This window comes from Frondihabitans sp. VKM Ac-2883 (assembly GCF_015350875.1).
GTDB lineage: Bacteria > Actinomycetota > Actinomycetes > Actinomycetales > Microbacteriaceae > Frondihabitans.
On the sequence record NZ_JADKSF010000002.1, the window covers coordinates 224529 to 278851 of the forward strand.

Below are 54323 nucleotides of genomic sequence, written 5' to 3' on the forward strand. Positions count from 1 at the left end.
CGCCACGGCCTGGCACCGTCGAGTTCGGCGGCCTCGTACAGCTCGGCCGGGATGTTTTTGAGGCCCGCTCCGAGGATGATCATCGAGAAGCCGAGCGACGACCAGAGGCCGACGATCGCGACCGCGACCATCGCGAAGCCCGGCGTCGAGATCCAGTAGGGGCCCTGCACGCCGATCCCCTTGAGGAGGTAGTTCAGGATCCCGAAGTCGCCGTTGAAGATGATGCGCCAGACCATGGCGATGGCTGTCGGCATCGCCACATAGGGCAGAAAGAACAGCACGCGGTAGAACGACGCGAACCGGAGCCCCGGCGTGTTCAGCAGGCTGGCGAACCAGACCGCGAGCGGAACGCCCAGCAGCACGATGCCCGTGTAGAGCAGGGTGTTGCCGAGGGCCAGGTAGAGCTGGGGGTCAGCGAACAGCCGGATGTAGTTGGCCACCCCCGTGAAGGTCGAGCCACCGAAGACGCCCCACGTCGTCAGCGAGAAGTACGCGGTCTGGATGATCGGCCACAGATAGAACACGGCGATGCCGAGGATCAGGGGCAGTACGAACAGCCAAGGCCACACGCCGTCGCGCTTCAGGAGCTTGGGGCGGCCGGGAACGGCGGCCTTCGGCGAGCGGAGCGTCTCGGTGGTCACGGTCTACTTCTCCTTCGTGAGCAGAGCGTTCATCTGCGAGGCGAGATCGTCGGCGACCGTCGCGACGGGCTTGCTTCCAGAGAAGGCGGCGGGGAGTTCGCTGGCCTCGAGTGCGTTCCACGCCGCGGTGTTCTTCGAGACGGGGAACGGCACGGCGTAGTCGACCGCGTCGAGGAACACTTGGAGGTCGACCCCCGGCTGCGATTTGGCGAAAGCGGTCTGAGTGCCGGTGTAGGCCGGGATCACCGCGCCCATGTCGCCCTGCTGCTTCTGCGCCTCCTTCGAAGCCAGGTACACCTGGAGAGCCTGGGCAGCGGCCTTGTTCTTGCTGCCGGCGGCGACGACGTTCGAGACGCCGTGGATGACAGTTGCCTGCTTCTCGCCGGTCGGCAGCGGGTACACCTGCACGTCTTTGGCGATCGACGAGTCGCCGACCTCGGTCCGCGCCCAGCTACCGCCCCAGAACATGGCGACCTTGCCGGAGGTGAACCACTGGTCGGCCGACGTGTCGGTCAGCTGCTGGATCGTGGGCGAGGAGCCCGACTCGATCAGCTGGGTCCAGAACTCGAGGCCCTTCTTCGTGGCCGCGGAGTCGTACCCCGACTTGGTGCCGTCGGCGTTGATGACGTCGCCGCCCGACTGCGCGATCGTGTTGTAGTACGTCGTCTGGCCGTCCATGCCGCCCGCGACGCCGTAGATGCCCTTGCTCTTCAGCTTCGACGAGATGGTCGCGGCAGCGGTCTGGAAGTCGCTCCAGGTCCAGTCGGCCTTCGGCAGGTCGACGCCCGCCTGCTCGAAGAGGGCCTTGTTGACCCAGACGCCGATGGTGTCGAAGTCTTTCGGAACGCCGTACTGCACGCCGTCGAGCGAGTAGAGGTCGTCGAGGGCCGACGAGTAGTTACTCAGCGTGATGTCGCCCGACTTGACCTCGCCCGTGATGGGCTCGACCTTGCCGTTCGACGCGTAGAGCTGGAAGTTGGGTCCGTTCAACCAGAAGAGGTCGGGGAGCGTGTTGCTCGACGCCTCGGTCTGCAGCTTCGTGAAGTAGCTGTCGTAGGGCGTGACGTTCACGTTGACCTTGATGTTCGGGTATTCCTTGTTGAAGCCAGCGAGGTTCGCCTTGATGGCCTTGACCTGCGTCTGATCCCAGACGCCGTAGGTGAGTTCGGCCTTCGTGTCTTTCGACGGGGCCTCGTAGATGCCGGAACTGCCGGTGTTCGACGACGACGCGCTGCAGCCGGAGGCGAGCAGTGCGACGCCGACTGCTGCGGCCACGCCGAGGGAGAGCCGGCGTCGTGCCGAACCGGGCCGAGAGGAGATGTGCATGACGTGTCCTTTGGGTGAGGCCGCCGCTAGACGGCGGGGGCGGGTACAGGGGTGGTGGTGCGGGCGAAGTGTTCGAGCAGTTCGGGCGAGAGCGCGGGTACGTCGAACGGCTGCGAGCCGGAGCGCAGAGAACGGGCGGCCAAGGATCCTGCGGCCACCGCTGCGCGCGCAGCCACCGGTGACAGCGTGACCGGCTCCTCCCGCCCGACGAATGCCAGGAACTCGCGCATCGTGAGCACGTCGGCGTCTTCGTGACCGGTCGACACCCCCTCGATCGGGTACTCCACGTCGCCGGCGGTCTGCCATTCGGCTTCGTGGCGGCGGTTCCAGACCTTGACGACTCCGCCGGCCGTGTCGCCGACGTTCTCGAGACGACCCTCGGTGCCGATGACGGTGTAGTTGCGCCAATAGTCGGGCGTGAAATGGCACTGTTCGTAACTCGCGAGCACGCCGTTCGAGAGCGTCATCATCATCATCGACACGTCTTCAACGTCGACGACCGGGTTGAGGCGGGTCTGAGTCAGGGGCGGCCAGCTGTCGTACGAGAACCAGTCGTGCACCGTCTCGCCTTCGTGGGTGTCGCGGTCGACGACGTCGCCGTAGACCACGAGGTCGCCCATGCCCACGACGCGGGTCGTGTAGGCGCCCGCGAGCAGGTGCACCACGTCGATGTCGTGGCTGGCCTTCTGCAGCAGCAGGGTGTTCGTCTTGCTCCGGTCGGCATGCCAGTCTTTGAAGTAGTAGTCGCCGCCGTTGCCCACGAAATGCCGCACCCAGACGGTCTTGACCTCGCCGATCTCGCCGCGGGCGATGATGTCGTGCATGAGCCGGACGACGGCCGCGTGGCGAAAGTTGTGGCCCACGTAGAGCTTCGTGCCGGTCTCGTGAGCCGTGCGAAGCACCTCGTCGGCGTCTTCGACCGTGATGGCGAGGGGCTTCTCGAGGTAGACCGCGATGCCCGCGCGGAGAAAGTCGATGGCGATCTCGGCGTGCGTCCAGTCGGGCGTCGTCACGATCACGGCGTCGAGTTCAGCGCGCTCGATCAGGGCCGTGTGCGAGTCGAAGACCTCGACTTCCTGCCCGAACTCGGCCGCGATGCGGCCACGACCCTGGGGAGTGGTGTCGGCCGCCGCGACCAGGACGGCGTTCTCGTCGGACGAGGCGACGTGGTGGGCGATGTAGGCGCGCTGGCCGACGCCGACGAGGCCGACGCGCAGGGCGCCGGGGCCACGTGAGGCACCGCCTGCGGTGGCCGCCTCGGGGCTGGTGGTTTCGTGATTGGAAGTCACATTTTCTCCGCGTCTTTGCGTGAACATGATTCAAACATAGCCAAAACGATCATGAAGTGACAATAAATGTTCTCGCGACTGCACGAAAGTCAGAATTCCGTTTGATCGCGGTTGTTTACGAGACCGAAACACTCACGGGCCGGGCTGCAGCTGTGCTGCTGGGTTGTGTCGCTGCGCCGCGGCCGGTCGCTGAGCCGCGGCCGCTCGCTGCGCCGACGCCGGTCCCATCCGGAGGGCGCATCACCCTGACGACGTTTTCGACCTCGCGCGCATCGGCCCGAGGCCGGACGCCCGGCGAGAGTGCCCAAGTCGGGGTCGGCAATCGATTTGTGGCCCCATTTGGGCCCTCTCGGCGGCCAGGGCAGGCTGCCAGGACAGCCGGCTGGCAAGGAGACGGGCAGGGCGGCAGGCAGCCGACCTATGAGGCGATGACGATCTCGACGCCCGCCGCACCGAGACCCCGCTCGAGCTCGGCGGGCACGGGCCGGTCGGTGACCAGCACGTCGATCTGGTCGAGCGGACAGATGCGCGCGAACGTCGTCTTCTCCATCTTTGTGGAGTCGGCGACGACGACAACCTTCTTCGCGACCTTGGCGAACTGCTGACTCACATCGGCCTCGCCCTCGTGCAGGGTTGTCGCACCGAATCGCACGCTCAGTCCGTCGACGCCGAGGATCGCCACGTCGAGAGCCATCTCGGCCAGCGAGTTCGAGACCAGCGGGCCCACGAGCTCGTACGACTGACGCCGAGACACCCCGCCGGTGACGACGATCTTGACGTGTGAGCGCACCGAGAGCTCGTAGGCGATGTTCAGCGCATTGGTCACGATGGTGACGCCGAAGTCACCGTCGGAGCGCACGAGCCGATCGCTCCGACCAAGCTCTCGGGCGACCTCACTCGTCGTGGTGCCGCCGTTCAGCCCCACCGAGTCGCTCACCGAGACGAGCGCGGCGGCGGCGCGGGCAATGGTCATCTTCGCCTCGGCCTGCCGGGCGATCTTGTACTGGAGGGGCAGCTCGTAGCCACTGCCGAGCGATGACGCGCCGCCGTGGGTCCGCGTGACGAGCCGCTGCTCCGCGAGCGTCGCCAGGTCGCGTCGCGCCGTCGCGGCCGAGATGCCGAGCGCCTCGCCGATCTGGGCGATCGTCACATTGCCGCGTTCCGAGACCAGTTCGAGGAGCTCGTTCAAGCGCTGCTGCTGCGTCATGGGGCAATCCTAGGGTGGTGACGACTCGGATCCTTGATCGAACTTGACGTTTTTCTCTTGAATCACTCACAACCGATCTTCTAGGATGCTCATCAGCGCATGCGCCGCTCAGCGTGATCGAAAGGACCCTCCATGACCGACACCTTCGTGGCCGAAGAACTGGCCTCCCAGCCCGAGACCTGGCGGAGGGCGGCCGCACTCGCCCCCGAGTTCGCCGACGCGCTGCCCCAGCCCGGAGAGCGCGTCGCGGTCGTCGGCTGCGGCACGAGCTGGTTCATTGCGATGACGTATGCCGTGCTCCGCGAGCGCGCCGGCCTCGGTCTGACCGACGCCTTCGCCGGATCCGAGTATCCCGTCGGTCGTGAGTACGACCGTGTCGTCGCCATCTCGCGCTCGGGCACGACGACCGAGATCGTGCAGCTTCTGGCCGGCCTCACCACCCAGAAGACCGTGCTGCTGACCGCGGTCGGAGACTCCCCCGCCGCCGCCGAGGCCGACCAGGTCATCGCGCTGCCCTTCGCCGACGAGCGGTCGGTCGTGCAGACGCGCTTCGCCACCACCGGGCTGGCGCTCCTCCGCGCCGGGCTCGGCGACGACATCGAGATGCTGGCGCGCCAGGCGGAGATCGCCCTCGACCTGCCCATCGACGATCTGCTCTCGGCCGAGCAGGTCACCTTCATCGGCACCGGGCCGGCCGTCGGCCTCACTTTCGAGGCGGCGCTCAAGACCCGCGAGGCCGCCCAGTTCTGGGCCGAGTCGTATCCGTCGATGGACTACCGTCACGGCCCGATCGCCATCGCTCAGCCCGGCCGTCTCGTCTGGTCGCTCGACGAGGCTCCCGAGGGGCTCGTCGACGATGTCGAAGCCACCGGCGCCACCTTCGTGCATCACGATCTCGACCCACAGGCGGCCCTCGTCGTGGTGCACCGCTTCGCCGTCGCCCTCGCCGTGGCGCGTGGTCTCGACCCCGATCACCCCCGCTCGCTGACGCGCTCCGTCATACTCGCCTCGTGACTTCTGCCGACCTCGACCGCGACGCCGCCCCCGCGGTCGTCGGCGTCGACGTCGGCGGCACCACGATCAAGGCGCGCCTGTTCGACGGCCCCGCAGAGGTCGTCGGCGAGTGGCGCGTCGCCACTCCGTCGGGTGATCTCGACGCGTCGGGCACCATCCGCGCCGTGGCCGAGATCGTCGACACCGCACGTCGGCTCCGGCCGGTGGCGGCCGTGGGGCTCGCCGTTCCCGGCGTGGTCGACGACGAATCGGGCGTCGCGGTCGCCAGCGTCAATCTGGGCTGGCGCGACCTGCCGCTCCGCGACCTGCTCTCCACCCGAATCGGGCTCCCGGTCGGATTCGGCCAAGACGTCCGGGCGGGGGCTCTCGCCGAGAGTACGACCGGCGCCGCCCGCGACGTCCCCGGCGGTATGGCGTTCGTGGCGATCGGCACCGGGCTCGCCAGCGCGTACGTGCAGGGCGGCACCGCCCTCGTCTCGGGCGGATGGGCCGGCGAGATCGGCCAGGTCGTGCTGCGGCACGGTGCCCTCGCAGGGCTGCGCGTCGAAGAGGTTGCCTCGGCGGGTAGCCTGGCGCGGCGGCTGGGTGCGGCGAACGCGCGCGAGGCGGCGGAGAGAGTGCGGGCCGCGGATCCTCGGGCCGTCGCGTTCTGGAACGACGCCGTTGAGGTGCTCGCCGACACTCTCTCGTGGATCGCGGCCGTCGCGGCTCCCGAGATGATCGTGGTGGGTGGCGGACTCGCCGAGGCGGGCGATCTACTGTTCGATCCGCTGAGGCGGGCGCTCGACGAACGCCTGGCGTTCTCGCGCCGGCCGACCCTCGCGCGTGCCGCGCACGGTGACGCCGCGGCGATCGTCGGGGCCGGCGTGCTCGCGCGGACGGCGCTGCTCCCATGAGCGCCGGTTGCGTGTCCGGCGCGTCCCTCGACAGGCGGGAGCGCAGGATCCTGCGGGTCGACCGGGTCGTCACGCCCGCCTCGGTCTTCTCCCCCGGTTTCGTCGTTATGCTCGACGGCCTGATCGACTTCGTCGGCGCCGTCCTCCCGCCCGGGCTCGACGCCGCCGAGGTGGAGCTCGTCACCGGAACCGCCCTGCCGGGCTTCGTCGACCAGCACGTTCACGGCGCCCTTGGCATCGACTTCGGCTCGGCGACCGCCGCCGAGGCGCTTCGCGTCGTCGACTATCACGCCGCCCGGGGCTCGACGAGTCTCGTGGCCTCGGTGGCCACCGCTCCGCTGCCGTCTCTGGAGCGGGCGCTCGACACGCTGGCGCCGCTCGTCGCGGTCGGCCACCTCGCCGGCATCCACCTCGAGGGGCCCTTCCTGTCAGCCGCTCGCCGTGGAGCGCACGATGCGTCGCTGCTGGTTCCGCCGACGGTTGAGGCGCTTTCCCGCCTGGTCGACGCCGCAGCGGGGTCGCTCCGCATGGTCACGCTCGCGCCGGAGCTACCCGGTGGCCTCGACGCGGTTTCGTGGCTCGTCGAGCGCGGCATCACCGTCGCCCTCGGCCACTCCGACTGCGACGCCGCAACCGCGACCGCGGCCTTCGATCGGGGTGCCACCGTCGTCACCCACCTCTTCAACGGCATGCGGCCGCTGCACCACCGTGAGCCGGGGCTCGTGGGCGCAGCTCTCGACGACGACCAAGTCAGTGTCGAGCTGATTCTCGACGGCCACCACGTCGCGGGATCGGTGGCTGCGCTGGTGCGGCGCCTCGCTCCCGATCGCCTCGTGCTGGTCTCGGACGCGATGAGTGCGACCGGTCTGGGCGACGGATCCTATGCGATTGCCGGATCGGCGGTCACGGTGACCGAGGGCGTCGCGATGCTGGCCGACGGGTCGTCGCTCGCGGGAAGCACCGCCACGGTCGGCGATGCGCTGGTGCGGCTGGCCGAGCTGAGCACCGCACGCGCGGCGGGGGCAGGGGCGGTGCCGTCTATCGCAATCGAGGCCGCAGCCGTGACGTCGGGTTCAGCATCGAGGGGCGTCGGCCTGGTGTCGCCTCTCTCGCCCGGCGCTCCCGCCGACCTCGTGATCGTCGACGACCAGACGTTCGGAGTCGAGAGGGTCTTGCGCCGAGGCACCTGGCTCTCCGTGAGCTGAGTGTCACCGCTCTGGTGACGTCACCGGTGCCGTGACGTCGTCCCGAGGACAACCCGAGGCGGGATCAGGCCGCCTCGGGTGCTCGATTCTGGAACCACTGCACCAGCTGCCGAACAGCGGGCTGGTCGGCAGCACCGAGGGTGCCCCGACCGATGTCGTCGAAGGTCGAACGGTAGCCGGGAATCGACTCGGCGAGCTCGTCGGTCACGGCCTCGTAGCCCATCGACCACGACGGGAAGCGACGTTCGGCCACCTCGTCTTCGACGAGCACTGCCACGTCGCCGTGTCGGGGATCGGCGGTGATGATCGCCAGGCGATCCCGCACGACCTCGTCGGGCCCCTCGAGGACCTGCAGGAACAGGCCGTCGCGGTAGAGCAGAAAACCGGTCAGACCGAGCCGGCGATTGTTCGACCGGCTGTTCATGAGCAGCGTCGCCAGATCGGAATCGTCGAAAGACCCCTTGGCGGCACTCGTGTAGACCACTGACAACATGACAGCTCCTGTTCGTTACGACCAGCCTGAACGAAGCGGACGCGACCGGCCAGCCCCAGGACAGGGGGCGACCAGACGGGAATAGTGAGACGGGACCGTCAGGATCCCGCGCACCGTCAGCTCAGGGGAAGCCGAGTGGCGAGATACGGCGCCGTCCGGCTCCCCGAAGCCAGCGCGACGTCGGCGGGCGTGCCCGACGCCACGACGAGACCGCCCTCGTCGCCTCCCGCGGGGCCCATGTCGATCACATGGTCCGCCGCCGCGACGACGCCCATGGAGTGCTCGACCAGCACGACGGTGTTGCCCGCGTCGACCAGTCGGTTCAGCTGGACGACGAGTAGCTCGACGTCGGCCGGGTGCAGGCCGGTGGTCGGCTCGTCGAGCAGGTACAGCGTGTGGCCGGGCCGGGCGCGCTGCAGCTCGGTCGCGAGCTTGATGCGCTGCGCCTCACCACCCGACAGTTGCGGTGCCGGCTGCCCCAGCCGGAGGTAGCCGAGCCCGACCTGGCGGAGCGTCTCGAGTCCGCGGTGGGCGGCGGGGATCGCGCGGAGGAACGGCGCCGCCTCCTCGACCGTCATCGCGAGCACGTCGGCGATCGAGGCTCCGTTCCAGAGCACCTCGAGAGTCTCGGGCGCGTAGCGGGTGCCGTGGCACTCGGGGCACGGAGCCCAGCTGCCCGGCAGGAAGAGCAGCTCGACCGAGACCGAGCCCTCACCCTGGCAGACCTCGCAGCGACCGCCGGCCACGTTGAAGGAGAAGCGCCCAGCCGACCAGCCGCGAGCCCTCGCCTCATCGGTTTCGGCGAAGGCTCCGCGCACGGCGTCGAAGAGGCCGGTGTAGGTGGCGAGGTTCGAGCGGGGCGTGCGGCCGATCGGCTTCTGGTCGACCTGCACGACGCGGTCGACGAGAGGATGCTCGGTCGCGTGCTGGGCCAGGACGTGCCCGACGAGCGTGGACTTGCCGGATCCTGAGACTCCCGTCACGGCCGTCATCACGCCGAGCGGCACGTCGACGTCGAGAGCCCGCAGGTTGTTGCGCGTGACCCCGCGGAGTTCGAGCGTCGCCGCCGGCCGCCGGGTCTCGGTGTCTGCGGCCACGGGCGAAGGATCCAGGAACCGCCGCGTGACCGACGTCTCGATGCCTGTAAGCCCCTCGACCGGCCCGCTGTAGAGCACCTCTCCGCCGCCCGCCCCCGCTCCGGGGCCGACGTCGACGATCCAGTCGGCGCGGCGCACGATGTCCATGTCGTGCTCGACGACGAACACGCTGTTGCCGCTCGCGCGTAAGCCGTCCAAGACCTCGATGAGCGACTCGGAGTCGGCGGGGTGCAGCCCGGCGCTCGGCTCGTCGAGCACGTAGACGACGCCGAACAGGCCGGAGCGCAGCTGGGTGGCGATGCGGAGTCGCTGCATCTCGCCCGGCGACAGAGTGGGTGTCGCGCGGTCGAGACTGAGGTAGCCGAGGCCCAGGTCGGTGAGCACCTCGACGCGGGCGAGCAGGTCGCGCGAGATCGTGACGGCCACCTCGGTGCGTTCTCCGGAGGACGCACGGGACGTGGCGGCACCGGCGTGCTCCAGCGTCGCGATGGGTCGGAGAACGTCGGCGAGAGCGGCGAGCGGAAGCCGGTTGAGCTCGGCGATCGTGGTTCCGCCGACCGTGACGAGCAGGGCGGCCCGGGTCAGGCCGCTCCCTCCGCAGAGCGAGCAGGGCCCCGACTCGACGAACTGCAGCATCTTGGTGCGCTGGGTTTCGCTCTGCGAGTCGGCGAGGGTGTGCATCACGAACTGTCGCGCGCTCCAGAAACGCCCCTTGTAGGGTTTGGCGACGCGGTCGCGCTGGGGCTGGACCTCGACGACGGGCTGCTCCTCGGTGAAGAGCAGCCAGTCGCGGTCGGCGCGCGAGAGTTCGCGCCAGGGCCGGTCGATGTCGTAACCGAGCACGGCCGTGACATCGCGGAGGTTCTTGCCCTGCCAGGCTCCGGGCCAGGCGGCGATCGCCCCGTCGCGGATGCTGAGCGTGTCGTCGCGCACGGCCGACGCCTCGGTGACCTCGTGCGCGATGCCGAGACCGTGACAGCGGGGGCACGCGCCGGCGACGGTATTGGGCGAGAACGAGTCGGACTCGAGGCGGGTCGCCCCGTCAGGGTAGCTTCCGGCGCGCGAGTAGAGCATCCGCACCGAGTTGGAGAGCGTCGTCAGAGTGCCGACGGTCGAGCGCGAACTCGGCGCGCCCCTCCGCTGCTGCAGGGCGACGGCCGGCGGCAGTCCGGTGATCGAGTCGACGTGCGGGGTCGACCCCTGCGCGATGAGCCGGCGCGCGTACGGCGCCACCGACTCGAGGAACCGGCGTTGGGCTTCGGCGAAGATCGTGCCGAATGCGAGCGACGACTTGCCGGATCCTGACACCCCCGTGAAGGCGACGAGACGGTCGCGCGGCACATCGACGTCGACGTCGCGGAGGTTGTTCTCGCGGGCACCGCGGACCCGGATGAATCCGTCGCGGGCGGATTCGTCGGGCAGGCGAGTCAGACGAGGATCCGGCGCGGCCTCGCTCGAAGTCGGGCGTGGGGCGCTGGGAGGGAGTGCAGGCATCCAGTCGATGGTAGACGCCGTGGTTCGCCTCTGCGCAGGGAGGCCCGACCCCGCTAGTCGCGGGCTGCTGCGGCGTCGATCGCGGTGGCCGCGTGGAGGAGGCAGTCGATGAGGCCCTGGTCGAACACGCAGGGGGACGTCTTGACGACGTCTTCGATGGCCGCGTTGTAGGTGCCTGCGATCGACTCAAACGCCTCTTCGCCCCGGAAGGTGAGGGTCAGCAGCTGGCTGCGGCGATCGGTCGGGTGGGCGATCCGCTCGACGTGGCCGGCGCGGTCGAGCCGGTCGACGAGAGCAGTGATCGCGCCGGTGGAGAGGTCGAGCTCGGCGCTCAGGGCTTTGGGCGTGCACTCTTCGGTGCTGCCGATGAGAAAGATGGCCGTGAGCTCGCTCGTCGAGAACCCGAGGTCGTGGGCTAGGCGGTGGCGGATGCGCCGATGGGCCCCGTCGATCTCGGTAAGGGCGGCAGAGAGAGCTGTCACTGCCTCGACGATCTCGGCCGGATCGGTCGGAGCAGGTTTCGGTGTCTTGGTGGTGGTGCTGGTGTGTGAGGTCATCCGTGGTCTCTTTGTTGTCGTGATGGGCCATCCGTGGCCGCACCTCAGGGTATGGACCCGAGTGGGCCGGAGGTAAGACCCCCTAAGAGGGGACTTGGCTCACTCATCAAACTATCTCATAGTTGAGCTAACGCACCGGTGAATGTCCTGGCAATCAACTAACCAGCTGTTCGAGATTGCCACTCATCGTGCAGGTGCCTCATTTTTCTACTCAGTGTCCCACCCACTTTCAGGAGCAAGCCCGTGTCGAACCCCACCCCCATCAAGGCCAAGCGCATTCGCTTCGCCCCCATCGCCATCGCGACCGGCGTCCTCGCCGCCGTCCTCCTCTCGGTCACCATGACGGGCACCCTGTCGGGCTTCGCCGCGCAGATCACCAACTCGAACAACACCGCTGCCACCGGCGCCCTGACCATGCAGGAGCAGAACTCCGGCGCGACGGTCACCTGCACCTCCACCGACGGCGGCTCGGTCTCGAACAACACCGCCACCTGCGCCACGATCAACAAGTTCGGCGGATCGACCACGATGATCCCCGGCCAGACGGTCACCACGCCCGTCACCATCAAGAACACCGGCACCGTCGCCGCGAGCACCTTCACCCTCACCCCCGGCGCCACCTGCGCCCAGTCGAATTCGGGCGCCGCCAACGGCACCGCCACCGACCTCTGCGCGAAGCTCTCCGTCGTCATCACCAACACCACCGCCAACACGGTCGTCTACTCGGGCACGCTCGCCGCTCTCGCCGGCTCGTCGGCCTACACCCTCCCCGCCGTCGCCGCCGGTGGCACCACCGGGTTCAGCTTCGCCGTAACCCTCGCCTCCTCCGCCGGCAACACGTACCAGGGCCTGCAGGCATCGCTGCCCCTCGTCTGGAACTTCGCCAGCTAGTCACACCCCCACCGAATACCGGGGGCCGCCGAATCGGCTCCTACCCCGCCGCCGGGCGGGAACCCCAGCCCCCGCTGGAGTTCCCGCCCACAGCCCTGGAGATCATCGTGACCGACATCCGCGACACCACCCCGACCGAGACGCCCCTCGCGCCGGCCGCGGTCCGTGCCGACGACGTCGTCACCCTCGACGCTCAGCACATCGATCTCGACAGCCTCACACCGCGCCCCCGACGCACCGTGATCGCGAGCATCGCTCTGATCGTCGTCACCGCGCTCGGCGTGGCACTGATCGCAGCAGCGCTGCTGTTCCACCTCCAGGGCGGCAGCTGGTTCATCGTCAAGACCCCGTCGATGGGAACCGCGGCTCCGGTCGGCACCCTCGTCCTCACCACCCCGACGACCGCCGACGACCTCCACGTCGGCGACGTCATCGCGTTCCACCCGCCGACCTCACCGACCGAGACCTACACGCACCGCGTGGTCGGGATCGGCAAGACCGGGCTCATCTCGACCCGGGGCGACATCAACGGCGCCACGGATCCTTGGCAGCTGACCGACTCGAACCTCGTCGGCAAGGCGACCGCCGTGCTGCCCGGGCTCGGCTGGCTCATCCGTGGGCTGCCCATCGTGCTCCTCGGCCTGATCACCGTGTGGCTGCTCACCGCCCGGGTGAAGATCGCGACCCGCAAGGTCTCGTACCGCATCACCGGCGTCTCGCTCGTCGTCTCGGTCACCGCGTTCATCCTGAAGCCGTTCACCGGAGTGGTCGTCGAGCAGGTCACCACGACCGGTGGTCACCCGGGTGCGATCGTCGTGTCGACCGGCCTGCTGCCGATTCGCGTCCAGGCAGTTCACGGCACCCATGCCGACCTCGCCACCGGCCAGGTGGGGCACGTCACCGTTCCGGCCTCGGCCCACCAAGACTTCTACAGCCTCTCGACAGCCCTGCACCTCGGCTTCTGGGGGTGGGTCGTCTTCGGTTTCATCTGCCTGCTGCCCTTACTCTGGACCATGATCGTCGGACTCCCCCCGAAGCAGGACGAGGTCGTCGCGTGACGAACCGCATCGCCCGCCGCCTCCGGGCCCTCCGGCGCATCCACCTTCTGGCCGGGCTCGCCGTCATCGCCCTCGTCGCCGTCTGCATCACCGCCGAGAGCGTGCCCTCGTCGACCGCCGGGTACTTCGCAAAGGTCACGAACAGCACGAACACCTCCGCGACGGCCCCGTACTTTAAGTGCACCGACGCCGAGTCGGCCGACAAGGCGAACGCGCTGTTCCAGTACTACCTCAACGAGGCATCAGGGTCGACGACCGCTGTCGACAGCGACGGCAAGGCGGCCAACGGCACCTACCAGGGCACCATGACCTCGAGCACCGCGACGCCGATCGCGTGCTCGCGCGACACCGGCGGCGCGTATGTGCTGAACGGCACATCGAGCTTCGTCTCGACCGCCTCGTCGGTCGCCAACCCGACCACCTTCAGCGAAGAGGTCTGGTTCAAGACGACCGTCGCCGGTGGCCTGCTCATCGGATTCGGCAGCAATCAGGTCACGGCCTCCGGCCAGCACGATCGCCAGATCTACCTGAATACCTCGGGGCAGCTCGTCTTCGGCGCCTACAACGGCGCCACCCAGGTCGTCACCTCGACCAAGGCCTACAACGACGGCAAGTGGCACCACGTCGCCGCGACCCTGTCAGCCGCGACCGGAATGCGCCTCTACGCCGACGGTGGGCTCGTCGCCTCGAACGCCTCGTACACCACCGCCGAGAACTACACCGGCTACTTCCGTGTCGGCTACGACACGACAAGCGGCTGGCCGGGCACGGCGACCAACTACTATTTCACCGGATCCATGCGTTACGCGGCCGTGTACAGCACGGTCCTCACCGCCCAGCAGGTCTCCAACCACTACGCCGCCGGTCAATAACCTCCCGTCGCGGCAGAATCCGGACCAGGACGACATGACCGACTCCGCTCCCTCCTCCACTCCCGAATCTGTCAACCCAGAGCAGGCGGGGCTCATCGGGCTCCTCGGTGCCTTCCAGCACCTGCAGTCGCAGAACCTCCGGATGAGCTCGCACCTCTCGCAGGTGCTCTCGCTCGGCTCGACCGATCTGCGCGTGCTCGTCTACCTGTTCAGCACCGAGAACGTCTCGCCACGCGACCTGGCCGCAGTGCTCGGCCACACCACCGGCTCGATCACGGCGCTGATCGATCGCCTCGAGAAAGCCAACGACGTCGAGCGCCGCCCGCATCCCACCGATCGCCGGAGTCAGCTCCTTCACCTCACCGACAAGGGTCGCGCCGCCGTCAATCAAGTGATTGACGTCTACAGCACGGCGTTCGACGGCGTCTTCTCGGGCGCCGAGCTCCGCGCCGCCACACGAACGCTCACCGCTCTCGGCGACGCCCTCGTGCAGTCGCTTCCGGAGCAGACGGAGTAGCTCACCGAAGCGGGAGCGTCACCACCATCGTCAGGCCTCCTCCGGGGGTGTCCTCGACCTCGAGGGTGCCACCCATGCCCTCGGTGAAGCCCTTCGACAGGGCCAGCCCCAGCCCGAGACCCGTCGTGTTGTCGGTGTCGCCGAGCCGCTGGAACGGCACGAAGATGTCTTCGCGGCGATCGGGGCTGACCCCGGGTCCGCGATCGGCGATACGGATCTGCAGGGTGCCGGCGAAGCTGCTGGCCGAGACGTGCACCCTGCCCCCCGGCGCGTCGTAGCGCAGGGCGTTGTCGAGCAGGTTGACGACGACGCGCTGCAACAGGACGGGATCGGCCACGACCGGCGGCAGGTTCTGCTCGATGCCCAGATCGACCTCGTCGGGGCCGATACCGAGCTCATCGAAGGCCCCGAGAATCACGTCGTCGACGTCGACGTCGACGAGCGACACCGCGAGGGCTCCGGCCTGGACCCGGCTCACATCGAGCAGGTTCGTTACGAGGGTCGCGAGAGAGTCGAGGCTCTCCGCCGCGGTGGCGAGCAGTTCTTCTCGATCGACGTCGCTGAGGGTGACGCCAGGCGTCTGCAGTCCGCCGATGGCCGCCGTCGCCGAGGCGAGCGGTCGGCGGAGGTCGTGGCCGACCGCGGCCAGGAGGGCGGAACGCACCTGGTCGACCTGGGCGAGCGGCCTGACGGCGTCGGCCGTCGCGCTGAGGGCGTTGTGTTCGAGCGCCGCGTCGACCTGGGCGGCGATCACCTTGAGCAGTCGGCGCTCGCTGGCGGCCAGGTCGGGCCCGCGGAGTTCGAGCGTGCCGTGCTCGCCGACCTCGATGCGGGTGACGTGGTCGCCGTCTTTCGGATCGCCGGTGCAGTAGAGGGTCTCGGCGCCCGAGGTGACCTGCACGCTGGTGAGGTGGAACACCTCCCGCGTGCGGGTGATCAGGGCCTGCAGGGCATCCTGTCCGCGGAGCACGCTTCCGGCGATCGTGGCGAGGAGCTCCGACTCGGCGAGCGCGCGGGCCGCCGATCGGGAACGGCGGGCGGCCTGGTCCACGACGTAGCTGACCAGCAGGGCGTTGATCACGTAGAGGGCGAGGGCGAGCAGATGGAAAGGCCGTGCGATCGTGACGCTGTGGAACGGTTCGACGAAGAAGAAGTCAAGAGTGAAGCCCGAGAGGACGGCGGCGAAGAGCGCCGGCCAGATGCCACCGACCAGCGCGACGACGACGACCAGCAGCTGAAAGACGAGCACGTCGCTGGTGAGGGTCTCGTCGGTGCGGAACGTGACGAGGATCCAGGTGACGAGCGGTCCGAGGGCCAGCGCCAGGGCACTGCCCACGAGGCGGCGCTTCAGCGTCAGCGCGCCGCCGACCCGGGGCAGCGTGAAGTGGCCGCCCGCCTTCGAGTGGGTCACGATGTGCACGTCGATCACGCCGGATTCGCGGATGACGGTCGCGCCGATTCCGGGCCCGGTGAGGGCGGCCGCGATCCGCGAGCGGCGGCTCACGCCGAGCACGAGCTGCGTGGCGTTCATCGCCTTCGCGAAGTCGACCAGGGCCCGGGGCACGTCGTCGCCGACCACCTGGTGGTAGCTGCCGCCCAGCTTCTCCGTTAGTGAGCGCTGGCTGGCGAGCGCACCGGGGAACGTCTCGGCCAGGCCGTCCTGCCTGCTGACGTGCACCACGAGCAGGTCACCGCCGGCGGCGCGGGCCGCGATCCGAGCGCCCCTCCGAATGAGCGTCTCGCCCTCCGGCCCGCCCGTGAGGGCGACGACAACCCGCTCGCGGGCCTCCCACTTGCTGTCGATACCGTGCTCGGACCGGTAGGCCTTCAGTGCGGAATCGACCTCGTCGGCGAGCCAGAGTAGGGCCAGCTCGCGGAGCGCGGTCAGGTTGCCGAGCCGGAAGTAGTTCGACAGCGCGGCGTCGATCCGTGCCGCCGGGTAGACGTTGCCCTCGGCCAGGCGGTCTCGGAGCGCCTGCGGGGCGAGGTCGACGACCTCGATCTGGTCGGCGGCTCGGAGCACCTGGTCGGGGATCGTCTCGCGCTGCGGCGCCCCGGTGATCTGCTCCACGACGTCGCTGAGCGACTCGATGTGCTGCACGTTCACGGTGGAGATGACGTCGATGCCCGCCTCGAGGAGGGCGTCGACGTCTTGCCAGCGCTTCTCGTTGCGGCTTCCCGGAGCATTGGTGTGGGCGAGCTCGTCGACGAGGGCGACCTGCGGGTGCCGCTCGAGCACGGCGTCGAGGTCCATCTCGGTCAGCTCGACACCCCGGTGCTCGGTGATGGTGCGCGGGATCACCGGCAGCCCCTCGAGCTGGGCGGCGGTGGCGGTGCGGCCGTGGGTCTCGACGACCGCCACCTCCACCGTCTTGCCCTCGTCGCGGAGGCGCGCGCCGTCCTCGAGCATCGTGTAGGTCTTGCCGACGCCGGGGGCGGCGCCGAGCAGCACTCGGAGCCGCCCGCGTTTCATCGGAATCAGCCCTTCAGCCCGGCGAGCGCGACGTTCAGCCGGAGCACGTTGACCGTCTTCTCGCCGAGGTAGCCGGCGTCGCGGTTCTGGATCATCGACTCGACGAGCGCGCGGACCTTCGCGACCGGGAGGTCGCGCACCGCGGCGATCCGGTCGACCTGTAGCAACGCGTAGGCCGGGCTGATGTGCGGGTCGAGCCCCGATCCGGAGGCCGTCACCGCGTCGGCGGGCACGCTCGAGGCGGGCACGTCGTTCTCTGTGGCGATGGCGGCCTTGCGCTCCTTGACAGCGGCGATGAGGTCGTCGTTCTCGGGGCCGTAGTTGCTGAAGCTCGACGCGGTGGCGTCGTAGCCGTCGCCGGCGGCCGAGGGGCGCGACTGGAACCACTCCGGCAGAGCGTTCCCCTTCTTATCGGTGAAGCTCTGGCCGATGAGAGCGGAGCCGACGACATCGCCGTCGACCTTTACGACGGAGCCGCCTGCCTGAGCGGGGGCGACGAGCTGCCCCACGCCGGTGATGACTGCGGTGTAGGCGACGCCGAGCACGATCGTGAAGACGATCATCGCGCGGATGGCCACCCAGTACTGGCGAGCGAGTGTGCGGGTGTTCATGATTCTTCCTTTCCAGTACGAGGGCTAGAAGCCCGGGAGGATCGAGACGACGAGGTCGATGATCTTGATGCCGATGAACGGCGCAATGATGCCGCCGACCCCGTAGACCAGGATGTTGCGGTTCAGGATCGCCGAGGCCGAGGCGGCCCGGTACTTGACCCCGCGTAGGGCCAGGGGGATCAGGATCACGATGATGATCGCGTTGAAGACGATCGCCGACAGGATGGCCGACGCCGGCGAGTGCAGCTGCATGATGTTGAGCAACCCGAGCCCCGGGAAGATCCCGGCGAACATCGCGGGGATGATCGCGAAGTACTTCGCCACGTCGTTCGCGATCGAGAACGTCGTGAGCGCGCCCCGCGTGATGAGCAGCTGCTTGCCGATGCGCACGATGTCGATGAGCTTCGTCGGGTCGGAGTCGAGGTCGACCATGTTGCCGGCCTCCTTCGCGGCCGAAGTGCCCGTGTTCATCGCCACTCCGACATCGGCCTGAGCGAGCGCGGGGGCGTCGTTGGTTCCGTCACCCGTCATCGCGACGAGGTTGCCGCCCTCCTGCTCGCGGCGAATCAGGGCCAGCTTGTCTTCCGGCGTAGCCTCGGCGAGGAAGTCGTCGACCCCGGCCTCGGCGGCGATCGCCTTGGCGGTCAACGGGTTGTCGCCGGTGATCATCACGGTGCGGATTCCCATGGTGCGGAGCTCGGCGAACCGCTCCGCCAGACCCGTTTTGACGACGTCCTTCAGGTAGACGACCCCGAGGATCCTTCCGCTCCCGTTCGCGGCGCGGGTCGCGACGACGAGGGGCGTGCCTCCAGCGTTCGACACGGCCTCGATCGAGGTGTCCAGTGCGTGGCGCTCCCCCACCGCGAGCGACGTGCCGTCTTCGATCCAGGCGATCACCATGCCGCCGGCGCCCTTGCGGATCTGCGAGCCGTCGGACAGGTCGAGACCCGACATGCGGGTCTGCGCGGTGAAGGGCACGATGTCGCCCGCGACACTCTCGGCGCGGACGTAGCCGAGCGTGACGGCGAGATCGACGATCGACTTGCCCTCGGGTGTCGGGTCGCTGAGCGACGACGTCGCGGCGGCCTCGACCAGCTCGTTCACGGCGACGCCCTCCATAGGCAGGAACTCGGCCGCCCGACGGTTGCCGTAGGTGATTGTTCCGGTCTTGTCGAGCAGCAGTGTCGTCACGTCGCCGGCCGCTTCGACGGCGCGCCCCGACATGGCGAGCACGTTGCGCTGCACCAGGCGGTCCATGCCGGCGATGCCGATGGCGCTCAGCAGGGCGCCGATTGTGGTCGGGATGAGGCAGACGAGCAGGGCGATGAGCACTGGGATCGACACGGCCGCGTTCGAGTACGAGGCGATCGGGTTGAGAGCCAGGCAGACGACGACGAAGACGATCGAGAGCGACGCGAGCAAGATGTTGAGCGCGATCTCGTTCGGGGTCTTCTGACGCGACGCGCCCTCGACGAGGCGGATCATCCGGTCGACGAAGGTCTCGCCGGGCTTCGACGTGATAGTCACGACGATGCGGTCCGACAGCACCCGGGTGCCGCCGGTGACGGCGCTGCGGTCGCCACCCGACTCGCGGATGACGGGGGCCGACTCGCCGGTGATCGCCGACTCGTCGACGCTCGCGATGCCCCAGACGATGTCACCGTCACCGGGGATCAGCTCACCGGCCGTGACCACGACGGTGTCGCCGAGCGTGAGGTCGGCTGACGACACCGACGAGAGCGTCGCACTCTCGGCTGCGGCGTCGGCGGTCGCGTCGTACGAGTCGACGCGGTTCGCCGTCGTGCTGGTGCGCGTCTTGCGGAGGCTCTCGGCCTGCGCCTTGCCGCGGCCCTCGGCGACCGACTCGGCGAGGTTCGCGAAGACGACCGTGAGCCAGAGCCACACGGCGATGGCCCAGGTGAAGGATCCGGGCACGGTCGATCCGCCGGACGTGCCGGCCCCGCCCGTGAACGGCTGCGCGATCGCCAGGATCGTCGTGTAGGCCGCGCCGATCTCGACGAGGAACATGACCGGGTTGTGCCACATCTCGCGCGGGTCGAGCTTCTTAAAAGCGCCGGGAAGAGCCTCGACGAGTTGCGCGCCGGAGAAGGCGCCCTTCTTCGTCGCGGTGGGCGCGGGATCCTCGTCCGTGCGGTGTTCGGTGATGGTGGACATGCGTTACTTCAGCCCTTCAGCGAGCGGGCCCAGTGCGAGCACCGGGAAGTAGGTGAGTGCGGTCACGATGACGGACACCCCGATCAGGAGGCCGACGAACTGCGGCCGGTGCGTGGGCAGGGTGCCGGCGGTGGCGGGCACCTTGTCTTGGGCGGCTAGCGAGCCGGCGAGTGCCAGCACGAACACCATCGGCAGGAACCGGCCGAGCAGCATGGCGATGCCGAGGGCCGTGTTCATCCAGGGGGTGTTCGCCGTGATGCCGGCGAAGGCGGAGCCGTTGTTGTTGGCCGCGCTGGTGAAGGCGTAGAGCACCTCGGTGAAGCCGTGCAGGCCGGGGTTCCAGATCGAGACCTTCTCGACGTTGTTGCGAATCGCGGGGATCGCGAAGCTCAGCGCCGTTCCGGTGAGCACCAGGGCCGGGGTGATCAGAATGTAGATCGAGGCGAGCTTGATCTCGCGCGGCCCGATCTTCTTGCCGAGGTACTCGGGGGTGCGGCCGACCAGCAGGCCGGCGATGAACACCGTGATGATCGCGAGCACGAGCATGCCGTAGAGGCCAGACCCGGTTCCACCGGGCGAGATCTCGCCGAGCATCATGTTGAGCAGCGCCATCATGCCGCCGAGCGAGGTGAACGAGTCGTGGGCCGAGTTGACGGCTCCCGTCGAGGTCGACGTCGACGTGGTGGCGAACAGGGTGGAACCCCAGATGCCGAAGCGGTCCTCTTTGCCCTCCATCGCGCCTCCGGCGAGACGGGTCGCGGTGCCGGCGCCGTTCAGCTCGAACCAGGTCATGGCGGCGAGCGAGGCGGCGAAGATCGCACCCATCACGGCGGCGATCGCGTAGCCCTGACGGACATCGCCGACCATCTTGCCGAAGGTGCGCGGGAGCGAGAACGGGATGATGAGCATCAGTACGATCTCGAACAGGTTGGTCCAGGCCGTCGGGTTCTCGAACGGGTGCGCCGAGTTGACGTTGTAGAAGCCGCCGCCGTTCGTGCCGAGCTCTTTGATCGCCTCCTGCGAGGCGACCGGTCCGCCCGGAATCGCGGCCGAACCGCCGGTGAGAGTTGTGATGTTCTCGAAGCCGTTGAAGTTCTGGATGACGCCGCCGATGATCAACACGACTGCGGCGAAGATCGCGCCCGGCAGCAGGAGGCGGGTGATACTGCGCGTCAGGTCGACCCAGAAGTTGCCGAGCGTGCCGCTCTTGATCCGGGCGAGACCGCGGATCAGCGCGACCGCGACCGCGATGCCGACGGCCGCCGACACGAAGTTCTGCACCACGAGGCCGCCGAGCTGGACGGCGTACCCGAGGGTGACGTCGGGGCTGTACGACTGCCAGTTGGTGTTTGTAACGAACGAGACGGCCGTGTTGAACGCGAGGCCCTGCGGCACGGCGGGGAAGCCCAGCGAGTAGGGCAGGATCTCTTGGATCCGCTGGATGACGTAGACGAAGAAGACGCCGACGACGGAGAAGATCAGGACCCCACGAAGGTAGGCCCGCCACGTCTGCTCGGACGCCGAGTCGACGCCGATGAGGCGGTAGAAGCCGCGCTCGATCTTCCAGTTGTTCTTGGTCGTGTAGATCCAGGCCATGTAGTCGCCGACCGGACGGTGGAGCACCGCGAGGATCACGACGAGCGTCAGGATGGTGAGGAGCCCCGAAACGGTGCTGGTCATCAGAAGCGCTCCGGTTTCACGAGCGCGTAGACCAGGTACACGAGAGCAGCCACGGCCAGGACGGCCGCAATGACGTTGAAGACGATCACAGCTTCTCCACACCCCTCGCAACGAGGGCGACGACCGCGAAGACGGCAATCACGACGGCTATGTAGACGATGTCGAGCACTACAACTCCAACCGGAGACGAACGGGCGAGACCCCGATCGGGGCCCGATGCCCCGAGGGGCACAGCAGGTCAGTAGATACCCACCGCGCGCTCCCGCCGGCCGTCCTAACGACATCCCTACGCCGGGGCCTCGTTCCCTAACGGACTCCTAACGCCCGCGTCGTTTCGTGCCTCCCGACGGGCGAGTCTCCAGTAGTTGCTGATCGCGGCGCTGCGGATCAGCATCTACTGGAGTCTCGCCGGTGAGCCCGCGGTCTGCTGGCTTTGACCGCAACGGCACCGGGCGACTCGCGCGGAGGCGTCGTCAATCTCGTAGTGGGCGCAGGGCCACCCGAAGGCCAGCGGAGGAGAGAAGTTCGGCGCGAAATAAGGGAGCGGAGCTGCGGCGTCCCGAAGTTGTCGGAGGAGCTGCCGGCTTGCCGCTTGCGCGGAGCCCGGACCTCCGTATGCTGCCGAAAGCTTCACGGTAAAAAACACGAGGCCCCGGCAGGGGCCGACACAGCGCCGGCGCTCCGTTACCGGCTCCACTAGCAATGGTGTGGGCCATTCCGGTCGGGCCATACTGTGAGGGTGACTCGAAACCAGGCCAAGTTCTACGTCCTCTGCGCGCTCGTGATGCTGGTCTCGGGCCTTGGAATCGTCACCACAGGTCACCCTTCCGGCTGGGTTCTCGCCGTACTCGGAGCGGTGAACACCACCCTTGGACTCCTGAATCTTCGTAAGTCCAAGCGGCCGTTGTCGTAGCCCCGGGAGGAGCGCGAGGGGCTCCCCATCATCCCTTCACCGCCGCTGCACGCTGTCTCGACAGAACTGCAGATTTTCGATCCTTCCGACCTGCCGGTTCTGAAACGCGATGCGTCAAGAGTTCAAGCAGGCTCAGGAAGCAGCTGCATAGGGAGCGCCTGGGGCCGATACCCTCCCTGAATGAGCTTCCAGAATTGGGTCGAACTCGCCGGCCGTTGTATCGACGCTGCCGGTGTAGCCGCCGTCGTCGTAGGCACCTTTGCCGCAACCGTGTACGCGATCGTCCGCTTCATTCGTCGGCAGCACCCCATTTACAGGCCCTACCGACAGTTTTTGGGCCGATCCATCCTCCTCGGATTAGAGCTCCTCGTGGCTGCGGACATCATCCGAACCGTCGCGGTCACCCCCACTCTGGAATCTGTTGCAGTACTAGCCGTTATCGTCCTCATCCGGACCTTCCTCAGCTTCTCCCTCGAGCTGGAAATAACCGGACGATGGCCCTGGCAGAAGCAATCTGCGGCGTCTGCCGGGGAGACCGAGCCAACTGACTCCTAGCGAAGCTGGCCGCCCATACCGCGCTGCACCCGATCCAGTTGCTCGACAATGGCGGGGAGCAGCACCGCAACGGCGGCATCCGTGACCTCGTCCACTTGGTCGGGAACGAGTCGGCCGGTGCTGGCAAGTGAGCTGATCCCCTCGAGCATGCCGGCGAGCAGGAACGGAAGTGGGCCAGGACGGCCCTCGCCGTCTTCACCGAGCATGGCGGCGCCCCGCCCGAAGAACCTGCTTGCCGCACTAGCCGCAGGCGAGTCGGCCGCGCGTGGGCTGCCTGCGAACATCAGCTCCATCAGAGGGCCGTTGTCTAGTGCGAAGTGAACATGTGCGTGCGCATAATCGCGCAAATGAGCGGCAAAGTCGTCTTGCCCTTCCGCAGCGCTGAGTGCCACCGAGAGTTCCTCGAACCCTTCGGCCGCGATCGCGTCCAACAGTGCGTCGCGGTCGGCGAAGTGTCGAAGGGGTGCGCTGTGGCTGACCCCGGCTCGCTTGGCAAGCCCTCGGATCGTGACCGCGTTGGGCCCCTCCTCCATCAACAGCTGCCGGCCCTCAGCAAGGAGGACCTCGCGAAGCGAACCGTGGTGATAAGGCGTGGGCACAGCTCGATCTTACCTCGATGTAGACGTTGACAACAATGTGTGCGGCGTCTACATTGACGGTTATGACGAACTTACCTTCCGCCGCCGATATGGCTGGCCGCACCATCCTCATCACCGGGGCAACCAGCGGCATCGGACGAGCCACGGCGTCGGCCGTCGCCGCCCGAGGCGCCCGAGTGATCCTCGCAGTCCGGAACACCGACAAGGGTCGCCGGGTCGCAGTAGACCTTCCCGGCCTCGTTGGCTCCCACCTCGTGCGCGAACTCGATCTGGCCGACCTGGCCTCGGTGCGCCGCTTCGCTGACGAGACGAGCGAGCAGATCGACGTGCTGGTCAACAACGCCGGCGTGTCCGAATCGACGCTGCGCCGCACCACGGACGGCTTCGAAAGCCAATTCGGCACCAACCACCTCGGGCACTTCCTTCTGACCACCCGGCTCCTCCCCCAGATCACCTCCCGCGTCGTGACCGTGTCGTCCCAAGCGGAGCGAATGGGCAAGCTCAACCTGGACGACCTCAACTGGCGCAGCCGTCCGTATGCCGGCGGCCGTGCCTACGCCGATTCGAAGTTGGCCAACCTGATGTTCACCCTCGAGCTCGATCGCCAACTGCGCGCAGCCGACTCACCCGTCAGGGCTCTAGCAGCGCACCCCGGGCTCGTCGTGACACCGATTTACGACGGCCCGGCCGACAAGAAACCGGGATTGTGGGATCGCCTGCTGCCCATTCTCGGCCAAGACCCCAAGCAGGGCGCCCTCCCGGTGCTCTATGCCATCACAGAGGAACTGCCGGGTGGCACCTTCACCGGGCCGGAGCACCTGTTCCACATGCGCGGCGGCGCCCAGGTGATCAAGGCCTCCGCCGCCGCAAGGAGCACGACCCTTCAGGCCGGCCTGTGGTCAGCCTCCGAAGACCTGACCCGGATGGCACCAACACGATGACCGCGGGCGGCCTCCACCAATGCACAACTTTCGCCCCGATACTCCTTCGACTGCGGGAACAACGCTGATGCCGTCCTCCGCTTGGACGAGCGTCCTTACCCTCGACCCCGAACGTGATTATGTCGCCATGGCCACGCGCTTTGAGGTGCGCAGCCGGCGCCACCTGGTCGCCATCATCGGCTCGACGCAGGAGCTCTGGCAGGCGCTGCCAACGACGGTCGGGCTGGCCGGCTACCAATTCGCGGTCTCACCGCTGCAGGGGACGCTTTCCACCCTGACAGCCTGGCGCGACCGGTCGACCCTCGAAATGTTCGTGCGAGGGCCACTGCACGCTGCCCTCGTCACTGGCACCCGCGATCTCATGAAAGCAAGTTCGTTCGCTGACTGGGTCTCCCCTGGCGCTCATCTGCCTCCAACGTGGAAAACCGCAAATGAGCGACTCGACGCCAAGTGAAGGGCCCGCGAACCGCCACACATGCGGATCCTTCCCATTTCCGGCGAATCCTCCGAAGGGCGGCGCAACTGCGCCGGCCACACCGCATGCCCTGCCATTGAGGACAAGGATCTCGCCGAAGCGGCCGTGGGCACTGGTCACCGGAAGCAGGATGAACACGTACCCACTGAGGCACAGGAATCGCACTCTATCTTCGGCATGCTGATGGCGACTACGTCGCTCTCCGCCTCGAGCTCACGGCATGCCAACGAGAACGCGTTGAGGCGCCCCTACTCTCGCCGGGCCCTAGGCGCTAGGTGGGCACTGCGCGTTGCGGCCTCCCGGACTGTCTACCTTGTCGAGATGGACGATAATGCGGCCCCGGGGCGATAGTCCAGGACTCTGCTGGACTATCGGCTCATCGTCCCGCCACGCCTGCGCGAAGGAGCGCATAAAGAACAGGTTCGATGTCGAGAAGCCCGTTATGGCGGGGATCAGAGACGACGATGCCTGAAACTGCCCACGCAGAGCCACGGCGTCGACTCGACAAAGCCGACTGCTCACCCCATGCCGGGACCCGGCCCTCGCTCCCCCACGCCTGCATGAAGCATGCCCTGCCAAGTGTCGCGCTCCCGGCGGAGTTGGTCGCTGTCAGGCTCCCCCGATCAGGGCCGCTATGTCGTCTTCGAGGAGGGGCGTGCGCCAGGGTGCGCGCCGAGCAGCGGGAGGAGGGCGGCGATGGTCGGGGCCATGTCGTCCCGATCGTCGTGCTCGAAGATCTCGTCCAGCTGTTCGTCGAGGTCTGCGGTGCTCATCGGGCGAGTGTGGCACGGTGGGAGCGGATCCTGTGGACGCCGCCGAGAGGGAGATGCGATGAGCCAGCAGTTCGTGTTCTGGAGAACGAGCGAGCAGCTCGACGCTCGCGCCGTGTACGAGGCCCTGATGGAGGGCGAGCCGGTCGCGGGGCTTGATCTGCTCGACCTCGCCGTGGCGGAGCAGGCGCTTATCGGGGCGTTCTCGGACTGGACGGTCGAGGCCCGTCGCGCCCACGGCGGCGAACAGACCATACTCGTCTCGCCGGACCAGCGCGCCAGCATCGATGCCGGCTACTCGCCCGAGAGCGTCACCGTGAGCTGCTCATGGATGTCTGGAGAGCAGTACAACCTGGTCATCCAGGCGATGGCGACGCTGCAGCTCCCGCTCTACGATCCGCAGATCGACGAGCGGTTCGACTCCGTGCCGATCTGACCACGGCTGCCTTACAGTGACGGCATGTTCCTAGGTCTGGCCTACATCGAGTACGACAACGACGTCCACGAGTGGCGGTTGTTCTCGCCGAACCGGGACAAGATGGCCCCTCTGCCGCGCGGGTGGCAAAGCGTTCACAACGACAAGGACGCCGAGCACGTCAACATGACGTTGATGTCGTGGGGCTATGTCCTCACTGCTGCGGACTGGGAGCAGGACCGCGCTCAGTGGGTCATGCCCGTCCAGCGGCGCGAGCGCGACTAGCTCCAAGCCGATCAGCAGTCGCGCTAGCTCACTCGATGGCGGCGGCGTCGTCCTCGTGCAGGAGTGTGTGCCAGTCGGTGCGCTCCCACCCACCGTCCGGGCTCCAGTGCAGGGCACCTCTTCGGGAGGGAGCTGGTAAGCCAGAGGTGGGTGATCCCCGATGGGAGCTTCGGGTCGAAGACTTCGTGAGCCGGCTCGTGCCGGTCTGCGGTTCGCCCCTCGCCGCGGCGCGCGCCGATATCGGCCCCTCGAACGACAAGGCGGCCCTGGACGGGTACAACCTCCTCAGGGCGCCGGCAACCTCTGCATCAGCGCCGCGAGCGACACGGTCTACAACGCTGATCGACTCGTACAGGCCCTTATATCCGAGGCGCTCACCCCAACCCATCACGGCTCGAAGGCCCCGGTAGCCCATAGGCCGCCGGACGGTCGATGTATAACGAAGCTGACGACTCGCCGGCCGTGGTTATGCAGGCCTACGTCCGGCGCGGCAAGGGTGGCCTCCTTTCACTTTCGGTCGAGCTGTGACCCGACCTAGGTCGTCGAATCCGCTGTCGAGACCGCGGTCGGCTAGTCCGGCAAGTAACCGGTAGATGAGTCGACCTCACCAAGGAAGCCGCGGATAAGAGCGGTGACATATTCGTCCATTAGCAGCACTACCAGCTTTGCGGTTCGATCTTCAGCACTCGCTCCGCCAGCTAAGTTGCCGCCGACCCCTTAGCCGGGGTCCCGTCCGGTCAGCCAAGTCAGTTGGTACGACGGCCCGCACACCAGCAAGAGCCCGACTCCGATGCACGCTACGTCGCTTCGGGCCGGGGGCGTCGCACTTGCCAGATGAGGGAAACCTCGCCCGGGAATGGACCGGGCGGCGCCACGGTCAGGTCGATTCAGGGCGCCACCCAGCACCCTCATGGTGCCCAAAAACACCTGCCTAGCCCCACGCTGGGCAGGCAGGTGTTCCGGTCAGCTAACGCGACGGCGGCGAGAGCCGATGACCACGAGCGCAGCGCCGAGGACGACGACGCCGGCAGCGATACCGACGGCGGGAGCCGAGTTCGTGCCGGTATAGGCGAGCTCGGTGTCGAGCAAACCGGAGTCAGCGGCGGCTACGGCGACAGGAGTCGCCGAGCCAGCGGCGGCGCTAACGCCGGCGACAGGAGCCGACGAGCCAGCGGGGCTGGTCTGCGGGGCGGGAGACGCCGACGGGGCCGAAGCAGCTGGAGAAACCGGGACGGCCGTGCCGGATCCTGCGCCTCCCGCGGAGGACTGCATATTTGATGCCGAGGCCGCTTTATTCGACCAGACGGAGCCGACGACCGTTGTGATGTTCGCGAGATTTTTAAACGTGGCCGGCTCGGAGGCGGATCCAGTCGCTGCAGCGAGGCTGACGGAGACGAACGCTTCAAAGTGATGGAGGTCGACCTGCGGGCCCCAGCGGACGGTCAAACTGGTCGGGGTGCAATTCTGTGAGGTCGGCGTCGCGGGAGTCTCCGAGAGGTAGTTATACGACGCGTCGGTGGCGACGTTCGCGAACCGGAGCGTCGCGCAGTCGAACGTCCACTTCTCGGCTGCCGGGACCACATCGGTGACGACCGAGGAATCGAACGGGCCGTCGGCGGTTTTAATGTGATAGGTCAAGAAATCGGTCGGATTGGTGCGACCCTCGTCCGAGCGGGTAAAGATGCCGTACTTGTTAGCGTTCGCGCGGTTGCCAATGGCACCAGTGGGGGTGACCTCCGAGGTGAACGACCTACCGAAGCTCGTGGTCGAGGTGAAGGGCACTGTCGTACCCGCCGGCACCTCGGAGTTGTTGAAGTTTGACTTGACGAACGCGGTGCCGCAGATGTCGAGGTGCGTCGCGGCATACGAGGTCATGGTGAAGGTGATGACGGCAGGAGTTGTCTCCGACAACGCCGCGGTCGCGACGACCGCATTCGTCTTCGGATCATTGAGACTAAAGCCGGTCGGGAGGTCAGTCAGGTACTGGCTGAGCGTGAGAGTGAACTTGTCGCCATCCTGGGTTGAGTTGGGAACACAGAAGTCGATGGTGGTGGTCAGCTGGCTGTACTGAACAGGGTCAGCCGGAGTGACCGTGACATTAGTGATCGGATCAGAAACGATGGCGGCCTGAGCAGCCTGTGTAGCACCGAAAGTCAGCATTGCGGCAGCGGCGACGGTGGCGGCGACGGTGGCGAAAATCGAAAGACTCTTTCGCCACCCGAGCACCGACGAAGACGCTCTCTTAGCGCTAGGGCGGAACGACAAAGAAGACCGAATGGCCATAGATGTTTCCATTTCAGGAAGGTGAGAATGCGACACCGGTTTCGGGTCGGTGCGGCGATACTCGAGTCTCCATTGCCAGGAGTGACAGCTTTCGGGACGGCCAGCTGGTGGGAAGATTTCGGTTTTTCCCCACCTCGGGTAATTCAGCGGCGACGCTCAACCTCAAGATAAATAAAGCCTACGCGTCCGCCATAGTGCCGACACCCAAACAGGGGACACGCGTCGGCATTTGGTCTCACTTTTTCTCAGATTGCCCAGCGACCAGAAGTGGTGGAGGAGATTTCGCATTTGGGTATTCCGAACATGTCCGCATCAATCCCACGGGTGCCGGTGCCGATGTCGATGTCGATGAGGGATCGTTTATCGAGATGGGGCAGCCGTGAGTAAGCGGGTACGCTTCGCGGGTGACGACCTTGATTGGAAGCCGTGTCCTCTTGCGTCCTTGGACGGCCGACGATGCTGAGTTCGTGTTTGACCTGTACTCACGGTGGGATGTTCAGCGCCATCTCGGGCACGAGCCCAAAGTCATGGAGAACATCGACGCGGCTCACGCCCTGATCGGTCGTCTCCGCGCACGGAGCGGCCCGGTACTGGGCTATTGGGCGGTCGAAGCCACTGCAACGGGTACTCCCGTGGGCACGGTTATGTTGCAACACATCAGGCTCTCCGAAACGAGCGAACCATCCGCCGAGGTCGAGATCGGCTGGCACTTCCATCCGGATGCGTGGGGCCACGGATACGCAACCGAGGCGGCACAGCTGCTCCTGCGGCACGCTTCAGCAGCCGGGCTCAACCGGATCATCGCGGTTGCCCATGTCGAGAACGCTGCGTCGCGCCGAGTCTGTCTGCGTCTCGGGATGACACACCAGGGACGAACGACTCGTTACTACGACGCGGAATACGAACTGTTCGAATCGGGCTTCATTCGCACTGACCTATCGCACTGACTGATCGGCTGGTGGGGCCGGTGGTGAGCGCAAACGAAGACGAGAAATTTCAACTCCTTGTCATCGACGGATAACCCGCCAACGACTTCGGCACTACCTTCAGGCTATGTCGAGAGAGAAGGATCCGCCCCGGTCTTACTGGCGGTCTCACCCCTGGTGGAGGCTCTCTGGAGCAGGTCTCGGCTTGGCCCTGTTCGTCGTGGCCGGCGTCATGTTTCTTCTTCACGCCCACGGCGCACACAAGGTCTTCGACGTCGGGGCCATTCTTGTTTCCGCCACATGGATCGCGTGGTTACTTTTTCGTGACCGCTACGAAGTGAGCGGCGAAGACACGGGTGAAGCGAAAGCGTCTACCGCAGACGACCGCTAAGCCCCCCTGCCACTCTCCCTTTGAACGATGGTCTACCGGGTCGTTGTGGCGGACGTTGCGTCCAACGAGGCGAGATAGTCAGCATTACCTCGCAGGGCCGGCTTGTACCTCTCAAGCTCTGCCGCATCCACGTGATCGGCCAACAGTTTGAGGAGACTTGCAAGTGCGGTGTTCGTCTTACCCGCAGCGTGGAAGGTGAGGGATTCGAAGGCTCCTAGAGCCACGGAGTCGGGGAACTCGCCACGCGCCCGAGCAAATACGTGCAGGGACTCTTCGATCCTCCCCAGATTCCGGAGCGTGCTGCCGTATTGGAGGTAGCAGCGGCGGCGAATGTCCCCCGCCAATCCCTTCTGCATGGACCGCTCGTAGAAGCCGAGCGCCGTCGCCTCCTCTCCCGCCGTGTCGTAAGCACCGCCGAGCTCGTAAAGGACTCTGGGATTCTCTGGGTGCTTCTCGTAGAGGGGCAGAAGGGCATCGATGGTTGGGCGCATGTTGTCCCGGTCCCGGGAGGCCAAGATGCTGTCGAGCTGCGTATCGAGAGTGTCAGTCATGGCAATTTCTCCTCAGGAGATCGGGCAGGCCGTGGCGGCCGCCGCCAGGATATCGACCGTGTCGATTGCCGATGGTCTACCGCGCGCCTAGGCACTAGACAGGTACGACGGCCTATCGAAGGAGTTGCCGATGCTGATTCAGGTCTGCGGGTTACCCGGTTCTGGGAAGTCCACACTGTCAGCCGCACTCGCGGATCGAGTGCCGTCGACGATGCTGCGAGTCGATGCGATCGAAGCGGCGATGTGGAAGTACGGCATCCCTCGGGAGCAATCTGGTATCGCCGCATACTCGGCCTTGCACGCGATCGCTGTCCCGAATCTTATGCGGGGCCAAACGGTGATCGCGGATGCAGTCAGTGGAAGTGAACCCGCACGGGCCGGTTGGGTGTCGACTGCCGAGATGGCTGGTGTTCCCCTACGAGTAATCGAGGTCGTCTGCCCTGACCTCGTCGAGCACCGACGCCGAGTCGAAGAGCGCAAGAACGACCTTCCTGGATTCGTGCTGCCGACGTGGGACGAAGTGGAAACCACGCGAGCTGAGTACGAAGCTCGCAGTGACGAACGACTCGTGCTTGACAGCACCATGCCCGTAACAGAAATGGCCACACTGGCCCTCGAATTTGTCAGGGCCGACGTCCGATAGCCGATCGACCAGCGGGCATTGGTCGGTGTCCTCGTCAATCTCAGACGCTGTTTCCACGACTGAAGATGGCGCTAAAAGCAGGCAATTACCACAGCGGTTCCGGCGGCTCAAGTTCAACCCACTGCGAGATGTCCTGCCTGTCGTTGCCGTCATCGTCGGGGCGTTCATGGCTATACGTGCCTCACTGGGGCTCAGCAGAGGGGGTAATCCCACGCTTGTCTATGTCGGCGCTGGCCTGGTCGTAGTCGCCGTCGTCGTGTTCCTCGTCAATCGCTGGCAGGCCAAGCGTGGTCTCTAAAGTCCGCTGAACTACCGCTCGATAGGGAACCGGCGACCAGGCGACACCGAGAGACCGTAGGTTGTGGCTATGACCGAGGATGAGCGTATGAAGCTGGCGCGGCGTGCCGCCCTAGCCCCGACGTGCTTCTAAGCGGGGGCTGGCGTGTTCTACGGACTGGGCCTTCTACGCGTTGATCTTGCGGATTGTGGCGGCTCGGCTCTTCGCGGAGCACGGGTACGATGAGGTGTCCATCGCGGAAGTCGCGGGCGCCGCGGGCGTATCGGAGCCGACGGTCTACAACTACTTCCCGACTAAGCCCGACCTCGTCTTCGACCGAGCGGACGAAGTGCTCGAGAAGATCAGGGGTGCGATCTCCCGGCGAGACCCCCAGCAGTCGCCGGCCGATGCGATGCGCTCCCTCGTCCTCGAGGACATCGATCGGTACGTCGAGGACGACGAGGGATTAGCCAAGGGCGAGTTCCCCGCGCAGTGTCGGCTCAGTGCGCTACTCCGACGCCGGGCCCTGGTGTTCTACGACGACGTCACGACCGCGGTGGCAGCGGAACTTGCCGGCACGGGACCGAACGCGATGTCCGAGCGGGCGTACGCGGCCGCACTTGTTTCGGTGGTGCAGCAGACCACCGCGAGCATCGGCGACGCGGTCCTGTCGGATGCTCATCGGGGAGACACTCGCGAGCGTCTAGACGGCGCAGCCACGGCGACCCTTGACCACTTGTCGACCTGGTGGCACAGGGAGTACGCCACCTGAACGCATCTCGATAGACCATGGGCTGTCGGGTCAGGTGCCGAGCGCAGTGACAAAGCACGAAAGAACGTGGCCTCATTACTTTCGACGTCGCCTACGGAGGATTGATCTGATGACCAGGGCTACGGCTAACGCGGGAAGAAAAACGAGCAGGAAGAACTCGATCGTTCCTAGCGCGTATTGATTGAAGAGATAGTCCTCTCGAACGGAGACGGACAGGAATGCCATTCGATGAATGTAACCCCGAGCGTCCCGAGCACGCGATCAGCTCACACCTTCTCGATGCGCGCTCGACACCGACTCGATAGCCGATCGGCTATCGGCGCACCTCCTAAACACCCTCGAACTCACGTATCGGACTGGTCATGCTCCCGCCAGCATCGCCGGTATTCACCGTGCCCTGGGGTTCGAACAGGAGGACCTCGACCTCTCCGGCAGCCTTCGGGCAGTGTTCCACGCCTCGAGGCACGACGAAGACATCGTCAGGGCCGAGCAGAACGTCACGATCCCGGAGTTGAATGGTGAGCCCATCACTCAGGACGAGGAACAGCTCCTCGGTGTCCGGGTGGGTGTGCCACACGAACTCCCCCCGAAGCTTCACGACTTTGACGTCGTAGTCGTTGATGCTCGTCAGCCGGTGGGGCTGCCAGTGCTCGGAGATCGCCGCCTGTGCTGTCGTCACGTTCCGTACTTCATCGGTCGTGGAGAAACGCCACCGACCCACGATCATTAGAGGCGCCAGCGGCCACGTCTCGTCACTCTCGGATGAGCCGTCGCGTCGCCTTCGCGACAATGAGACCTGAGTCCGCGCTCACACCAACGAGGCGGCGAACGATCTGATGTCGGCGGTGACGGCCCGAGGCGCCTGCCAGGCGGTGAAGTGCGCGCCCACATCGAGGTCTCGCCAGCGTCGGATGTCGGTGTAGGTGCGCGCGGCGTAGGACCGCGGCAGACCACGCTCCCCCGTCTGCACGGAGACGGCGACGGGCACGTGCACCAGAGGCAGTTCGGGCTGGAGACGATGGTCTCGGTAGGGCTGGAACGACGACCCGATGCTGTTGGTGAACCAATAGAGGGAGACGGTGGTCAGCAGGTCGTCGTCGGACCACCACGACCCGTCCCCCGACCATGACAGGAGCTTCTCGATCATCCACGCCGCCAACCCCGCCGGCGAATCGGACAGCGCCACGGCGAGCGTCTCGGGGCGGGTGGACTGCAGCCCGGCGTAGGCCGACGCTCTCGCCCAGTCCTGCTCGTGTCGGGAGACCCAGCTCGACTCGTCCTGGCTCAGCTGGTTCTGACGTGACGGCGGCGGGAAGGCAGCGTGCGTGGCGAACAACCCCAGGACGGACTCCGGATACAGGGCGGCGAGCCAATCGCTGGTCGTGGACCCGACATCCTCCCCGTAGGTGATGTACCGCTGGTACCCGAGGACCTCCGTCATGAGCGTGTGCATGAGTCGCGCCACCACGGGGCCGGTGAAGGGTCGATTATCGAGGGCAGCGGAATGCCCGTAGCCGGGCAGCGACACGACGATGACGTCGAAGCCGATCACACGTCCGGGCGACACCACGACCGGATCCGCGGCGAGGAGACGTGCCATCGGAAGCATCTCGACGAACGAGTACGGCCAGCCATGGAACACGACGACGGCGATGCGTTCCGTGACCGCGGGGTCGGCGGCGCGGAGATGGGCGAAGTGGAGGCGTTGACCGTCGACGTCGGCCTCGAACTGGGGCGTGGCAGCCAGACCGTCTTCCACGTCACCCCAGTCGAACCCGTCACGCCACCGCTCGACGACCGATCCGAGCCGTGTCAACGACATGCCGCTCTCGTCGGCGGCGTCGCCGATCGGTGACGGCGGGAATCGAGAAGCTGCCAAGCGTAGACGCAGATCGGCGATCTCGGACAACGGCGTGCGAAGAGCGAAGGGGCGCATGTCGGAACGGTATCGATGAGGTCCGACATTGGGAGGCGCGGTGCAGGTGAGAGGGACCGCGGACGACTCGACGCACACCGGGCCCGGCCCGGCAGCCGACCTGACCGACATTCTCATCACAGGTCTTGATCACCTCACCCGGAACACTGCCCTTGTCTTTCGCAACCAGGTCGTAACAGACCGTGAATTGCATAAGACGAGAACGCCAGCGACCAAGAGGACCATGCCGCCGATCAAGGCGGGCCAGAACACCTTCGTGACCCGAGGCTAGGCCTTGCGTCGCGACTGGAAAGCGATCGATCACCGGGCACGTCTCGTCAGCTTTAGCTGTATAGTCAGCATATGCTGACTATTTCGTCGCGCGTCGACGTCATGAACCGCCTCGGGCGGGCGATGGCAGATCCCACCCGATCCCGCATCCTGCTGCACCTGCTCCGTGAGCCCGACTATCCCGGTGCCCTGGCCGAGCAGCTCGGGCTCACGCGCTCGAACGTGTCGAACCATCTTTCGTGCTTGCGAGGCTGCGGCATTGTTGTCGCTGTCCCTGAGGGGCGTTCGACTCGCTACGAGATTGCCGACGCTCACCTGACGAAAGCGTTGACCGCACTTGTCGACGTCGTGCTCGCGGTCGACGACGGAGAGCCCTGCACGGACGACGCCTGCGACGTCCCTCTGTGCTGCGGGACCGGCGCATGACCGCGACAACTCTCCCTGCGCTCCTCTCGCCGGCCCGCCGTGTTCTCCTGCAACGACGCATCCGGATCATCGTCGCGGTCACGATCACGTACAACGTGATCGAGGCGATCAACGCGATCGCTGCCGGCACCGTCGCCTCCTCAACAGCCCTGATCGGGTTCGGCCTCGACTCAATCGTGGAAGTACTCTCGGCGGTCGCGATCGCATGGCAGTTCGCGGCCCCCGACCCTGAGAAGCGGGAACGGGTTGCGTTGCGAGTCATCGCCGTGTCGTTCTTCGGTCTGGCCGCCTACGTGTCCGTCGACGCCGTACTAGCCCTCACTGGAATTCGGGAGCCCGACCATTCCCCTGTCGGCATCGTCCTCGCGGCCGTAAGCCTCGCAATCATGCCGTTCTTGAGCTTGATCGAGCGCCGCACCGGCACCGAGCTGAGGTCGGCGTCGGCCGTGGCCGACTCGAAGCAGACCCTCATCTGCTCCTACCTCTCGGCAGCGGTTCTCCTCGGCCTCATCCTCAACCTCGCTTTTGGATGGACGTGGGCCGACCCAGTGGCCGGGCTCGTCATCGTCGTGTTCGCCGTCCGGGAAGGACTCGAGGCCTGGCGCGGCGACGCCTGCAAAACACCCGTGTCGGCCCTGACGGGTGAGCGTCAGGTCGACGCGTGCGATTGCTGCTGACCCGCACGGTAACGAGCCACCAATGCCTCTTTCCTATTGCTCCCGGCGGTTCGCCACCCTGCTTGTTCTGACCGGGATCATCCTGGCCAGCGTCGTCGGCATCGCCCGGCCAGCCGCCGCCCACGACGCCCTTGCCGGTTCCACCCCCGCCACCGGTGGGACGGTGACCACGACACTCACCACCGTCACGGTCACCTTCAGCGAACCGCCGCTTGCCGACTTCGCCTCCGCGCTTGCCCTTAAAGTCGCCGACCCAACCGGTGCCACAGTCACCACAGGAGCCCCCACCGCCGAGGGCGCTTCCCTCACCGCCCCGGTAGCAATCACCCGGGCCGGCGTTCACACGGTGACCTGGCAAAGCGTGTCCAGTGACGGCCACCCCGTCTCCGGCACATTCACTTTCACCTACGCTGGCCCCCTTCCCACCGCTGAACCAAAACCCACGACCACCCCCACTCCTACCCGGACGACGGAACTTTTAGAGACGGCGTCGACAACGGCCCAGCCACCCTCGGCGGCCTTCGGGGGCGGTACCGCCTTTGCTCCGGCCGCGCTCATTATCGGCACCCTGCTGGTCCTTGTCATGGGTGCTGTCATCTGGCTCACACGACGACGACGCGGAGGCCCCACGACACCCACCCGCCCGGACGCCGACGAATGACGACCACACGACCACCGCGGACGGCACGACCCCGAGCGTCAATGACGTTGGGGCTCGCCGCGGCAGTGACACTGGCTGTGGTCGTGGTTGTACTGGTGGCGATCAAACCAGCCGAGCTGGTGTTGATCGTCGACCCCGGCGAGATCGTCCGCACCGGATACACCCTGAGCAAGGCCCTCAGTAATCTCGCCGCCGCTGTCACCATCGGCTCCGCTTTCCTCGTTGCCACCGCCCTCCCCGCCCACAAAGCCGCCCACCGAAGCATGTTCCGGCTCATCCGTACAGCAGCCCTCGTGTGGGCTGGCGCCGGCGTCATCGCCAGCGTGTTCACTTTCGCCAGCATCAGCGGCATCGCCATCGAAAACGCCACCAAAAGCGGCTTCTGGTCACAAGCGAGCTACTACGCCACCGACATCGAACTCGGCCAGGGATGGACCGCCACCATCCTGGTTGCCGTCGTTATCGCCATCTGGTCATCGATCGCGCGTCCGACCACCGGGCACGCCGCAGTCCTGGCCCTCATCGGAATCGGTGGGTTGGTGCCCCTTGCCCAGCAAGGGCACGCCGCCAGCTCCGCCTCCCACAATCTGGCGGTCGTGTCGATCCTCATGCATGTGGCCTTTGCGTCTGTCTGGCTTGGTGGACTGGTCGGGATCGTCTGGCTTCGCCGCACACTCCCAGCACGCCTTCTTCCCATCGTCCTGCGGCGTTACTCGACGACCGCGATGATGTGCTTTTTCGCCGTCGCGCTCTCCGGTCTCGTCAGTGCCACCCTTCGGATCACCGACCTCACCGCCTTGACCAGCACTTCTTACGGGCTGATCCTCCTAGGAAAAATGGGGGTGCTGTTAATCCTCGGGGCTCTGGGTGCTTCCTTCCGAACCAAGCTCCTTCCCCTGATCGAGACGGGCCGCTCGAGGACGTTCTGGGTGCTCGTCACTGTTGAAGTGGCGTTCATGGGCATCGCGTCGGGCTTGGCGGCGGTTCTGGCTCGCACCGCACCGCCCGGAGCGGAACAAGAGATCTACGACACCGGGCCCGTGACAGCAGCAGAATCCCTCACCGGAGCACCTTTCCCCGCCGCACCTACCTGGTCGACCCTGTTCTCAGTGCAACCTGATCCGGTGTGGATCTTCGCCATCACGACCACAGGCATCCTCTACATCAGGGCACTTCAAAACCACGCCCGGCAGGGGCACACCTGGCGCCGCACCCGGATGACACTGTTCGTCGTCGGGCTCGCCCTGACTCTCTGGGTAACCTGCGGGCCGCTATCGATCTACGCGACCTACACCGTCAGTGCCTACACGGCCTCCCTCGTGCTGCTGCTGGCGGCCGGTGTTCTACTTGCTGCCGGTCAACCCGGCTCCCTTGCAGCCGCCACGCTCCCCGCCGAGAAGACACCTCCCGTGGTTCAAGCGAATGCGCCCAATACCTCCGGGCGTCGGCCCTGCGCCATGTCGTCGCCACCGCCCCAAAGGCCGGCATCGCAGCGGGAATGATCACGTTCCTCGCGGTCTCCCCATGGGGCATGCACTGGGCGGTGACAGACCCCATCGGGCGACTCCTCACCCTCGGAGCCGTTCTCATCGCAGGAGCCACGCTGTTCACGGGGTGGCGACACGGGGCCAAGTCCGGCCGCCGAGCCAGCTCCATGTGGTTCGGCGTGTGCATCGTCGGCGCGCTCACGGTCGCCGCCGCCACGCTGGTCGGGCCTCTACGACTCCCCGACTGGTACGTCACTATGAATCCGGGTGGCCTCGAGACCTCCGGCAAGGATCAGCACGCTGCAAGCTTGATCTTCTTCTTCGCCGCGGTCCTCGCCGCCTCCGCGGGGGCCCTGCTCGTAGCAAGGACCGACCGCAGGCCTGATGACTTGCGAAAAAATCCTGACTCGCTCAGATAGGCGCCCAAAGAAGTCGCTGGTCGTCGGCCGACTTTCTTAGGCGAACGAATCATGCTGGACACCGTCTCAACAGCCAGTGGTGGACCGGAAACGTCTGCAATAATCTGCGCATGGATGCGGATAACAGATGCGGTCGTCACATCGACAGCGGCTACGTCGAGCTCGCGGTTGAGGTCTTCACCATGCTGGCCGATGCGACACGGGTGCGGATCGTCCTGGCACTTTCCGACGGAGAGCTGCCCGTCAACGATCTCGCCGAGCAAGTCGGGAAGTCACCGGCCGCGGTCTCTCAGCACCTGGCAAAGCTGCGCCTAGCGCACGTGGTCGCGACCCGGCAGGAGGGCACGCGCGTCTTCTACCGACTAACGAACGAGCACGCCCGCAAGCTCGTGTCGGACGCAATCTTCCAGGCCGAGCACCAGCTCGGCGGCACCCCCGCCCACCACCACGACGGAGCGTCTCGTGCTCACCGCTCTTCGTAGCCGCGGCGTCCAGGCTGCCCTGCTGTCAGCAGTGCTCTTCGGGGCAGGGACGCCAGCGGCGAAGCTGCTGCTCGACTCGGTCAGCCCCTTCATGCTCGCCGGCCTGCTCTACGTCGGCTCCGGCCTCGGGCTCGGACTCATCCGCCTAGTCCGCCGCTCCCCGCGCGTGCACCTGGCTCGAGACGAGCGACTGACTCTCGCTGGCGCGATCCTGTTCGGCGGCATCCTGGGGCCGGTTCTGCTGCTGGTCGGACTCGTCAACATGCCCGCCTCGAGAGCCTCGCTGCTGCTGAACGCCGAGGGCGTCGCGACGGCGCTGCTGGCTTGGTTCGTGTTCCGGGAGAACTTCGACCGTCGCATCGCGCTCGGGATGGCCGCCATCGTTGTCGGCGCCGTCGTACTGACCGTCCCTCAGGGGATCGAGTTCGGCAGTGCGTGGCCCTCGCTGGCGATCGTCGGCGCCTGCCTGGCATGGGGCATCGACAACAACCTCACCAGGAAGGTCGCGATCCACGACGCCTCCTGGCTCGCCGCCGTCAAGGGCGGCGTCGCCGGTCCCGTCAACCTCGCCCTGGCTCTCCTCCTGGTCGCTCATCCGCCGGCCGCCGGGAACGTCGCCGCCGCGATGGTGGTGGGTTTCTTCGCCTACGGCGTGAGCCTCGTGCTCTTCATCGTGGCGCTGCGCCACGTCGGCACCGCCCGCGCCGGGGCCTACTACTCGGTCGCACCGTTCTTCGGCGCAATGCTCGCGATCGTGCTCGGCGAACCCGTGACGGTGCCCCTCGTCGTCGCGGGCGTGCTGATGGCCGTCGGGATCTGGTTGCACCTCACCGAGCGACACGAGCACGAGCACACCCACGAAGAGGTCACCCACGACCACTGGCACCACCACGACGACCACCACCAGCACGCTCACGACCACCCCGTCACGGCGGGCACCTGGCACCGCCACGTCCACACGCACGAGCCGATCACCCACACCCACGAGCACTATCCCGACAGCCACCACCGCCACACCCACTGAGACTGGACTGTCTCTATAGCCGATCGCCATCCGAACGCAGATGGGGTCAGCGCGTCGTGACGACGAGCTTGCCGGATCGGGCCCCGCTCTCCATGTCCTGGTGGGCCTGCACGATGTCCTCGAGCGCATAGACCTTCGCAAGAGGAACGCTCGCTGCCCCAGCGACCACAGCATCCAGGAACGCCTGCAACACCGGCGCCGGCAGGTCACTCGCTTCACCGGAGTACGCGGTGAGGCGCACCCCGTTGGGGATCACCGCCATCGGGTAGAAGTCGGGAATGGTCCAGACGTCGGAGAGCATCCCGCTGAATGACACGGTGCCGTGGACGGCTGTCGCCCGGAGCGTGTCGGGCAGCGTGTCGGTGCCGATCAGCTCGACCGCTCCATTGACGCCGTCCGGCACGATTCGACGGACCGTGTCGGCGATCCTGCCCGTGTCGACCACGACGTGGTCCGCACCAGTGGCGTGCAGTCGCTCGGTGCGGTCCGGGTTGCGAGTGGTGGCGATGACGGTCATGCCCTGCTGCTTCGCCAGCACGATGCACGCCAGGCCGATCGACGAAGTGCCACCTCGGATCAGGATCGTGTCGCCCCGGCGGGCGCCGACGCCCACGGTGAGCGACCCGTGTGCGGTCTGCAGCATCTCCGGGACGGCACCGATGGTGGCCCAGTCGAGGGTGCTGGTGAACGGCACGACGCTGCTGGCCGGGACGACGGTGTACTCGGCGTAGCCCCCGTCGAAGTCGCGCCCCATCCCGCCCATCAGCCCGGCTACTTGGGTGCCGGCGGGGAACTCTCCACCAGGGGCTGCCTCCACGGTCCCGACGGCTTCGATCCCGGGCACCCGTGGGAAAGTCCCGAAATGGCCCATGCCGCGGCGGAAGTGCAGCTCGGACCGGTTGAGCCCGAACGCTTCAACACGGATCAGCACCTGGCCCGGGCCTGGGATCGGGATCGGCAGCTCACGGAGGTGCAACACGTCGGGGTCACCGGGTGCGTCGATCACGACGGCCCGCATGGTCGCCGTCATCGCCTTGCCCCCAACGTCGACTGCAGGCGCTCGAGTGCCGCGATGCCGTCTGCGACCGCCGCGGCATCGGCATTCGAGAGCACGGCGTCCAGTGCGCGCTCGAACCGCTCGTCCGCGGTGGCGAAGGCATCTCGCCCCTGGGGCGAGAGGGTACTGCGCACGCTCCGGCGGTCGACGGGGTCCGATGCTCGCTCGAGGAGGCCATCGGTGGCGAGCCGGTCGAGCAAGCGGCTGGCCGCCGCGATCGACGTCCCGGCCCCGGTCGCGACGTCCTGCACCCGGGCGCCCATCGGGGCCGCTTCGACGATCCGCAGCACCTCCAGCCGCGCCAGGCTCAGCACGCCCTCACCCCTCATCCGCTTTTCCACCAGGTTCCAGACGTCGGTCTCGTGTCGCACGAGGGCGGCGAAGTACTCGCGGGCACGAAACCCATGGCTGCTGGCGTCACCCCGGAGGGCAGACGTGTCCGAGATGGTTGGGAGGTTCGCGCTCATGGGCTGAGCTTACTGGTTGGTTGCTATGTAAAGTAGTTGCCCCATCAGGCTCAGAGCTTGGCCAGCCAGACGTGCTCAGCATCCTCGTGCAGATCGGGGCCCTCCCGCCGACGCTCGGTTGACCACTCACGAGCGCACCCTTCTATCTATCGAGACAGCTTGCCCACGCCATCTATCGAGACAGCCTGCCCACGCAGTGGCCGCAGGTGGAGCACTGACGAACTGCTCACCGCGTCACTCGTGCAAGCGGATGAGATGACGACTGGTGCACCATGCGCGGCTGAGAGACTGTAGGGGTGACTCTGCACCTGGCCCAAAGCCCCGCGGACCTTGAACCGTCCGAAAAGCACCGTGCCCTGCTGTTCGACTGGGATGGCACCCTCGCCGACAGTCAGTTGGTGAACTTCAAAGCCATCGACGGCGCTCTCGCTGCAGCTGGCTTGTCTATCGAGAAGCACTGGTTTGAAGCCCGCACCGGTGTCTCCACACGTGAGATGGTGGCGATGCTCAGCGTCCTGCAAGGCATCCCTGTCGACGTCAACGCAGTTGCAGCGCATCGTGACGACGCATACCTCGAGCGGGTCGGCGAAGTGGGAGAAGTCGCGCTCGTCGCTACGGTTCTCCGTCGCGAGCACGGCAGTCGCGCGACAGCATTAGCAACGGGAGGTGGCGCACGAACGGTGCTGGCCACTGCCGACTCACTTGGCCTTCGGGGTTTTTTTGATGCCCTCGTGACAAGGGAGGACGTCGAGGAGGGCAAGCCGGCTCCGGACATCTTTCTGCGTGCCGCGTCGCTCTTGGGCGCTCCGGCCGAGGCGTGTTTGGTGTATGAGGACAGTGACGAAGGAATCGCGGCAGCTCGCACGGCCGGGATGGACGTCATCGACGTACGACCACTCAGACGCTTGAACTCAGCGTCTCAATAGCCGATCGGCTATCGAGACGCGGCGGACAGCAGGTTGGCGAGGTGGAACGACCAGCCGTCGCAGTGTGCTGATCGGAGGATCGAGCCGTCGGGCAGCTGTGCGAAGCCTTCCTCGGTCAGGGCCACGATGCTGCCGCTACCGGCCGGCTCAATTTCAAGTCGCACGTGCAATGGCGAGGCCCAGGCCGGCTGTCGCCAAACGAAGCCGAGGGTGTTGGGCGGGGCCGCTTCCGTCACGTGACCGTCGGCATATCGCTTTTGCCCGTCTTCGGTCCATGTCTCGCGCACTGCGGCGCCGACTTCAGGAGTCAGAGACAGTTCCGGCCACCAGCCGTCACGACCGTCGGTCAGCGCGAACCAGACCGCCGCGACGGACGCCCCCGATGTAACTGTTAGTGACAGGCGGTCATTAGCAGGCATGTCCTGAACCTACCCCTGGGTGACTCGTTGACCGCCGTGCTGGACCAGCGCGGCCCCGCGGTTTCCAGGCCAATTCGGCAACAAAGCCAATTTCGTTTCCGTCCGGGTCTCGGAGCTCGACGACCTCGACAACTCCTCCAAAACGCTGCAGCTCGCTCACGTCGTGACCAAGGTCGGCCAAGCGCTGGCGCTCCGCTCCGGCATCAGGAACGCTGATATTGACCGTGATGCCACGGTGGCCAGCATCTGCGGGCCGGTGTGCGAGTTAGAGCCAGAAAAGCCCCACGTTGAACTCCACCAGGCCCTCCACTGGCTCGAGATCAGGGCCACCCAGGTTGAAGACCGATTGATACCACCTGGTCGCGCTCTCAAGATCGCGAACAGGAAGACCGACCATGACACCCGTGGCTCTCATGGCCCCCACGTTAGTAAGAGTCACCCTCCCGAGAAAGGGTAAAGGTTTGCGACGGTCCCTGCCGTCTCGGCAGCCGATCGACTATCGGTCGAGTTCATCCCCGTGCGCACGTCGGGCTCGCTGGCCGTGTGGGTCAGGCGTTAGCGGTCAAGTACGAGCTGAGCGAGGCGTCGATCATCGCAAATCGAGCAGCTCGTACCCGCACGTCGTCTCGTAGGGTCGCGACCTGGCGCAAAAGATCCGGGCACGCCGCTTCCGATCGCTTGCCGACCGTGCAGGGCAGGACGTCCTTGACTAGAGACGAAGGCATCCCAATGTCGAGGAGCGAGCGGATGGTTTCAACTATCGCGACAGCGTTCGGGGCGTATTCCCGATACCCGTTCGATTGACGCTCCGCCGTGAGAAGGCCCTGCTCCTCGTAATACCGGAGGGCACGTGGAGTCGCCCCCGTCTTCCTGCTTAGCTCACCGATCCGCATGGTGCTCTTCCTGGTCCTTGACCTTCACGCTGACGTCAGACTCTACGCTCCGATAATGTCCTCACTGACACAGCCAACCCGAACCCGCCTGGCTAATCCCCTTGCCTCCACCCCGGACCTCACCGGCCGGCGGGCAGTCGTCACGGGCGGCTCCAGCGGACTTGGACTGGTCACCACCCGAGCGCTCCTTCGTCGCGGTGCCGAAGTGGTCATCGGAGCTCGCGACACGTCCCGGGCCGAGGACGCACGCGACCGCCTCGTCGCGGAGTTGAACCTGCCAGCCGGTCGTGTGACGGTCGCTCGTCTCGATCTCATTGACCCGCACTCGGTCCGCGAGTTCGCCAAGACCGTGGGCGACGCAGCCCTCGACCTGCTTGTGCTCAACGCCGGAATCAGCAGCGTCCCCCTCCGCCACGATCACGCCGGCATCGAGAGCCAGTTCGCAACCAACCACCTCGGTCACTTCGCCCTCACGGGGCACCTGCTCCCGGCACTCGACGGCGGAACCGCTTCGAGGATCGTCACCGTCTCGTCTTCCCTCTACACCGGGGGCAAGCTCGACCTCGACGACCTCTCCGACAGCGCCACCTACTCCCCCGGGCGCGCCTATAGCCGGTCGAAACTGGCAAACGTGATCTTCGCTGTCGAGCTTCAGCGACGCCTCGCAGCCCAGGGCAGCACGACGCGGAGCTTTGCTGCGCACCCCGGCATGGCACGCACGCCCTTGCATGCGACCTACCCCTCCGCCACCACGAGGGTTCTGACGAGTGCCGTCGCCCGGGTCATCGGCCGTGACCCCGAACCGGCCGATATTGGAGTACTCACTGCCGCCCTGAATCCGGAGGCCACCCCCGCTTTGTTCTGGGGCCCGGTTGGCTCCAAGACCGCCCCCGACGCGCTGGGGCTGCCTTTCGCGGCCGCAGCCTCGAACTCCGCCCCAGCGGCAGCCCTCTGGTCGAAGTCGGAGCAGCTGTCCGACATCCGGATTCTGAGCTGAAAGTGCAAACCAGCACCCTGGAGAGCCGAGGGCTGGGTGTCCGATAACCGATCGGCTACCGAGATGGCCCCCGAGTCCTTTATGTGGCGCGCGGGGTGGACAACGGCCACGTGAGCCTGTGCGGCGTACTAATTTGTTGAGTGAGACCCAGGACGGCGCCGATGCCATCCAGAAAGTCAGGCCATGACTGCCGTACTTATCGCCTACGACCTCCACGCCCCAGGCCAGTCGTACGAGAGCCTTTCGGACAAGATCAAGTCATACGGCACGTGGGCCAAGATCCTCGAGTCCACGTGGATTGTCGCGGGATCTGCCGTTTCCGCGCAGGGTGTCTACGAAGAGCAGCGCCCGATCCTTGATGACAACGACAATATTTTCTGCGTCGAGATCGATGGCGAGGCGCGACAGGGGTGGTTGCCGAAGCAGCAATGGGACTGGATCCGAAAGCAGGTCTAGGCAGGGTACAGGTGGCGCTCGTCTCGCAACCGTACTCTCAGTGAGACTCAAAGCATCCGATAGCCGATCCCCTATCGGACACCTTCAAGGAGCCGTACTAGGTGCTTCTTACATCGAGCGCCCCCGCTTGCAGAGGGAAGACCACCATCCTCGCCATTGCCGATGAGCCCGTGCACATCACGCCCTGATCGCCAGTAGGCATATTGGCCGCAAGTCGGGCGCACCGCTGGCGGCCAGTGACTCATCCCGACGACGCGGTGGCCCTACGTCGCCGGTCGATCGCGCAGATGACGAGAGCGATGACCGCGCCCAGCACCGCGCCGACGGTGTTCATGGCCCAATCGTCCGTGTCACACCGGCGACCGAGGACGGGCGCGAGGGCCTGTACGACTTCGATGACGGCGGAGAGGGCGACCGCACCGGTGAGGATTGTCAGCGGCCGGTTCGTCGCCGTCCCGAGGAAGAGCACGAGCGGCAGCAGCATCGCGACGTTGGCGAGCGTGTCGATGCCCTGGAACGGGACGCTGAACTGCACGGTGCAGGTGACACCGCCGGGCCGAGCTCCGTCGGGCAGCAGGGTTAGAACGAGCACCGCGATGAGCGCGACAGCCGAGAGGCCGAGGAGGACACGCCGGAGCCGGAGCCGGTGCAGGACCCAGGCGAGCAGGGTGGCGGCCGCGACGGCGACCCACAAGCCGATGCGGACGAGGGGCGCGTGTTCGACGAGGAACGTGGAGATCACCGGGGGCCGTCGCTTTCTCGGTCGAGGCGCGTGAGCCAGACGTTCATGAGCGCGGACTCCTCGGGGAGGAGGGCGCCAGGCCCGCCCTCAGCGAGCTGCGCACGGAGCTGCCGCCGGGCGGCTGTGGCAGCGTCGAACGACGCCGGCGGGGAACCCGCGACGAGGACGGCACCGAGGACGGCGTCGCGGAGCGCGTCGGCGACCGCATTCGCCCGTCGCGCGGGACGCACGGTCGTCATGTCGTCGAGGGCGAGCCCGACGTTGGCCGCCAAGATCATCCCCGATGCGACGTCGACTTCGAGACGGAGAAGCCCCGCGGCCGCGCACCGAGAGAGCGTCCGCTCGAGCAGCGCCCTCACACCGTCCGCTGCGCGACCGCCCGCCCAGGGTCGCGGCGCGAACATCAGGCGATAGAGGGCGGGGTTCTCCCTCGCGAAGCCGAGGTGGTCACCCCACCCGCGGCGCAGGTCCGCCGCCGGGTCGTCGGTGGCCTCGAGCTCGGCCTTGCGGGCGGCGTAGCGCTGCAGGCCCGTCTCGGCCAGGGCGTCGAGGAGTCCCCTCTTGTCGCCGAACAGCCGATACAGCACCGGCTGGGTCACACCGACAGCCTCACAGACCGCTCGTGTGGCGATCTCGCCATCGGACGCGGCGACCAGTTGTTCCTCGGCCGCCGCGAGCAGCGCGCTCCGGAGGTCGTCGTCGGATCGGATCATGGCCCCCAGCCTAGGGCACTTGCTATCGCGTGTCGTATCTGTGATAGTTCTTGCGTATCGGCGAAACTGCCGACCAATAGCAACGAAAGGCAGATCATGAGCACTGATCCCCAGCGCATCGCCGTCGTCACGGGTGGCTCCCGCGGCATCGGCCGCGCCATCTCCACCCGACTCTCCCGTGACGGGTTCACCGTCGTTGTCGCATCAGCCAGCGGGGGTGCCGCGGCCGCCGCGACCCTCGACGAGATCACGAGCGCCGGCGGCCATGCCATCGCCGTGCAGGCCGACGTCGCCGACGAGCACGCCGTGGCGGCGATCTTCGACAGGGTCGCGAACGACTTCGGGGGCGTCGACGTCGTGGTGCACTCGGCCGGACGCCTCGGCTTGTCGACCATCGCCGAGCAAGACCTCGACGCCCTCGACGACCTGCACAGGACGAACGTCCGCGGCACCTTCGTCGTCGCACAGCAGGCAGCACGTCGACTGCGCTCCGGGGGTGCCTTCGTCGGCATGTCGACATCCGTCGTCGGAACGCAGTTCCCCACCTACGGCGCCTACGTCGCGAGCAAGAGCGCGGTCGAGGGCATGGCGCTGATCCTGGCGAAGGAGCTCCGTGGCCGGGACGTCACGGTGAACGTCGTCGCTCCGGGCCCAACCGCGACGGAGCTGTTCCTCGACGGCAAGACGCAGGAGCAGATCAACGCCCTGGCCAAGGTCCCGCCGCTCGAGCGCCTCGGCACCCCGGAGGACATCGCCGGCGTGGTGGCGTTCCTTGCAGGGCCGGACGGGCGCTGGGTGAACGGCCAGACCATCCGTGTCAACGGCGGCATGGTCTGATGACGGTGCCGCTGGTCATCCTCGTCACCGGCGCCTCCGCAGGATTCGGTCGACTCACGGCAGAATCGCTGGCACGCGCAGGCCACGTCGTCGCGGCGGGCATGCGCGCCGTCGACGGGAGGAACGCGGCCCATCGCGACGCCCTGGCCGACCTCGCCTCTCGTGAGGGGCTGAGGCTCGGCGGCGTCGAGCTCGACGTCCAGTCGCAGGGATCCGTGGACGCTGCGGTCGACACCGTCATCAGGGCGTACGGCCGCATCGACGCCGTCGTGCAGAACGCCGGCCACATGGCCTTCGGTGCCGCTGAGGCTTTCACGCCTGAACAGTTCGCGTACCTGTACGACGTCAACGTGGTCGGCGGCCACCGGGTAGCCCGCGCCGTCTTGCCGCACATGCGCTCCCAGCGCTCGGGCTTCGTCGTATGGGTGGGCAGTTCCTCCACCCGCGGCGGGCACCCTCCGTTCCTCGCCCCGTACTTCGCCGCCAAGGCCGGCATGGACGCCCTCGCCGAGAGCTACGCGGCCGAGACGATCCGCTTCGGCATCGACAGCTCGATCGTCGTCCCCGGGGCGTTCACCTCGGGCACGAACCACTTCACCAACGCCACCACCCCGGCGGACGAGGCGCGGGTGACCGACCACGACGCCGAGTACGGCACGCTCCGCCGCCAGCTGACCCACCGCCTCGCCGCGATCGTGCCGCCCGAGGCCGACGTGCAGGACGTCGCCGACGAGATCGTGCGCCTGGTCGGCCTGCCCCAGGGGACGCGCCCGTTCCGGTCGCACGTCGACCCGTCCCGCGACGGCAGCGAAGTCGTGTCCGCGGTCACCGACCGCATCCGTGCCGAGTTCTACCGCCGCATCGGCATCGAGGATCTCTTGCCCTCGAACGCCGCCCTCTGACCCCCGGAACGTCCGGGCCACCACCGAAAGGAACCACCATGCCCTTCGCCAACCTCAAGGTCCCCGCGGACACCCTCACGCCTGAGTCCAAGAAGAAGCTGCAGGACGCCGTCACGGACGCCATCGTCGACGTCTACGGAGAACGAGCACGCCCGACGACCCTCGTCATCCTCGACGAGGTCGCCGACGGCGGCTGGATGCTCGGCGGCACCATCCTCAACGAAGCGATGCTCGGCCGCGTCTAGTACCGCATGTCACAGGATGAGGGGCCCGGGCGACCGGGCCCCTCATCGCGTTCGCGGCACCGAGCCTGCCGCGACTCGAGCGCGCCGGTCCCGGTTCACCCGTCGGGGGCGGTGACCGGTCCCTGGGCGGCCGTTCCGAGCTGCTGCTCGATCTGCGGCAGGAGCGCCCGCACCGCGGCGACGACGACTTCGTCCACGCGATCCTCGGGGAGCCGGCCGGTGGCGGCCAAGGCACTGATGCCTTCTGTCGTCGCCGCGACCAGGAACGGCATCGGGCCCATCGACTCCGGACTGCTCTCCCCGAGCAGCTCCGCGCCGACTGCGAAGAAGCGCTCGGCCGAGGACTGCGCCTCGGGGTCGCGCCCCGCATTCGTGCCGTCGTCGGTCGACGCGAACATCAGCTGCATCAGGGGGCCGTTGTGCTGCGCGAAGCGAGCATGAGCGCGGATGTACTCCGTGAGCCGGCGCTCGAGGGTGCCCACCTGCCGCGCGGCCTCGAGATAGCGACGCAGCTCGTCGAAACCGTCCGCGGCGATCGCGACGAGGACGGCGTCCCGGTCACGGAAGTGACGGAGCGGCGCACCATGGCTGACGCCCACGCGGCGCGCGAGCTCTCGCACCGTCACCGCCTGTTGCCCCTCCTCGATCAGGAGCGCGCGCCCCTCGCGGACGAGCTCTTCACGCAGCGACCCGTGGTGGTAGGAGCGTGCTTGCTGTGCCATCCGAACAGTGTAGACGTTGACAACAATGTGGCCGGTGTCTACATTGGGGGCATGGACGACACCAGAGCAGGCGAGGCACCGACCAACGAGACCGTCATCATCACCGGCGGCACCAGCGGCATCGGCCGAGCGACCGCGGTCGCCCTGGCCGAGTCCGGATCACGCATCATCCTCGCTGTCCGGAATCAGGAGAAGGGGCAAGCCATGGCAGCGACCCTCCCCGGCACTCCGGGAACGCACCGCGTCCTGCCACTCGACCTCGCGCGGCTTGAGACGGTGCCCGACTTCGCAGACCGGATCGACGAACCGATCGCCATCCTCGTCAACAACGCAGGCGTCGAGTCGAAGGACCTCCAGCGGACGGCCGACGGTCACGAGCTCCAGTTCGGCACGAACCACCTGGGGCACTTCCTCCTGACGACGCTGCTCCTGCCGCACATCACCGACCGCGTCGTCACCGTCGCGTCCCAGGCGGAACGGATGGCTCGTCTCGACCTCGACGACCTCGATTGGCACCGACGCCCGTACCAGGCGAGCCGGGCGTACGCGGACTCCAAGCTCGCCAACCTGCTGTTCACGTCGGAGCTGGACCGGCGGCTGCAGACGTCGGGCTCTCGAGTGCGGGCGCTGGCCGCCCACCCGGGGTTGGTCAAGACAGCCATCTACGACCGGCCGGCCGGTCAGCGCCCCAACCTCTGGGACCGGCTCGTCCCGATCTTGGGGCAGGAGCCGGAAGACGGTGCGCTGCCGTCGCTGCTCGCCGCCTCAGCCGACCTCCCCGGCGGCACCTTCGTCGGACCCCAGCGGATGATGCACATGCGAGGCGGGGCCGAGGTGATCAGCCAGTCGAAGCAGGCACGGAACCCGGAGACCGCAGCGAGACTCTGGTCGATCTCCGAGCGGATGACGGCAGCGGGCACCCGCCCGTGAGCCTCGTCCAGGACCGTCCCCGCGCACTCTGGACCGCTGTACGCGGATGGCACCGACCTCTCGTCGCCTTCACGACAGTGATATGCCTCTGGGCTGTGGTGTGCCTCGTCGGGCTGATCCTCGATCCGCGGACATTGGCAGACGACCCGATCTGGGCCAAACCTCTCAAGTTCTCGATCTCCCTCGCGCTCTACGCGATCACCCTTGCGTGGATGCTCTCGATGGTGCAGCGGCCTGTCCTGCGTCGGATCGGTTGGTGGGCCGGAACCGTCGGCGCAGCGGCGTCCCTCCTGGAGATCGTCGTCATCTCGATCCAAGTGGTTCGCGGCGTGGGAAGCCACTTCAACGTCTCGACTCCGACGAACCAGCTCTTCTACCAGCTCATGGCCGGTGGGGTCACCCTCATGTACTGCGCGACACTGGTCATCGGAGCCTTCCTGGCCATGTTCTCCCGGATCGAGGACAGGGCGCTGGCGTGGTCCCTGAGGCTCGGACTGATCATCGCCCTGGTCGGCCTGTCCGTGGGCTTCCTCATGGTGATCCCCACCGCGGCCCAGCTGGCCGACCCGACATCGTCGACCTACGGCTCCCACTCCGTGGGCGGTGACGACGCGACCGGCGGCATCTTCTTCCTCGGCTGGAACACCGCCCACGGAGATCTCCGCGTGTCCCACTTCATCGGCATGCACGCACTGCAGGTGCTGCCGATCCTCGCGATCACGCTCCCCCGGGCGCTCAGTGAGGCCGATCGGCTCCGTATCGTCGTCGCGGCCGGAGCGACGTACGCTGCCGTCACCGCGATCGCCCTGTGGCAGGCGTTGCGGGGACAATCGGTCATCCACCCCGACGCCATCACCGTCGCGGCAGTCGGGGTCACCATCGTCCTGGCTGCGATGAGCTTCATGACCATCGCCGCGCAGAGACGCCACCAGCACAGGTAGCTCCAGAGCCTGGCCTGACGGCACACCGATGGACGAAGTCGAGGTCGCGCTCGACGAGCGCCCTGGTTTCCCGTCGAGTTTCGGCCCACCTCCCGTCGGTCACCTCCAGCGTGGTCGCTACAAGCACTTGACCGGGTCTGGGTTGCCTCGCGCTTCAAGTGAGCAGGGTGAACGCCGCTCGGCCGACACCGAGGAGCACCGACCGGTCGGCGCCGGCAGTGCCGAGGACCTCCATGCCGCGAGTGACCGCCACGAAGTACGTCGCCAGGGCCCGGGCGTCGAGAGCCGCGTCCACTTCCCCGGCTGTCTGCGCTTGCTCGATGCACCCGGCGTACTCGTCCTCGAGGCGCCGATAGGCGCAACGAGCGGCTTCGGCGACCTCCGGATCGCGGTCGGCCAGCTCCACCGTGGCCTTCGTGAACAGCGAATCCAACGGCCCTTCCAAGGTGAAAGTGATGGCGAGTGCATCCAGGTGCGCTCTGATCCGCTCGAGCGGAGAGGCCGTCCCCGATGTGAGCTCGACAGTCAGGCGATCAACCTGCGTGGAGGTGCTCCGCTCGAGTGCGCGCAGAAAAAGGTCTCGCTTGCCCCCAAAGGTGTTGTAGATGCTCTGCTTACCGAGCCCGGTGGCGCGGCTCAGCTCCTCCATCGTCGTGCCGCCGTAGCCAACGGCAGCGAAGACACCGGCGGCTTTTTCGACGACGGTGTCCTCGTCGAATTTGCGAGGTCGGGGCATGGCGCGATCCTATGCGGGGCCAAGGCGGGCTCGGCCTACGTTCCGCAGGTCGCTTCGTGGTGCTGTCAGCTCACGCTGGGGAGGGCGCCAGCTGTCTGGGCGGCCACGTCGTAGTACTCGGCCTGGTAGTCGAGGATGCGGATGCCCCCGAGGACGGCTGTAGCCGCCTCAAGGAAGTTCTCATCAGCCATATGGGCGTCGACGGCGGCTTGGTCACGCCAGCCCTCGGTGAGGTGGATCGTGTTCGGGTCCGTGAGATCCTCGGCGAAGACGTAGTACGTGCATCCGTCTTGGTGCGCAGTGGTGGTCAGGTGAGGGATCACGGCGTCGCTGAATGCCTGTCGATCGTCGGGGTGGACCGTGTAGTACGCGCTGATGACCTTGCTGGTCGGGCTGTGCTTGGCGTGCGAGATCATGGTGCCTTCTCCTCCGTGACCACGGACCGTCCGGGCCAGCAGGCCACTGTACCTCGATAATTGTCTAGTTAGTCAATAACTCGGTCTTTGCGCCCTACCTACTCGCTCCCGTGACCGTCGAGAAAGGGTTAGCACACCGTCCTGTTCTTCAAGGTCGCAACCGTCGCCGACACAATCATCGACACCATCTAAATCCCTGGCGACCCGGGCGCATGCACGCCGGCGCGACTCCTCCCCCGACGCAGCCGCACTAAACCGGCCCCACGCACACGCCGGACCGGACGAATAACGCCGAGAACCACGAATGTCGCTGAGCGATCCCCATACGGGATGCCCGAACGGCTCTTACGACCGGTGTGCTGGACAGGCCAGAGCGCCGGAGACATCATGTGTCTCGCTCAACCCTTGGTGGCAGATCGCTTGGTGTCAGTACGGCTGTGCGATCAGTAGCAATGACGTAACGCAGTTGCGCGACGGCTTCGTAGCCATTCAAGCCAGAACGGAAGACCACGTCATCAAGCATGAGAAGCGCCCAGTAACCTTCGCGGTTGACCATAACCACCGCATCGCCAGGAACAGTTCCCTCGACTTTGTTGGACATCGGCAGGGAAGCGAGGTCACTGAAAACCTCCGGCTGTTCCGCGGCGGCAGTGACCAGGCCGATGTTGCCAATCTGGTAGCTGTAGTGGCGAACGTACGTTTCTCCGCCAGGTCGGGGACCGCCGCCCGATAGGTAGTCCAAGTGCAGCTCGAAGCGGGCCTCGTCGCTCCCAAGGGTGAAATGGCCGGAGTTCTCGTTCGTGTTCACCTCGATCAGCCCGCGAGTTCGACCGTCATGCCAACGGGCGGGATCGTTTCGGATTGCGGCACTAGCCTGTGCCTGGGTCGTGCCAACGAACGGGTTTAGCCCGAGGGGTGGAGCGGCTTCGATTGGGACCCCGTGCAGCTCGCGGAGCAGCCGCTCGTAGGCATTTTCGTGATCCTCCCGAAAGTCGATCCACGCTCTGCCGTCGAGATATGCCGGCGGGATGGGATACCCAGCAACAGTCCCGGAGTCCGGGACGACAGGAATAACCCGATTGCCACCCAAATTGCGGTAGACGGTAGGGGAGACGATGGTCGTCTCCGTGCCGACCCCAGAGGGCTGTTCGCCGCGGCTGTCGGCCTTCGGGCCGTAATCATCCGAGAGCATGACCAGAACCCGGGCTGACAGATCGCGGTACCTCTCCATAAATAGGTTCAGGTCGTGCCCTAGGCGGACGTCCCACCGATCAAAGTGAACGTCAACACCATTGGAACGCAGCCGTCGAGCCAGATTCGTGACCCACGCCACGTGCTCTTCGGACGCCCATGAGTATGAAACGAAGGCAACTGGCGGGTCGGACTGTTCGCGAGCTGGGGAGGTCTGCACACGTTCAGTGTGGCCGCCCGCGGGGCAATAAATGGACTTTTAGGAAGCGTTCCGCTGAGCTATCCCCTATCGCAACGTCAAAACGGCGAATCAACCAGGGCGCGACTTCCCTGCGGTCTCGGCTAGGCCCCCTTCTCTGGACACGGCCATATTGATGTCATGCGGAATAGCCCTTTGTTCGCGGACACGCTTCGCGCTTTTTACACCGATTTGTTACATGACTCGCGTTGTCGGGGTGGTGTCAAGAGCCAAAAAGATGTCTCACGGCACGGTCGGGTGCGTGCGCACACTGGGGGCAAACGGTCGGCAAGGTGGGCAGATCCAGGGCCCTGCTGCCCGCTCATCCATCTAGAGCACTGCGCACTCGCGCGAACCGAGGAGGTCGTAATGAACACCACCGATCAGCAGCGGGGCACCCCCGCTCCCCCGCCGTGGCGGGCCGCCTGATGGCCGGTCGCCTGACCGGTGCCGGGGCCGCCGGCGTCGCCGCCGTTGCCACCGCCGCCGCGGCCGTCGTCGTCGGACAACGACACCGCCGCCGCCCGGACGAGGGCGCCGGGTCACCGCGCGAGGCCCGGACGCGCTGGCAGGCCGTGACCGTCCTGGCCGACCCCAACGACGTGTACTCCGGCGGCCACAAGCCGCCGTTCCTGGCCGACCTCGGCGAGGACGTCGAGGTCGAAGTGCGTGCCGCCGCCGGCGACAAGGGCACCGAGCTGCGCGCCCGCCTCCGCCAGCCAGCCTCTTCTAAGAAGTCCGCCGACGAAGCCGCCAAGACCATCCGCATGGCACTCCGACGGGCGAAGCAGGTCATCGAGGCCGGCGAGGTGCTGCGTGTC

Annotated in this window: 62 protein-coding genes (2 of these 62 cut by a window edge); 33 read left to right on the forward strand and 29 right to left on the reverse strand. The window is 66.7% G+C overall.

Annotation, left to right across the window (positions count from 1 at the left end):
• The 4 genes from ITJ49_RS04555 to ITJ49_RS04570 form a co-directional block, all read right to left on the reverse strand.
• Positions 1 to 641, reverse strand: partial view of a carbohydrate ABC transporter permease gene (locus tag ITJ49_RS04555; RefSeq protein WP_194601968.1) — the 5' portion only. 295 nt of this gene lie to the left of the window's left edge; only the first 641 of its 936 coding nucleotides appear in the window; the start codon lies at positions 639 to 641; its stop codon lies beyond the left edge, outside the window.
• Between the two features lie 3 nt (positions 642 to 644).
• Positions 645 to 1967 (reverse strand): sugar ABC transporter substrate-binding protein, encoded by a 1323-nt coding sequence (locus tag ITJ49_RS04560; protein WP_194601971.1) that lies wholly within the window; start codon positions 1965 to 1967, stop codon positions 645 to 647.
• Between the two features lie 26 nt (positions 1968 to 1993).
• Positions 1994 to 3256 carry a Gfo/Idh/MocA family protein gene (locus ITJ49_RS04565; RefSeq protein WP_370544371.1) on the reverse strand — a complete coding sequence of 421 codons (1263 nt, stop codon included), beginning with the start codon at positions 3254 to 3256 and terminating at the stop codon, positions 1994 to 1996.
• A 418-nt stretch (positions 3257 to 3674) separates the two neighbouring features.
• Complete coding sequence (locus ITJ49_RS04570) at positions 3675 to 4463, reverse strand: DeoR/GlpR family DNA-binding transcription regulator (RefSeq protein ID WP_055960567.1); 789 nt, start codon at positions 4461 to 4463, stop codon at positions 3675 to 3677.
• 132 nt (positions 4464 to 4595) lie between these two features.
• On the opposite strand from ITJ49_RS04570, the gene ITJ49_RS04575 reads away from it, so the two are divergent.
• The 3 genes from ITJ49_RS04575 to ITJ49_RS04585 are packed head-to-tail and all read left to right on the forward strand — an operon-like array spanning position 4596 to position 7578.
• Positions 4596 to 5477 carry an SIS domain-containing protein gene (locus tag ITJ49_RS04575; RefSeq protein ID WP_194601976.1) on the forward strand — a complete coding sequence of 294 codons (882 nt, stop codon included), beginning with the start codon at positions 4596 to 4598 and terminating at the stop codon, positions 5475 to 5477.
• Complete coding sequence (locus ITJ49_RS04580; RefSeq protein WP_194601978.1) at positions 5474 to 6373, forward strand: ROK family protein; 900 nt, start codon at positions 5474 to 5476, stop codon at positions 6371 to 6373. Before ITJ49_RS04575 ends, ITJ49_RS04580 begins: the two co-directional genes overlap by 4 nt.
• Before the next feature lie 11 nt (positions 6374 to 6384).
• Positions 6385 to 7578, forward strand: a complete 1194-nt coding sequence (locus ITJ49_RS04585) for an amidohydrolase family protein (protein ID WP_194601981.1) — start codon at positions 6385 to 6387, stop codon at positions 7576 to 7578.
• 64 nt (positions 7579 to 7642) lie between these two features.
• Here ITJ49_RS04585 and ITJ49_RS04590 read toward each other — a convergent pair whose 3' ends face one another.
• The 3 genes from ITJ49_RS04590 to ITJ49_RS04600 all read right to left on the reverse strand — a co-directional run bounded on the left by ITJ49_RS04590 (position 7643) and on the right by ITJ49_RS04600 (position 11219).
• Positions 7643 to 8071, reverse strand: a complete 429-nt coding sequence (locus ITJ49_RS04590; RefSeq protein ID WP_194601984.1) for a BLUF domain-containing protein — start codon at positions 8069 to 8071, stop codon at positions 7643 to 7645.
• A 116-nt stretch (positions 8072 to 8187) separates the two neighbouring features.
• Positions 8188 to 10662, reverse strand: coding sequence for an excinuclease ABC subunit UvrA (locus ITJ49_RS04595; RefSeq protein WP_194601987.1), 2475 nt, complete (start codon positions 10660 to 10662; stop codon positions 8188 to 8190).
• 53 nt (positions 10663 to 10715) lie between these two features.
• The gene (locus tag ITJ49_RS04600; RefSeq protein WP_194601990.1) at positions 10716 to 11219 is read right to left on the reverse strand and encodes a MarR family winged helix-turn-helix transcriptional regulator; all 504 of its coding nucleotides are present in this window, start codon (positions 11217 to 11219) and stop codon (positions 10716 to 10718) included.
• Positions 11220 to 11462: 243 nt separating this feature from the next.
• On the opposite strand from ITJ49_RS04600, the gene ITJ49_RS18080 reads away from it, so the two are divergent.
• The 4 genes from ITJ49_RS18080 (at position 11463) to ITJ49_RS04620 (ending at position 14557) form a co-directional block, all read left to right on the forward strand.
• Positions 11463 to 12110 carry a hypothetical protein gene (locus ITJ49_RS18080; protein ID WP_194601993.1) on the forward strand — a complete coding sequence of 216 codons (648 nt, stop codon included), beginning with the start codon at positions 11463 to 11465 and terminating at the stop codon, positions 12108 to 12110.
• Positions 12111 to 12217: 107 nt separating this feature from the next.
• Complete coding sequence (locus ITJ49_RS18085) at positions 12218 to 13168, forward strand: signal peptidase I (protein WP_194601996.1); 951 nt, start codon at positions 12218 to 12220, stop codon at positions 13166 to 13168.
• Positions 13165 to 14040 (forward strand): LamG domain-containing protein, encoded by an 876-nt coding sequence (locus ITJ49_RS04615; RefSeq protein WP_370544372.1) that lies wholly within the window; start codon positions 13165 to 13167, stop codon positions 14038 to 14040. The genes ITJ49_RS18085 and ITJ49_RS04615 overlap by 4 nt, the downstream gene beginning before the upstream one ends.
• Positions 14041 to 14074: 34 nt before the next feature.
• Positions 14075 to 14557: a MarR family winged helix-turn-helix transcriptional regulator gene (locus tag ITJ49_RS04620; RefSeq protein ID WP_194601999.1), complete on the forward strand. Its 483-nt coding sequence runs from the start codon at positions 14075 to 14077 to the stop codon at positions 14555 to 14557.
• 1 nt (position 14558) lies between these two features.
• Here ITJ49_RS04620 and ITJ49_RS04625 read toward each other — a convergent pair whose 3' ends face one another.
• Genes ITJ49_RS04625 through ITJ49_RS18095 form a run of 6 tightly spaced genes read right to left on the reverse strand, consistent with a single transcriptional unit; the run spans position 14559 to position 21728 of the window.
• Positions 14559 to 17030, reverse strand: coding sequence for an ATP-binding protein (locus ITJ49_RS04625; RefSeq protein WP_194602002.1), 2472 nt, complete (start codon positions 17028 to 17030; stop codon positions 14559 to 14561).
• 5 nt (positions 17031 to 17035) lie between these two features.
• Positions 17036 to 17641 (reverse strand): potassium-transporting ATPase subunit KdpC, encoded by a 606-nt coding sequence (kdpC, locus tag ITJ49_RS04630; RefSeq protein WP_194602007.1) that lies wholly within the window; start codon positions 17639 to 17641, stop codon positions 17036 to 17038.
• Positions 17642 to 17665: 24 nt separating this feature from the next.
• Positions 17666 to 19816: a potassium-transporting ATPase subunit KdpB gene (gene kdpB / locus ITJ49_RS04635; RefSeq protein ID WP_194602010.1), complete on the reverse strand. Its 2151-nt coding sequence runs from the start codon at positions 19814 to 19816 to the stop codon at positions 17666 to 17668.
• 3 nt (positions 19817 to 19819) lie between these two features.
• Positions 19820 to 21496 carry a potassium-transporting ATPase subunit KdpA gene (gene kdpA / locus ITJ49_RS04640; RefSeq protein ID WP_194602013.1) on the reverse strand — a complete coding sequence of 559 codons (1677 nt, stop codon included), beginning with the start codon at positions 21494 to 21496 and terminating at the stop codon, positions 19820 to 19822.
• Positions 21496 to 21585, reverse strand: coding sequence for a K(+)-transporting ATPase subunit F (gene kdpF / locus ITJ49_RS18090; protein WP_123941179.1), 90 nt, complete (start codon positions 21583 to 21585; stop codon positions 21496 to 21498). The genes kdpA and kdpF overlap by 1 nt, the downstream gene beginning before the upstream one ends.
• Entirely contained in the window at positions 21582 to 21728 is a 147-nt protein-coding gene (locus ITJ49_RS18095) for a hypothetical protein (protein WP_194602943.1), read from the reverse strand. The genes kdpF and ITJ49_RS18095 overlap by 4 nt, the downstream gene beginning before the upstream one ends.
• A 507-nt stretch (positions 21729 to 22235) precedes the next feature.
• Between ITJ49_RS18095 and ITJ49_RS04655 the strand changes: the two genes are divergently transcribed.
• Complete coding sequence (locus ITJ49_RS04655; RefSeq protein ID WP_158613165.1) at positions 22236 to 22409, forward strand: hypothetical protein; 174 nt, start codon at positions 22236 to 22238, stop codon at positions 22407 to 22409.
• 180 nt (positions 22410 to 22589) lie between these two features.
• The gene (locus ITJ49_RS04660; protein ID WP_194602016.1) at positions 22590 to 22964 is read left to right on the forward strand and encodes a DUF1622 domain-containing protein; all 375 of its coding nucleotides are present in this window, start codon (positions 22590 to 22592) and stop codon (positions 22962 to 22964) included.
• On the opposite strand, the gene ITJ49_RS04665 is transcribed toward ITJ49_RS04660, so the two are convergent.
• Positions 22961 to 23563: a TetR/AcrR family transcriptional regulator gene (locus ITJ49_RS04665; RefSeq protein ID WP_194602019.1), complete on the reverse strand. Its 603-nt coding sequence runs from the start codon at positions 23561 to 23563 to the stop codon at positions 22961 to 22963. The genes ITJ49_RS04660 and ITJ49_RS04665 overlap by 4 nt on opposite strands.
• A gap of 62 nt (positions 23564 to 23625) precedes the next feature.
• Here ITJ49_RS04665 and ITJ49_RS04670 point away from each other — a divergent pair, with 62 nt between their 5' ends.
• Together ITJ49_RS04670 and ITJ49_RS04675 are read left to right on the forward strand one after the other, a co-directional pair.
• Entirely contained in the window at positions 23626 to 24504 is an 879-nt protein-coding gene (locus ITJ49_RS04670; RefSeq protein ID WP_228514060.1) for an oxidoreductase, read from the forward strand.
• A 67-nt stretch (positions 24505 to 24571) separates the two neighbouring features.
• On the forward strand, positions 24572 to 24958 hold the full coding sequence (locus ITJ49_RS04675) for a hypothetical protein (protein ID WP_194602022.1): 387 nt from the start codon (positions 24572 to 24574) through the stop codon (positions 24956 to 24958).
• A 653-nt stretch (positions 24959 to 25611) separates the two neighbouring features.
• Here the strand turns inward: ITJ49_RS04675 and ITJ49_RS04680 are convergent.
• The gene (locus ITJ49_RS04680; protein WP_194602026.1) at positions 25612 to 25752 is read right to left on the reverse strand and encodes a hypothetical protein; all 141 of its coding nucleotides are present in this window, start codon (positions 25750 to 25752) and stop codon (positions 25612 to 25614) included.
• Positions 25753 to 25810: 58 nt separating this feature from the next.
• On the opposite strand from ITJ49_RS04680, the gene ITJ49_RS04685 reads away from it, so the two are divergent.
• Together ITJ49_RS04685 and ITJ49_RS04690 are read left to right on the forward strand one after the other, a co-directional pair.
• Positions 25811 to 26185 (forward strand): hypothetical protein, encoded by a 375-nt coding sequence (locus ITJ49_RS04685; protein ID WP_194602029.1) that lies wholly within the window; start codon positions 25811 to 25813, stop codon positions 26183 to 26185.
• Between the two features lie 24 nt (positions 26186 to 26209).
• A complete protein-coding gene (locus ITJ49_RS04690) occupies positions 26210 to 26449 on the forward strand; it encodes a hypothetical protein (protein WP_194602032.1) in 240 nt (79 codons plus the stop codon).
• Between the two features lie 963 nt (positions 26450 to 27412).
• Here ITJ49_RS04690 and ITJ49_RS04695 read toward each other — a convergent pair.
• Positions 27413 to 28609: an Ig-like domain-containing protein gene (locus tag ITJ49_RS04695; protein ID WP_194602035.1), complete on the reverse strand. Its 1197-nt coding sequence runs from the start codon at positions 28607 to 28609 to the stop codon at positions 27413 to 27415.
• A gap of 527 nt (positions 28610 to 29136) precedes the next feature.
• On the opposite strand from ITJ49_RS04695, the gene ITJ49_RS04700 reads away from it, so the two are divergent.
• Both ITJ49_RS04700 and ITJ49_RS04705 read left to right on the forward strand, forming a co-directional pair.
• Positions 29137 to 29679: a GNAT family N-acetyltransferase gene (locus ITJ49_RS04700; protein WP_194602038.1), complete on the forward strand. Its 543-nt coding sequence runs from the start codon at positions 29137 to 29139 to the stop codon at positions 29677 to 29679.
• Positions 29680 to 29863: 184 nt separating this feature from the next.
• Positions 29864 to 30049 (forward strand): hypothetical protein, encoded by a 186-nt coding sequence (locus tag ITJ49_RS04705; protein ID WP_194602041.1) that lies wholly within the window; start codon positions 29864 to 29866, stop codon positions 30047 to 30049.
• A gap of 32 nt (positions 30050 to 30081) precedes the next feature.
• Here ITJ49_RS04705 and ITJ49_RS04710 read toward each other — a convergent pair whose 3' ends face one another.
• Positions 30082 to 30600, reverse strand: a complete 519-nt coding sequence (locus ITJ49_RS04710) for a tetratricopeptide repeat protein (RefSeq protein WP_194602044.1) — start codon at positions 30598 to 30600, stop codon at positions 30082 to 30084.
• Positions 30601 to 30730: 130 nt separating this feature from the next.
• Here ITJ49_RS04710 and ITJ49_RS04715 point away from each other — a divergent pair, with 130 nt between their 5' ends.
• Positions 30731 to 31243, forward strand: a complete 513-nt coding sequence (locus tag ITJ49_RS04715) for an ATP-binding protein (RefSeq protein ID WP_194602047.1) — start codon at positions 30731 to 30733, stop codon at positions 31241 to 31243.
• A gap of 485 nt (positions 31244 to 31728) precedes the next feature.
• Positions 31729 to 32292, forward strand: coding sequence for a TetR/AcrR family transcriptional regulator (locus ITJ49_RS17810; RefSeq protein ID WP_370544373.1), 564 nt, complete (start codon positions 31729 to 31731; stop codon positions 32290 to 32292).
• Positions 32293 to 32620: 328 nt separating this feature from the next.
• Here the strand turns inward: ITJ49_RS17810 and ITJ49_RS04725 are convergent, their stop codons facing one another.
• The gene (locus ITJ49_RS04725) at positions 32621 to 33019 is read right to left on the reverse strand and encodes a cupin domain-containing protein (RefSeq protein WP_194602051.1); all 399 of its coding nucleotides are present in this window, start codon (positions 33017 to 33019) and stop codon (positions 32621 to 32623) included.
• 81 nt (positions 33020 to 33100) lie between these two features.
• The gene (locus ITJ49_RS04730; RefSeq protein WP_194602054.1) at positions 33101 to 34228 is read right to left on the reverse strand and encodes an epoxide hydrolase family protein; all 1128 of its coding nucleotides are present in this window, start codon (positions 34226 to 34228) and stop codon (positions 33101 to 33103) included.
• 342 nt (positions 34229 to 34570) lie between these two features.
• Here ITJ49_RS04730 and ITJ49_RS04735 point away from each other — a divergent pair, with 342 nt between their 5' ends.
• From ITJ49_RS04735 to ITJ49_RS18100, 7 genes are all read left to right on the forward strand, one after another.
• A complete protein-coding gene (locus ITJ49_RS04735; RefSeq protein ID WP_194602057.1) occupies positions 34571 to 34924 on the forward strand; it encodes a helix-turn-helix transcriptional regulator in 354 nt (117 codons plus the stop codon).
• Positions 34921 to 35601, forward strand: a complete 681-nt coding sequence (locus tag ITJ49_RS04740) for a cation diffusion facilitator family transporter (protein WP_194602060.1) — start codon at positions 34921 to 34923, stop codon at positions 35599 to 35601. Before ITJ49_RS04735 ends, ITJ49_RS04740 begins: the two co-directional genes overlap by 4 nt.
• 22 nt (positions 35602 to 35623) lie before the next feature.
• Positions 35624 to 36262 (forward strand): copper resistance CopC family protein, encoded by a 639-nt coding sequence (locus ITJ49_RS04745; RefSeq protein WP_194602063.1) that lies wholly within the window; start codon positions 35624 to 35626, stop codon positions 36260 to 36262.
• 41 nt (positions 36263 to 36303) lie between these two features.
• Entirely contained in the window at positions 36304 to 37764 is a 1461-nt protein-coding gene (locus ITJ49_RS04750; RefSeq protein WP_194602066.1) for a copper resistance D family protein, read from the forward strand.
• A complete protein-coding gene (locus ITJ49_RS04755; RefSeq protein WP_194602070.1) occupies positions 37761 to 38168 on the forward strand; it encodes a hypothetical protein in 408 nt (135 codons plus the stop codon). Before ITJ49_RS04750 ends, ITJ49_RS04755 begins: the two co-directional genes overlap by 4 nt.
• A 110-nt stretch (positions 38169 to 38278) precedes the next feature.
• The gene (locus ITJ49_RS04760; RefSeq protein WP_194602073.1) at positions 38279 to 38650 is read left to right on the forward strand and encodes a metalloregulator ArsR/SmtB family transcription factor; all 372 of its coding nucleotides are present in this window, start codon (positions 38279 to 38281) and stop codon (positions 38648 to 38650) included.
• Positions 38631 to 39674, forward strand: a complete 1044-nt coding sequence (locus tag ITJ49_RS18100; protein WP_194602076.1) for a DMT family transporter — start codon at positions 38631 to 38633, stop codon at positions 39672 to 39674. Before ITJ49_RS04760 ends, ITJ49_RS18100 begins: the two co-directional genes overlap by 20 nt.
• A gap of 46 nt (positions 39675 to 39720) precedes the next feature.
• On the opposite strand, the gene ITJ49_RS04770 is transcribed toward ITJ49_RS18100, so the two are convergent.
• Complete coding sequence (locus ITJ49_RS04770; RefSeq protein ID WP_194602079.1) at positions 39721 to 40704, reverse strand: zinc-binding alcohol dehydrogenase family protein; 984 nt, start codon at positions 40702 to 40704, stop codon at positions 39721 to 39723.
• Positions 40701 to 41198, reverse strand: a complete 498-nt coding sequence (locus ITJ49_RS04775; RefSeq protein ID WP_194602082.1) for a MarR family transcriptional regulator — start codon at positions 41196 to 41198, stop codon at positions 40701 to 40703. Before ITJ49_RS04775 ends, ITJ49_RS04770 begins: the two co-directional genes overlap by 4 nt.
• 296 nt (positions 41199 to 41494) lie before the next feature.
• Here ITJ49_RS04775 and ITJ49_RS04780 point away from each other — a divergent pair, with 296 nt between their 5' ends.
• Complete coding sequence (locus ITJ49_RS04780) at positions 41495 to 42124, forward strand: HAD-IA family hydrolase (RefSeq protein ID WP_194602085.1); 630 nt, start codon at positions 41495 to 41497, stop codon at positions 42122 to 42124.
• Positions 42125 to 42132: 8 nt separating this feature from the next.
• Here ITJ49_RS04780 and ITJ49_RS04785 read toward each other — a convergent pair whose 3' ends face one another.
• Both ITJ49_RS04785 and ITJ49_RS04790 read right to left on the reverse strand, forming a co-directional pair.
• Complete coding sequence (locus ITJ49_RS04785) at positions 42133 to 42543, reverse strand: SRPBCC domain-containing protein (RefSeq protein ID WP_194602088.1); 411 nt, start codon at positions 42541 to 42543, stop codon at positions 42133 to 42135.
• A 548-nt stretch (positions 42544 to 43091) separates the two neighbouring features.
• Entirely contained in the window at positions 43092 to 43436 is a 345-nt protein-coding gene (locus tag ITJ49_RS04790) for a MerR family transcriptional regulator (protein ID WP_194602091.1), read from the reverse strand.
• Positions 43437 to 43491: 55 nt separating this feature from the next.
• Between ITJ49_RS04790 and ITJ49_RS04795 the strand changes: the two genes are divergently transcribed.
• Together ITJ49_RS04795 and ITJ49_RS04800 are read left to right on the forward strand one after the other, a co-directional pair.
• Complete coding sequence (locus ITJ49_RS04795) at positions 43492 to 44433, forward strand: SDR family NAD(P)-dependent oxidoreductase (protein WP_194602094.1); 942 nt, start codon at positions 43492 to 43494, stop codon at positions 44431 to 44433.
• Between the two features lie 183 nt (positions 44434 to 44616).
• The gene (locus ITJ49_RS04800) at positions 44617 to 44889 is read left to right on the forward strand and encodes a hypothetical protein (RefSeq protein ID WP_194602097.1); all 273 of its coding nucleotides are present in this window, start codon (positions 44617 to 44619) and stop codon (positions 44887 to 44889) included.
• A gap of 241 nt (positions 44890 to 45130) precedes the next feature.
• On the opposite strand, the gene ITJ49_RS04805 is transcribed toward ITJ49_RS04800, so the two are convergent.
• Entirely contained in the window at positions 45131 to 45631 is a 501-nt protein-coding gene (locus tag ITJ49_RS04805) for a VanZ family protein (protein ID WP_194602100.1), read from the reverse strand.
• Positions 45628 to 46344 carry a TetR/AcrR family transcriptional regulator gene (locus ITJ49_RS04810; RefSeq protein WP_194602103.1) on the reverse strand — a complete coding sequence of 239 codons (717 nt, stop codon included), beginning with the start codon at positions 46342 to 46344 and terminating at the stop codon, positions 45628 to 45630. Before ITJ49_RS04810 ends, ITJ49_RS04805 begins: the two co-directional genes overlap by 4 nt.
• A 96-nt stretch (positions 46345 to 46440) precedes the next feature.
• Between ITJ49_RS04810 and ITJ49_RS04815 the strand changes: the two genes are divergently transcribed.
• Genes ITJ49_RS04815 through ITJ49_RS04825 form a run of 3 tightly spaced genes read left to right on the forward strand, consistent with a single transcriptional unit; the run spans position 46441 to position 48328 of the window.
• Complete coding sequence (locus ITJ49_RS04815; RefSeq protein ID WP_194602106.1) at positions 46441 to 47181, forward strand: SDR family oxidoreductase; 741 nt, start codon at positions 46441 to 46443, stop codon at positions 47179 to 47181.
• Complete coding sequence (locus ITJ49_RS04820) at positions 47181 to 48083, forward strand: SDR family oxidoreductase (RefSeq protein ID WP_194602109.1); 903 nt, start codon at positions 47181 to 47183, stop codon at positions 48081 to 48083. Before ITJ49_RS04815 ends, ITJ49_RS04820 begins: the two co-directional genes overlap by 1 nt.
• Before the next feature lie 38 nt (positions 48084 to 48121).
• Positions 48122 to 48328 (forward strand): tautomerase family protein, encoded by a 207-nt coding sequence (locus ITJ49_RS04825; RefSeq protein WP_043594869.1) that lies wholly within the window; start codon positions 48122 to 48124, stop codon positions 48326 to 48328.
• A 95-nt stretch (positions 48329 to 48423) separates the two neighbouring features.
• Here ITJ49_RS04825 and ITJ49_RS04830 read toward each other — a convergent pair whose 3' ends face one another.
• Positions 48424 to 49050, reverse strand: a complete 627-nt coding sequence (locus tag ITJ49_RS04830; protein WP_194602112.1) for a TetR/AcrR family transcriptional regulator — start codon at positions 49048 to 49050, stop codon at positions 48424 to 48426.
• A gap of 51 nt (positions 49051 to 49101) precedes the next feature.
• On the opposite strand from ITJ49_RS04830, the gene ITJ49_RS04835 reads away from it, so the two are divergent.
• Together ITJ49_RS04835 and ITJ49_RS04840 are read left to right on the forward strand one after the other, a co-directional pair.
• The gene (locus ITJ49_RS04835) at positions 49102 to 49980 is read left to right on the forward strand and encodes an SDR family NAD(P)-dependent oxidoreductase (RefSeq protein ID WP_194602115.1); all 879 of its coding nucleotides are present in this window, start codon (positions 49102 to 49104) and stop codon (positions 49978 to 49980) included.
• Positions 49977 to 50921, forward strand: coding sequence for a hypothetical protein (locus tag ITJ49_RS04840; protein WP_194602118.1), 945 nt, complete (start codon positions 49977 to 49979; stop codon positions 50919 to 50921). Before ITJ49_RS04835 ends, ITJ49_RS04840 begins: the two co-directional genes overlap by 4 nt.
• Before the next feature lie 154 nt (positions 50922 to 51075).
• Here ITJ49_RS04840 and ITJ49_RS04845 read toward each other — a convergent pair whose 3' ends face one another.
• The 3 genes from ITJ49_RS04845 to ITJ49_RS04855 all read right to left on the reverse strand — a co-directional run bounded on the left by ITJ49_RS04845 (position 51076) and on the right by ITJ49_RS04855 (position 53484).
• Positions 51076 to 51657, reverse strand: coding sequence for a TetR/AcrR family transcriptional regulator (locus ITJ49_RS04845; RefSeq protein WP_055964596.1), 582 nt, complete (start codon positions 51655 to 51657; stop codon positions 51076 to 51078).
• Positions 51658 to 51722: 65 nt separating this feature from the next.
• The gene (locus ITJ49_RS04850) at positions 51723 to 52073 is read right to left on the reverse strand and encodes a putative quinol monooxygenase (RefSeq protein WP_194602121.1); all 351 of its coding nucleotides are present in this window, start codon (positions 52071 to 52073) and stop codon (positions 51723 to 51725) included.
• Between the two features lie 385 nt (positions 52074 to 52458).
• Entirely contained in the window at positions 52459 to 53484 is a 1026-nt protein-coding gene (locus ITJ49_RS04855) for a toll/interleukin-1 receptor domain-containing protein (protein WP_194602124.1), read from the reverse strand.
• Between the two features lie 446 nt (positions 53485 to 53930).
• Between ITJ49_RS04855 and ITJ49_RS04860 the strand changes: the two genes are divergently transcribed.
• Positions 53931 to 54323, forward strand: partial view of a hypothetical protein gene (locus tag ITJ49_RS04860; protein WP_194602127.1) — the 5' portion only. Its footprint extends 93 nt past the window's final position; 393 of the gene's 486 nt are visible here — the first part of the coding sequence; it begins with the start codon at positions 53931 to 53933; the stop codon falls past the right edge of the window.

Excerpts from the sequence above, each read along its gene's own strand:
- ITJ49_RS04560 (WP_194601971.1), bottom strand. The coding sequence starts at position 1,967 with ATGCACATCTCCTCTCGGCCCGGTTCGGCACGACGCCGGCTCTCCCTC.
- ITJ49_RS04570 (WP_055960567.1), bottom strand. The coding sequence starts at position 4,463 with ATGACGCAGCAGCAGCGCTTGAACGAGCTCCTCGAACTGGTCTCGGAA.
- ITJ49_RS04575 (WP_194601976.1), top strand. The coding sequence starts at position 4,596 with ATGACCGACACCTTCGTGGCCGAAGAACTGGCCTCCCAGCCCGAGACC.
- ITJ49_RS04590 (WP_194601984.1), bottom strand. The coding sequence starts at position 8,071 with ATGTTGTCAGTGGTCTACACGAGTGCCGCCAAGGGGTCTTTCGACGAT.
- ITJ49_RS04595 (WP_194601987.1), bottom strand. The coding sequence starts at position 10,662 with ATGCCTGCACTCCCTCCCAGCGCCCCACGCCCGACTTCGAGCGAGGCC.
- ITJ49_RS04600 (WP_194601990.1), bottom strand. The coding sequence starts at position 11,219 with ATGACCTCACACACCAGCACCACCACCAAGACACCGAAACCTGCTCCG.
- ITJ49_RS04620 (WP_194601999.1), top strand. The coding sequence starts at position 14,075 with ATGACCGACTCCGCTCCCTCCTCCACTCCCGAATCTGTCAACCCAGAG.
- ITJ49_RS04625 (WP_194602002.1), bottom strand. The coding sequence starts at position 17,030 with ATGAAACGCGGGCGGCTCCGAGTGCTGCTCGGCGCCGCCCCCGGCGTC.
- kdpC (WP_194602007.1), bottom strand. The coding sequence starts at position 17,641 with ATGAACACCCGCACACTCGCTCGCCAGTACTGGGTGGCCATCCGCGCG.
- kdpB (WP_194602010.1), bottom strand. The coding sequence starts at position 19,816 with ATGTCCACCATCACCGAACACCGCACGGACGAGGATCCCGCGCCCACC.
- kdpA (WP_194602013.1), bottom strand. The coding sequence starts at position 21,496 with ATGACCAGCACCGTTTCGGGGCTCCTCACCATCCTGACGCTCGTCGTG.
- ITJ49_RS04660 (WP_194602016.1), top strand. The coding sequence starts at position 22,590 with ATGAGCTTCCAGAATTGGGTCGAACTCGCCGGCCGTTGTATCGACGCT.
- ITJ49_RS04670 (WP_228514060.1), top strand. The coding sequence starts at position 23,626 with ATGACGAACTTACCTTCCGCCGCCGATATGGCTGGCCGCACCATCCTC.
- ITJ49_RS04675 (WP_194602022.1), top strand. The coding sequence starts at position 24,572 with ATGCCGTCCTCCGCTTGGACGAGCGTCCTTACCCTCGACCCCGAACGT.
- ITJ49_RS04680 (WP_194602026.1), bottom strand. The coding sequence starts at position 25,752 with ATGAGCACCGCAGACCTCGACGAACAGCTGGACGAGATCTTCGAGCAC.
- ITJ49_RS04685 (WP_194602029.1), top strand. The coding sequence starts at position 25,811 with ATGAGCCAGCAGTTCGTGTTCTGGAGAACGAGCGAGCAGCTCGACGCT.
- ITJ49_RS04690 (WP_194602032.1), top strand. The coding sequence starts at position 26,210 with ATGTTCCTAGGTCTGGCCTACATCGAGTACGACAACGACGTCCACGAG.
- ITJ49_RS04695 (WP_194602035.1), bottom strand. The coding sequence starts at position 28,609 with ATGCTGACTTTCGGTGCTACACAGGCTGCTCAGGCCGCCATCGTTTCT.
- ITJ49_RS04710 (WP_194602044.1), bottom strand. The coding sequence starts at position 30,600 with ATGACTGACACTCTCGATACGCAGCTCGACAGCATCTTGGCCTCCCGG.
- ITJ49_RS04715 (WP_194602047.1), top strand. The coding sequence starts at position 30,731 with ATGCTGATTCAGGTCTGCGGGTTACCCGGTTCTGGGAAGTCCACACTG.
- ITJ49_RS04725 (WP_194602051.1), bottom strand. The coding sequence starts at position 33,019 with ATGATCGTGGGTCGGTGGCGTTTCTCCACGACCGATGAAGTACGGAAC.
- ITJ49_RS04730 (WP_194602054.1), bottom strand. The coding sequence starts at position 34,228 with ATGCGCCCCTTCGCTCTTCGCACGCCGTTGTCCGAGATCGCCGATCTG.
- ITJ49_RS04735 (WP_194602057.1), top strand. The coding sequence starts at position 34,571 with ATGCTGACTATTTCGTCGCGCGTCGACGTCATGAACCGCCTCGGGCGG.
- ITJ49_RS04740 (WP_194602060.1), top strand. The coding sequence starts at position 34,921 with ATGACCGCGACAACTCTCCCTGCGCTCCTCTCGCCGGCCCGCCGTGTT.
- ITJ49_RS04745 (WP_194602063.1), top strand. The coding sequence starts at position 35,624 with ATGCCTCTTTCCTATTGCTCCCGGCGGTTCGCCACCCTGCTTGTTCTG.
- ITJ49_RS04750 (WP_194602066.1), top strand. The coding sequence starts at position 36,304 with ATGACGTTGGGGCTCGCCGCGGCAGTGACACTGGCTGTGGTCGTGGTT.
- ITJ49_RS04755 (WP_194602070.1), top strand. The coding sequence starts at position 37,761 with ATGATCACGTTCCTCGCGGTCTCCCCATGGGGCATGCACTGGGCGGTG.
- ITJ49_RS04760 (WP_194602073.1), top strand. The coding sequence starts at position 38,279 with ATGGATGCGGATAACAGATGCGGTCGTCACATCGACAGCGGCTACGTC.
- ITJ49_RS04770 (WP_194602079.1), bottom strand. The coding sequence starts at position 40,704 with ATGACGGCGACCATGCGGGCCGTCGTGATCGACGCACCCGGTGACCCC.
- ITJ49_RS04775 (WP_194602082.1), bottom strand. The coding sequence starts at position 41,198 with ATGAGCGCGAACCTCCCAACCATCTCGGACACGTCTGCCCTCCGGGGT.
- ITJ49_RS04785 (WP_194602088.1), bottom strand. The coding sequence starts at position 42,543 with ATGCCTGCTAATGACCGCCTGTCACTAACAGTTACATCGGGGGCGTCC.
- ITJ49_RS04790 (WP_194602091.1), bottom strand. The coding sequence starts at position 43,436 with ATGCGGATCGGTGAGCTAAGCAGGAAGACGGGGGCGACTCCACGTGCC.
- ITJ49_RS04795 (WP_194602094.1), top strand. The coding sequence starts at position 43,492 with ATGTCCTCACTGACACAGCCAACCCGAACCCGCCTGGCTAATCCCCTT.
- ITJ49_RS04800 (WP_194602097.1), top strand. The coding sequence starts at position 44,617 with ATGACTGCCGTACTTATCGCCTACGACCTCCACGCCCCAGGCCAGTCG.
- ITJ49_RS04810 (WP_194602103.1), bottom strand. The coding sequence starts at position 46,344 with ATGATCCGATCCGACGACGACCTCCGGAGCGCGCTGCTCGCGGCGGCC.
- ITJ49_RS04815 (WP_194602106.1), top strand. The coding sequence starts at position 46,441 with ATGAGCACTGATCCCCAGCGCATCGCCGTCGTCACGGGTGGCTCCCGC.
- ITJ49_RS04820 (WP_194602109.1), top strand. The coding sequence starts at position 47,181 with ATGACGGTGCCGCTGGTCATCCTCGTCACCGGCGCCTCCGCAGGATTC.
- ITJ49_RS04825 (WP_043594869.1), top strand. The coding sequence starts at position 48,122 with ATGCCCTTCGCCAACCTCAAGGTCCCCGCGGACACCCTCACGCCTGAG.
- ITJ49_RS04830 (WP_194602112.1), bottom strand. The coding sequence starts at position 49,050 with ATGGCACAGCAAGCACGCTCCTACCACCACGGGTCGCTGCGTGAAGAG.
- ITJ49_RS04835 (WP_194602115.1), top strand. The coding sequence starts at position 49,102 with ATGGACGACACCAGAGCAGGCGAGGCACCGACCAACGAGACCGTCATC.
- ITJ49_RS04845 (WP_055964596.1), bottom strand. The coding sequence starts at position 51,657 with ATGCCCCGACCTCGCAAATTCGACGAGGACACCGTCGTCGAAAAAGCC.
- ITJ49_RS04850 (WP_194602121.1), bottom strand. The coding sequence starts at position 52,073 with ATGATCTCGCACGCCAAGCACAGCCCGACCAGCAAGGTCATCAGCGCG.